We start from the raw sequence: 56,002 nt of genomic DNA, 5'->3' as shown, positions 1-56,002 counted from the left end.
GGCGTCCGGGTGGTCCGGGCGCGCCAGCACGGCGCCCCGATCCCGCTGACGACCAAGATCGAGTACGCGATCGCCGACCGGCTGGTGTTCAGCAAGCTGCGCGCCCGCTTCGGCGGCCGGATCCGCTACTTCATCTCCGGCGCGGCGCCGCTCTCGCAGGACATCGCCGAGTTCTTCGACGCGGCCGGGCTGACGATCCTCGAAGGCTACGGGCTGACCGAGTCCTCGGCGGGCAGCTTCCTCAACCGCCCGGCGAACGTGAAGTTCGGCTCGGTGGGCCAGCCCCTGCCCGGCACGGAGGTGCGCATCGCCGACGACGGGGAGATCCTCATCGGCGGTCGCGGCATCATGCGCGGCTACCACGGCCTGCCGGAGGAGACCGCCGAGGCGCTCGAGGACGGCTGGCTCCACACCGGCGACATCGGCGAGCTCGACGACCAGGGCCGGCTGACCATCACCGACCGCAAGAAGGAGCTGATCAAGACCTCCGGCGGCAAGTACGTCGCCCCGACCCACCTGGAAGGCCGCATCAAGGCCGCGTGCCCGTACCTTTCGCACGTGTTCGTGCACGGCGACCGCCGCAACTTCTGCACCGCGCTGATGACCCTCGACATGGACGTGACCAGGCCGTGGGCCGAGGCCCAGGGCCTGCCGACCGACCCGGAGGAGCTGCGCGCGCACCCCCGGATGCGCGAGGAGGTGCAGAAGGCGGTCGACCAGGTGAACGCCGACCAGGCCAGCTACGCGACGATCAAGAAGTTCTCGATCCTCTCTCAGGACTTCGCGGTCGAGACCGGCGAGCTGACGCCCAGCCTGAAGGTCAAGCGCAAGGCGGTCGAGGAGCGCTACGGCGAGACCCTCGACTCCTTCTACGACGGCCAGGCGTAGGCGGCGGTCCTCAGGAGCGCTTGAAGGCGGCCAGCAGGCGGTCGGCGGCGAGCGACGGGGTCAGGGTGCCGGCGAGCACCTCGCGCTCGATCCCGTCGCGGATCTCCGACACCCGCGGGTCGTCGCGCAGCTCTGCCAGCAGCCGGTCGTGCACCATCGTCCAGGTCCACCGCACCTGCTGGCGGCGGCGCTTGTCCGCCAGGTCCAGGCCCTCCTGATGGGCCAGGACCTGGCGCCACAGCTCCTCCAGCCCGTCGCCGGTCAGGCCGCTGCAGGTGAGCACGGGCGGCGGCGCGCTGTCGGAGCGCAGCATGCGCAGCGCCCCGGCCAGCTCGCGCGCGGCCTTGCGCGCCGCGAGCGCGTGCTCGCCGTCGGCCTTGTTCACCGCGATCACGTCCGCCAGCTCCAGCACGCCCTTCTTGATGCCCTGCAGCTGGTCTCCGGTACGGGCGAGCGTGAGCAGCAGGAACGTGTCGACCATGTCCGCGACCGCGGTCTCCGACTGGCCGACGCCGACGGTCTCGACCAGCACCACGTCGAACCCGGCCGCCTCCACCACGACGATCGCCTCCCTGGTGGCCTTGGCCACGCCGCCGAGGGTGCCGGACGTGGGCGAGGGCCTGATGAACGCGGCCGGGTCGACGGCCAGCCTCGACATCCGGGTCTTGTCGCCGAGGATGCTGCCGCCGGTCCTGGTGGAGGACGGGTCGACGGCCAGCACCGCGACCTGGTGGCCCTCGCCGGTGAGCATGGTGCCGAACCCGTCGATGAACGTCGACTTGCCCACCCCGGGCACTCCCGAGATGCCCACCCGCCGCGCCTTCCCGGTGAGCGGGGTCAGCTCGACGAGCAGCTCCTGGGCCATCGCCCGGTGGTCGGGCCTGGTGGACTCCACGAGCGTGATGGCACGGGCGACCCAGGCCCGCGCCCCCGCCTTGACGCCCCGAACGTAGTCCTCCAGCGAGCGCACGCCACGCCCCTTCCTCGCAGATCCGGCTACAGCCTGACATCTTCGCCCACGCCGCAATGACACCGCCCCGGCACCTCGGATGCCGGGGCGGTGTCACGCGGAAAGCGCTACGCCCGCCCGCGCAGATCCTCCAGCAGCTCCAGGGCGGCGGTCGCGATCACGGTGCCCGGCGGGAAGATCGCGGCGGCCCCGGCGGCGCGCAGCTCGTCGAAGTCGCCCGGCGGGATGACCCCGCCCGCCACGATCATGACGTCCTCGGCGCCGAGGTCGGCGAGCGCCTTCTTCAGCGCGGGCACCAGGGTGAGGTGCCCGGCGGCGAGCGTGGAGACGCCGACGACGTGCACGTCGGCCTCGACCGCCTGCCTGGCCACCTCCTCCGGCGTCTGGAACAGCGGGCCGACGTCGACGTCGAAGCCCAGGTCGGCGAAGGCGGTGGCGATCACCTTCTGGCCGCGGTCGTGGCCGTCCTGGCCCATCTTGGCGACCAGGATGCGCGGCCTGCGGCCCTCGGCGCGCTCGAACTCGGCGCACGCCTCGCGGGCGCGCTCGATGTCGGCGGCCGGGCCCGCCTCGTCGCGGTACACACCTGAGATCGTACGGACCTGCTCGGCGTGCCGGCCGAACACCTTCTCCAGCGCGGAGGAGATCTCGCCCACGGTGGCCTTCGCGCGGGCGGCGTCCACCGACAGCTTGAGCAGGTTGGCGTCGGGGCCGGGGTTGGCGGCGGCGTGGGTGAGCGCGTCGAGCGCCCGGCCGACCGCGGCCTCGTCCCGCTCGGCCCGCAGCGCGCGCAGCTTCTCCAGCTGCTGGGCGCGGACCGCGCTGTTGTCGACCTTGAGCACCTCGATGGGCTCGTCGGCGTCCGGCCGGTACTTGTTGACGCCGATGACGGGCTGGCGGCCGGAGTCGATGCGGGCCTGGGTGCGGGCCGCGGCCTCCTCGATGCGGAGCTTGGGCAGCCCCGCCTCGATGGCCTTGGCCATGCCGCCCGCCGCCTCCACCTCCTGGATGTGCTCCCAGGCGCGCTCGGCCAGGTCGTGGGTGAGCCGCTCGACGTAGTAGGAGCCGCCCCACGGGTCGATCACCTGCGTGGTGCCCGACTCCTGCTGGAGCAGGATCTGGGTGTTGCGGGCGATCCTGGCGGAGAAGTCGGTGGGCAGCGCGAGCGCCTCGTCCAGCGCGTTGGTGTGCAGCGACTGGGTGTGGCCCTGGGTGGCGGCCATGGCCTCGACGCAGGTGCGCGCGACGTTGTTGAACACGTCCTGCGCGGTCAGCGACCAGCCCGACGTCTGCGAGTGCGTGCGCAGGCTCAGCGACTTGGGGTTCTTCGCGCCGAACCCGTCGACCAGCTTGGCCCAGAGCAGCCGGGCGGCCCGCAGCTTGGCGACCTCCATGAAGAAGTTCATGCCGATGCACCAGAAGAACGACAGCCGCGGCGCGAACCGGTCGACGTCCATCCCGGCGGCGATCCCGGCCCGCAGGTACTCGACCCCGTCGGCCAGGGTGTAGGCGAGCTCCAGGTCGCAGGTGGCCCCGGCTTCCTGGATGTGGTAGCCGGAAATGCTGATGGAGTTGAATTTCGGCATCTTTTCGCTGGTGTACGCGAAAATATCCGAAATTATCCGCATCGACGGCGCAGGCGGATAGATGTACGTGTTCCGTACCATGAACTCCTTGAGGATGTCGTTCTGGATGGTGCCGGCCAGCTGCTCCGGCGTCACCCCCTGCTCCTCGGCCGCCACGATGTAGAGCGCCAGGATGGGCAGCACGGCCCCGTTCATGGTCATGGACACCGACATGCGGTCCAGCGGGATGCCGTCGAAGAGCTGGCGCATGTCGTAGATCGAGTCGATCGCCACCCCCGCCATGCCGACGTCGCCGGCCACGCGCGGGTGGTCGGAGTCGTAGCCCCGGTGGGTGGCCAGGTCGAAGGCCACCGACAGGCCCTTCTGCCCGGCGGCCAGGTTGCGGCGGTAGAAGGCGTTGGAGTCGGCGGCCGTGGAGAAGCCCGCGTACTGGCGGATGGTCCACGGCTGGTTGACGTACATCGTCGGGTACGGCCCGCGCAGGTAGGGCGCGGCCCCCGGGTAGGTGCCCAGGAAGTCGAGCCCGTCGAGGTCGCGGCCGGTGTAGAGCGGCTTGACCGCGATCCCTTCCGGCGTCTCCCAGGCGGGGGCGTCAGGGCCCGGGCCGTCGCCCCCGGACGAGCGGGCCGTGAGCGGGACGGTCGAGAAGTCGGGGATCATCGGGTCACCTCCAGGTCGCGGAAGGTCGTGCGCAGGACGCCGAGCGCGTCGCAGCCGGCGTGGACGTAGCCGTCGACGCCGTCATAGTCACCCTTCCCCGCCAGCCAGACCGTGCGCGCGCCGGCCCGTCTCAACGCGGCGGCGACCGCCTCGGCGTGCTGGCCGTAGAGCTTGTCGCTGGAGCACAGGCAGGCTACGGTGGCCCCGCTGACGGCGAAGGCGGTGGCGATCTGCTCGGGATCGGCGCCGGGGCCCGCGGTCTCGGTGTCGAGCCCGCCGGCCCGGAAGAGGTTGGCGGCGAACGCGGCCCGCGGCGTGTGCACGGCGACCGGCCCGATCGTGGCCAGGAACACCTTGGGCCGCTCGGCCTGCGCGTCGGCCAGGTCACGCAGCTCCTCGAACTCCTGCGCGTACCGGATCTTCGGCAGCCCGGCGGCGAGGGCGGCGGGCGAGTGGGACGCCAGGAACGGTCCAGAGGAGGAGGCTCCGTTGAGAGGCTTCTCCTCCAGATCGGGGAACTCGCTCACGCCGGTGAGCGGGAGGCGGCGGTGCGCGAGGTCGGCGGCGCGGCGCTCCCGGGTGGCGGCGACGCGGCCGGCGACCAGCTCGGCGGCGGCCTCGATGCCGCCGGCCGCCTCGATCTCCTGGAACCAGGCCCAGGCCTGCCCGGCGAGCTCCTCGGTGCGGCGCTCGACGTACCAGGAACCGCCCGACGGGTCGACCACGCGCCCGACGCCGGCCTCCTCCAGCAGCAGCGACTGCGTGTTGCGGGCGATCCGGCGGGAGAACGCGTCCGGCGGCCGGACCACCGCGTCGAACGGCTGCACGGTCACCGCGTCGGCGCCGCCCACCCCGGCCGCGAAGCAGGCGACGGTCGCGCGCAGCATGTTCACCCAGGGGTCGCGGCCGGTCATCATGGCCGAGCTGGTCACCGCGTGCTGGCGCTGCGGCCCGGAAGCCCCGGTCACCTCGGTGACCCGGTCCCACAGCCGCCTGGCCGCCCGCAGCTTGGCGATGGTGGCGAACTGATCGTCGGTGGCGGCGTACCGGAACTCGAGCTGGTCGCACGCCTGCTGGACGGTGAGCCCGGCGGCGGTGAGCGCGCGCAGGCCGGCCACGGCGAGCGCGAGCGAGCAGCCGAGCTCCTCGGCGTCGCCGCCGCCCGCGTCGTGGTAGGGGGTGGCGTCGACCGTGACGGCCCGCAGCCCGGGATGCCCGGCGGCGCACCGGGCCGCCAGCTCCGCGGCCTCGGGGCTCAGCGGCGAGGCGCCCAGATTGCCCTGGACCGGGGTGTCACCGGCCAGCGTGAGCAGGGCCTCGGCGGCCTCGGCCGTCCGCTCGCCCGCTTCCAGGACGACCGGCGCGAGGTCGAGGAAGACGCCCTTCAGCAGCCGGGGCAGCTCGGCCACCGGGATCGCGCCGTCGCCGACGACGAGCCAGAGCGAGGTCACCCCGTTCTCCAGGTCGGCCATCACCGCCTCGGGGTCGGGCAGCGCGTGCCGCTGCCTGACGTCCCAGCCGCCGGCGGGTCGCGAGCCGCGCTCGAACGGCGCGGACGCGGGCAGGTCGGCGGCGTCGTACAGCGGTGCGACAGCCAGCCCGTCATAGGTGGAGTGGGACAGCGCCTCTTCGGGCGTCTCCGCGTCGACGCCGGACTTGCGCAGCACCGCTATGGCCAACGCCCGCCAGTCGTCGCGCGAGGTGGAAGGAAACCCCGCAGCCAGATCCATGGTCGGATAGTACGCATAGGCTGATTTACGAGGTAACCGGGGGTCAGCCCCAGTCCTACCCCTGAGGCGCCTCCCACGTGCGCCGCCATGTGACGGGGCCCACTACGCCGTCGTCGTCGATCTTCTGCTGGCGCTGGAAGCGGCGGCACACGTCGCGCGACTGGGGCCCGTACGCGCCGTCCACGTCGATCTCCCACTCGCGCTCGGCCATCTTGGCCTGCCACGTGCGCACGTCGTCGCCGCGCGTCACCGGCGGGTACTTGAGCAGCCGGCCGGGGAACGGCGGCGCGCCCGGCGGCTCAGGGGTGCCGTTGCCCCCGCCGTCCGGCCGGGGCGCGCCCCGGCGGACCCACGCGTACAGCGGCCCGCCCGGGCAGTCGGTGGCGTACCCGTCACGATGCCCCTTGATCTCATCGCCCGCCCGCCCGTTCTGCCGGGTATGGTCAATGGCGTCCAGAATCGCGTGCAACATCCCGTCAGGCGGTTCCAACAGCCCCGCGTTGCCCACCAGGCCGAGCACCGCGTAGTGGCCCCGGTTGAGCCCCGAGCCGTTGGCGGCGGGCAACCGGTTCAGCCCCCGTCCTTCGAAGACCTTTTTGTGCGGACATGCCACGAACGAGTAGCCGATGTCGATCCACCCGTTGCCGTCCATGTGCGAGTTCTGGATCGAGCGGACCAGCGCCGTGCAACGGTCGTGCTCGTCGACGATGCGGGGGTCGACCCGCCCGCCGGTGTAGTGGACCTTCACGCCCTTGGTCGAGTCGAGCCGGGTATGACTCCCGCGCGGCGATCGGGCACCCCACGCTTTCCTGCTGATCAAGTCAATAGCCATGACTTACTCCCGGAAGACGTCACCTTGAACACTCAGCGTAACGTCCTGCCTCATTCAGGTGAGGATATTCGGTTGATTTTACCTATGGCCGGATGACCCGCTCTTCCGTCACGATCGCCGTGATCAGGTCATGTGGTGTCACATCGAAGGCGGGATTGAGCGCGTCCGTGCCCTCGGGAGCCACGCGCGTGCCGCGGAAGGCCACGATCTCGTCAGCTCCGCGGTCCTCGATCTCGATGTGCTCGCCCGACGGGGTGGCCGGGTCGATCGTGCTCTCGGGGGCGACGACGATGAACGGCACCCCGGCCCGCTCCGCGCCGAGCGCGAGCGCGTACGAACCGATCTTGTTGGCGGTGTCGCCGTTGGCGGCGATCCGGTCGGCGCCGATCAGCACCGCGTCGACGCCTCCCCTGGCCAGCAGGTACGGTCCGGCGCCGTCGGTGACGAGGCGGTGCGGCGCGCCCATCCTGGCCAGCTCCCAGGCGGTGAGCCGGGCCCCTTGCAGCAGGGGGCGGGTCTCCAGGGCGAGGACCTCGGCGAGCCTGCCGCGCTCGTGCAGGGTCTGCGCGACGCCGAGCGCGGTGCCCCGCTCGACGCAGGCCAGGCCGCCGGTGTTGCACACGGTCATGATGCGCAGCCGGTCGCCTTCGAGCAGCTCGGCGCCCCGCTCGCCCATGGCGTGGCAGGCCGCGATGTCGTCGTCCCTGATGCGCAGCGCCGTCTCCAGCACCGCCTCGGGCCCCTCCGGAATGCGGGCGGCGGCCCGGTCGACGCCCCAGGCCAGGTTGACGGCGGTGGGCCGGGCCGCGCGCAGCCGGGCGACGGCGTCCTGGTCGCCGCGGGCCAGCACCACGCCGAGCGCCCCCGCCACGCCGAGCGCGGGCGCGCCCCGCACGGAGAGCCTGCGGATGGCGCCGACCAGCTCGTCCACGGTCTCGACGCGCAGGGTCACGCACTCGTCGGGCAGCCGGGTCTGGTCGACGAGCTCGACGGCGCCGTCCACCCAGTCGATGGTCCTCACCCGCCGAACGCTAGCGCAGCTTCCAGGTACGGATCAGCGCCCGGCGAGCACCCCGACGCCCCGGCGGAGAGATCGATCACCATACCGGCGAACCGGGGCGACCTGTAACGTAACGAACCATGGCGACTCCCCTGACGCCCGGCGATCCGGCCGAGCTCGGCGGCTACCGGCTGGCCGGGCGGCTCGGCGAGGGCGGGCAGGGCGTCGTCTACCTGGCGCATTCCGAGGCCGGCGAGCCGGTCGCGATCAAGCTGCTGAGCACGGGCGACCGCGAGACGCGGGCGCGGCTGGCGCGCGAGCTGGCGGCCCTGGAGGGCATCGCCTCGTTCTGCACGGCGCGGGTGCTCGCCGCCTCGACCGACGGGCCACGCCCGTACGTGATCAGCGAGTTCATCGACGGCCCCTCGCTGTTCGAGCGGGTGCGCGACCGGGGGCCGCTGGCGGGCGGCGACCTGGAGCGGGTGGCGATCGGCACGGCCACGGCCCTGGCGGCGATCCACGCGGCCGGCATCGTGCACCGCGACCTCAAACCGGCCAACGTGCTGCTGGGGCCGGACGGGCCGCGGGTGGTCGACTTCGGCATCGCCAGGGCCGAGGGGGCGGCGACCATGACGTCCGGGCTGATCGGCACCCCCGCCTACCTGTCGCCCGAGCAGATCGGCGGCGCCCCGGCGTCCCCGGCCTCCGACGTGTTCGCGTGGGCGGCGACGGTGCTGTTCGCGGCGACCGGGGTGAGCCCGTTCGGCGCCGACACGGTCCCCGCCGTGCTCCACCGCGTCCTGCACACCGAACCGGACCTGCGACCGCTCCCCCCGCGACTGCGCGGCCCCATCGCCTCGGCCCTCGCCAAGGACCCGGCCCTGCGCCCCACCGCCCCCTCCCTCATGGTCCAACTGGTCAACCCCGGCTCCCCCGGCCCGGTCGACGGCCCCACCGGGACGGGTACTGGCGAAGGGCGGAGGGTGGATCGGACAGGGCCGGGGGCCCCCGCTCTCACCACCGGGCCGGGGCGCGGGCGCTCCAGGGCGGTGCTGGTCGGCGCGCTGGCCGTGGTGGTGGCGCTGGCGGCCGGCGGCGCGGCGCTGCTGTGGACGTACCTCGGCGCGAGGGACACCGCCGCCCTTCCCACACAGAACACCGTCTCCACGACGGTCCCGCCGTCCCCCAGCGGGGAGCCCACCCCGGCCGGTGAGCCGACCCGAGCCGGAGAGTCCACCCAGGCCGAGGAGCCCGTGCGCCAGGAGCCCACCCGCTCACCGGCTCAGAGCGGCCGGGGCGACCTGCGGATCCCGGCCGCGTTCGCCGGCACGTGGGAGGGCACCGCCGACAGCGAGATGCTGGACAGGAAGTTCGAGGACGAACCCGTCGCCATCACCCTCAAGGAGGGCGAGAGCACCGGCACCTGGCACGCCCCCGGCGAGGACGCGGGCTGCGAGACCGGCACACTCCAGGTGACGGAGGTGTCGGAGAAGAAGCTGTCGTTCCGGCTCGGCGGGCTGGGCGGTCTGTGCGCGGTGTACGACAGCGCCGGCGGCATGCGGGTGACGCTGGAGCGCACCGACGACAACGAGGCGGATTACCGGCTGACCATGCCGATGGGCGGAAAAAGTGACGGTGAGCTGAAGCGAGCAGGTTAAAGTTTTCGACACGCGCACCCGAGGATGTGATCATAGACCCCATGTCTGTCATCAGGGAGGTGCCGTTCCCCAGCCCGGAAGACGCCGAGCTTCCCATGAACATCTGGCTCGACGACTCCGACTCGGCCGTCGACGTGATCGACGCGCTGGCCCTGTCGCCGTTCGCGACGGGCCTGCAGCCGTGGTCGCGGGTCGCCAGCCTGGAGCGGGTCCGCGCCGACGCGCCGCTGCGCCCCGCCGAGGGCCGCGTGGTGCGCACCGCCATGGTCGAGGACGGCATGGAGTCGCGGCTGATCTGCGGCGAGGGCTGGACCCTGCGGGTGATCAGGCACCGCAACCGCTCGGCCACCCTGAGCGTGAGCGCGATCAGCGAAGACCTGGCCCGCACCGTGCTCAAGGAGAGCGTCGCCGGCGCCGAGGAGGCCGCGCCGGAGACCGACCACGTGGAGATGGGCTTCTGGTGGCGCGGCTCCCACGGCGGCAACCGGTCGGAGAAGCCGATCACCGCCCAGCCGTGGGACCAGATCAGCGGCAACTACGCCGAGCGGGTGCGCGGCGGCCTGGCCGACCTGATGACGATCACTCCCGGCGACGTGAACGGCCGCCTCCTCCTGCTGCACGGCCCGCCGGGCACCGGCAAGACGACGCTGCTGCGCACGCTGGCCAAGCAGTGGCACGACTGGTGTCAGGTCGACTGCGTGCTCGACCCCGAGCGGCTGTTCGACGACCCCGGCTACCTGATGGAGGTGGCCGTCGGCTACGACAACGACGAGGACGAGAAGCAGCGCTGGCGGCTGCTCGTGCTCGAAGACTGTGACGAGCTGATCAGCGCGTCGGCCAAGTCGCAGGCGGGCCAGGGCCTGTCGCGGCTGCTCAACCTGACCGACGGCCTGCTCGGCCAGGGCCGCGACGTGCTGGTGGCGATCACCACGAACGAGGATCTGACCCGCCTGCATCCCGCCGTCGTGCGTCCCGGCCGCTGCCTGGCGCAGCTGGAGGTCGGCCCGCTGTCGCGCGAGGAGGCGGTCGCCTGGCTGGGCTCCTCCGACGGCATCGGCCCGTCGGGCGCGACCCTCGCCGAGCTGTACGCGCTCCGCACCGGCCGCACCTTCACCCCGGCCGCGTCCGACGACAACACCGGCCTCTACCTGTAGCCCGGCCGGCCCTACGACACGGCGACACGCCTGAACCCGGGGCCGTGTCAGACGGGGGTCTCCGCGGTGGCGCGGGCGGCGATCCTGGCGGCGAGCACGTGCTTGCACGGGCCGCGGGAGCCGCGGTGGTCGAACCACCACTCGCAGGTGCACGAGCCCGGCCCGACCGCGACCCGGCGGACGCCGCCCGGCGTGGTGACCTCCGCGTGGTCGCCCTCCAGCCGCACCGCGCCCGACTCCACCAGGGCGCGGGCCGCGGTGAGCCGCGGGTTGAGCTCCGCGACCTGGTCGCGGTCGTACGGGAGCTCGCGGTGGAAGTGGGACGCGTCGTGCAGGTCGTACCCGACGCGGCCGGCGGTGCCGAGCTGGGTGAGCGCGGCGCGCACCCGCGCGGGCGGGAGGCCGGAGCGGTCGGCGAGCAGCCCGATCTCCACGGCAGGCTCGAAGTTGAGCAGCATGCCGATCAGGTCGGCGTCGCCGGCGGCCTCGTCGGTGGCCAGGTCCTCCAGCACCTGACCCTCGCCGGAGAAGCCGCGCCACGGCTGCGGCGAGACCGCCAGCGTGTAGCGCATCCCGGGCAGCTCCAGCTCCCACGCGCTCGCCTGGTGCTCGGAGTCGCCCGCGGGGCCGTACACGCGCAGCGCCTTGGCGAACCTGAGCAGCGGTATGAGCGTGACGATCCGCCCGGTGCCCGACAGGCAGACGGCGCCGCGGCCGGGGCCGGCGGCCAGGCGCAGGTCGCGTCCGGCGGGCGCGGCCCAGACGGCGCCGCGCGCGCGGCGCGGCAGCGAGCGCAGGAAGCGCACCGCCTGCGGCCCGTTCAGCTCCGCCCGCAGGTCGAACCCGGCCGCGATCACCTGCACCTCGGCGAAGCCGCGCAGCCACCGGGTGGGCAGCGGCACCTTCTTCTCCACCACGGCGCCGTCGAGCGTGGTGACGGTCAGCTCGTCGGGGCCGACGCCCAGGTGGAGCGGGTCACGGCCACCGACCCGGCGCAGCGACTCGCGCAGCGGGCCGTTGACGTTGACGTTGGTGGTGCCGCGGTCGAGCACCTCGCCGTCGAGGGCGGTCACGTCGAGCCGGGCGTAGACGCCGCCGCAGGCGGAGAACGACTCGAACCTGAGCCGGTCGCCGTCGCAGGTCACCACCGGGTCGCGGGTCCAGCCGGGGCGCGGCTGGTGGTAGCGGGCCAGCGCCACGTCGGCCACCGCCAGCAGCCCGGCCGCGGCCGGGGCGGCCTGGGTGAGCAGGCCGCTGAAGAACCTCGGGTGCGTGTGGGGCCCGGACAGCGCCGTGCCGCCGGAGGTCGACAGGCCGAGCCTGCCGTCGGCGAGCGTGGAGGCCCCGGCGTAGGAGTACGCCTGCACTGCTTGAGTCATGGCCCGGACGATAGTGATCACGACCGACAATCAGGCCAGTACGTAAAACATCCGATGCGTGACCTGCGGCGCGACCCCACAATGGGGCTGGTGCTCACTGTCGACCGGCCCCGCGTCGCCCTCACCCGCTTCATTGTGCCCCCGGCGCCCCCCGTGCTCCCGGACACCGGGGACGGCTGGACCGGTGACGACCAGCGGATCGGCTTCCCCGCGACGCAGCTGGTGCCGTCGTGGACCGCGCGCACCCCGCCGGGCTCCTGGATCGAGGTCGAGCTGCAGGCGGTCACCGCCGAGGGCCGCCGCACCAAGTGGTACGTGATGGGCCGCTGGTCCGAGCACGGCGAGCCGCGCACGTCGGTGGCCGGCCAGGGCGACGACGACGGCGACGTGGCGGTCGACACGTTCGTGGCCCGGCGGCCCGTCACCGCCTACCGGGTCCGGGTGCGGGCGTGCGGAGCGGGCGCGCGGGTCGACGGGCTCGCGGTGATGGCGTCGGCGCTGCCGCCGCACCCGTCCGGCTCGCCGCCGTCCGGCCGCGAGCCGGTGGAGCTGGACGTGCCGGCGCTCTGGCAGCACGCGCACGCGGGCCACCACCCGGAGTACGACGGCGGCGGCGCCAACTGGTGCGGCCCCGCCGCGACGTCCATGGTGCTGGCCTACTGGGGCCGCGGGCCCGACGATCTGGGATGGGTGGGCGGCGGCTGCCCCCACCCGGCCGTCGACCACGCCGCGCGCGGCACCTACGACCGCAGCTACCTGGGCACCGGCAACTGGCCGTTCAACGTGGCGTACGCGGGCTCGTACGGCCTGCGCGGGTTCGTGACCCGGCTGAGGTCGGCGGCCGAGCTGGAGCGGTTCGCCCGCGCCGGGATCCCGGTGGTGGTGTCGCTGTCCTTCAAGGAGCGCGAGCTGCCCGGGTCCGGCTACTCCACGAGCGGCAACCTCATGGTGGTGACCGGCTTCACGGCCGGCGGCGACGTGCGGGTCAACGACCCGGCCGTGCCCGACGGCCGGGTGCGGCGGGTGTATCCGCGGGCGGCGTTCGAGCGCGTGTGGCTCAGGAGTTCCGGCAGCGGCGGCATCACGTACGTCCTGCACCCACCCGAGATGTCCCTGCCCGAGTCCGATGGCAATTGGTGAGACATGAGTATTGAAGCGATTGATGTGGCCCGCACCGACGGCGGCCCCCAGTGGGTCGAGGCCGTCGCCACGCCCGCGGGCGTGGAGGTGTGGTGGGACGAGCCGCGCCCGCACGAGGGCGGCCGGCGGTGCGTGGTGCGCGGGCTGCCCGGCGGCGGGCGCGCGGACGCGCTGCCCGGCGGCTGGAACGCGCGCAACCGGCTGGTCGAGTACGGGGGCCGCTCGTGGCGGCCGTTGCCCGGCGGCGGCCTGGTGTTCACGAACTGGGCCGACCAGCGGGTCTACCGCGTCGACGGCGGCGACCCGGTGCCGCTGACGCCGGAGGGCCCGGCCCGCTACGGGGACCTCTACCTGCCGCCGGGCCGGGCCGAGGTGTGGGCGGTGCGGGAGACCGACGACGTGCGCGACCTGGTGGCGATCTCCCTTTCCGGCCCTCTTTCCGGCCCCCTTTCCGGCGGCGAGGTGCGGGTGGTCGCGAAGGCGCAGCACTTCCTGATGAACCCGCGTCTCTCCCCCGGCGGCGGCCACGTCGCCTGGATCGGCTGGGACCACCCGGACATGCCGTGGGACGGCACCGAGCTGTGCGTCGCCCCGCTCGGCGACGACGGCGTCGCGGGCCCGTACACGGTGGTGGCGGGCGGCCGGGAGGAGTCGGTCGTGCAGGCCGAGTGGCGCGACGACGACACGCTGTACGCGGTCACCGACCCGACCGGCTGGTGGAACGTGCACGAGATCGGCCGCGACGGCGTCCGCGGGCGCAACCTCACGCCGATGGAGCTGGAGTTCGGCAACGCGCCGTGGAAGCCGGGCATGACCTGGCTGGCGCTCGCCGGCGACCGCCTGGTGCTGGTCTACGGCACGGCCGACCGGCGGCGGCTGGGCGTGCTCGACCCGGCCACCGGCGAGCTGCGGGAGATCGGCGGCGAGGCCACCCACTGGGCCTCGACCGTCTCGGCGGCGGGCGGGAAGGCCGCGGCGGTGCCCGCGACCCCGTTCTCGCCCCTGGAGGTGGTGCTGGCCGACCTCGACGGCGGCGGGCTGGAGACCGTGTCGGCCCCCCGGCCGCTGCCGGACCGCGCGCTGCTGCCCGAGCCGGAATCGATGACGATCGAGGGGGTGCACGCGCACGTGTACCCGCCGCTCGGCGTCCAGGGCCCGGCCCCGTACGTGATCTTCGTGCACGGCGGGCCGACCGGCAGCAGCCCCGTCATGCTCGACCTGGAGATCGCCTACTTCACCAGCCGCGGGCTGGGCGTGGCCGAGGTCAACTACGGCGGCTCCGCCGGATACGGGCGGGCCTACCGGGAGCGGCTGCGCCACCAGTGGGGCGTGGTCGACGTGCAGGACTGCGCGAAGGTGGCGCGCGGGCTGGTGGAGCTGGGCCGCGCCGACGCGGCCAGGATCGCGATCAGGGGCGGCAGCGCCGGCGGCTGGACGACGGTGGCGGCGCTGGTGCACAGCGACGTGTTCGCGGGCGGCGTCGCGCAGTACGCGATCACCGACCCGGAGAGCTGGGCGGCCGAGACGCACGACTTCGAGTCGCGCTACCTGGACGGGCTGATCGGGCCGCTGCCGGAGACGCGGCAGCGCTACACCGACCGTTCGCCACTGCTGCACGCGCACCGGGCGTCCGGCCCGTGCCTGATGCTGCACGGGCTGGAGGACGCGATCGTGGACGTGAGCCAGGCCGAGCGGTTCGTCGCCGAGCTGGACCGGCACGGCAAGCGGTGGGCGCTGCTCACCTTCCCCGGCGAGCAGCACGGCTGGCGCAGGGAGGAGACCATCGTCGCGGCGCTGGAGGCCGAGCTGGCCTTCTACGGTCAGCTGTTCGGGTTCGAGACGCCCGAGGTCGCGCCGCTGAAGCTGGAGGGCGGGAAGTGAAGAGCGTCGCCGAGATCTGCTCGGACCTGATCAGGTTCGACACCACCAACCCGGGCTCCGGCGAGCGCCCGGCGGCCGAGTACGTCGCCACGCTGCTGGCCGACGCCGGGCTGGAGCCGGAGGTGTTCGAGTCCGCGCCCCGGCGCACGACCGTGGTGGCCAGGATGGCCGGCGACTCCTCCGACGCGCTGCTGATCCACGGCCACCTGGACGTGGTGCCCGCCGACCCGGCCGAGTGGCGGATGCACCCGTTCTCCGGCGAGATCGTCGACGGCTGCGTGTACGGCAGGGGCGCGGTCGACATGAAGGGCTCGTGCGCGATGACCCTGTCCACCGTGCTCGGCATGCGGGCGCGCGGGCAGCGGCCGAAGCGCGACCTGGTGCTGGCGTTCCTGGCGGACGAGGAGGCGACCGGCGACTACGGCTCCCGCCACGCGGTGACCGAGCACCGTGAGCTGTTCGACGGGGTGACGGAGGCGATCAGCGAGTCGGGCGGGTTCAGCGTCACGTCCGGCGACCACCGGGTCTACCCGGTGGCGGTGGGCGAGCGCGGCACCGCCTGGATGAAGCTGACCGCGCACGGCGTGGCCGGTCACGGCTCCAAGCCTCCGGTCGACAACCCGGTGGCCACGCTGGCGCACGCGCTGTCGCGCCTGGCCGCACACCAGTGGCCGGTACGGCTCACGCCGCCGGTCGCGGCGCTCATCCGCGAGCTGTCGGCGATCACCGGACAGCCGGTGGACCTGGACCGGCTGGACTCCGAGGCGGCCCGGCTCGGCCCGCTGGGCGAGCTGTTCAAGGCCCAGATCCGCAACTCGGCCAACCCGACGATGCTGGCCGCCGGCTACAAGGTGAACGTGGTGCCCTCCTCGGCCGAGGCGCACGTCGACGGCCGCTACCTGCCGGGGCTGCGGGAGGAGTTCCTGGAGACGCTCGACGAGCTGCTCGGCCCGAAGATCACCCGCGAGTTCGTCAACCTGGAGGACGCCCCGGCGGCGCCGTACCCGTCGTCGTTCTTCGACGAGCTGGCCGGCTCGCTGGCGGCCGAGGACCCGCTGGCCAGGCCGGTGCCGTACGTGATGAGCGGCGGCACGGACGCCAAGTCGTTCGCCGGGCTCGGGATCCAGGGGTACGGGTTCGCGCCGCTCATGCTGCGGCCGGATCTCGACTACTTCGGCATGTTCCACGGCAAGGACGAGCGGGTGCCGGTGGCGGGGCTGGAGTTCGGCACGAGGGTGCTGGCCAGACTGCTCACCTGACGGTCTCACCCCCGGCGGCGCAGCACGCGGCGCGCGGTGAGGGCGCACAGCAGGGCGGAGGCGGCCACCAGGATGCCCGCCTCCGTCCACTGGAAGCGCCAGAACCGCTCCGGCGGGTGGTAGGTGACGGCGTAGGCGTAGCCCTCGGCGAACAGGCAGTCCTGCCACGCCTCGGCTTTCGCGCTGCTCCGCCCGGTGTCGAGGCCTCGTTCGCAGGCGGCGGGGTCGTCCACCGCCCGCCCCGACGGGTCCACCCAGGTGGCGCCGACCAGCCGGGCGTCGGGGTCGTCGAGCACGACCGTGCCCGACAGCACGGCCCGGTCCGGCGGCGCGTAGTGGTCGCTGAGCGCGAACAGCGTGAACATGGTGGCCGCGACCCCGGCCACGACCAGCGCCATCGCCGGGAGCGTGCGCCTGAACAGCGTCCCGGCGAACCCTCCGGCCGCGAACGCGTACAGCCACCACGCGGCCGGCGCCACCCCCGTCATGTTGAACACCCCGATGTTGCCGAACCCGGAGTCGATCCCCTCCCTGAACACCGGACGCCACAGGCTGACCATGAGCGACAGCAGCAGCCCGCCGGCCACCACCGCGCCGCCCAGCACGCCGAGCTTGACCGCCAGCCACCGCCGCACCGGCACGGACTGGGTCCAGGCCAGCCGGTGGGTGCCGCGCTCGTACTCCCTGCCGAGCAGCGGCGCCCCCCAGAACGCGCCGATCAGCGCCGGCAGCACCAGCGGCATCCAGCCGAACAGCGTGTAGACGGCGTCGTACCGCTCCCCCAGGCCCACCGCCACCTCGACCGACCCGCAGTGGGCGAAACCGGCGGGGCAGCCGTCAGGGAAGTAGCCGGACACATAGCTCCGGGCCTCGGTCGCGGAGCCGAGCAGCAGCAGCCCGAGCAGGACCAGGAAGCCGGCGGTGGTCAGGAGCTGCGCCCGGTGCTGGCGCCAGGTGACCCAGATCATCGCGCCACCCCCGCCGGGCCGGGCAGCGCCGCCGCCTGAGGGCTGCGCAGGTAGCCCATGACCAGCTCGTCCAGGTTCGGACGGCGGGTGCTCCAGCGCGGGCCGAGCGCGCGGTCGCCGCGGACCAGCAGGGTGGCGTGCCTGCCGGTGCCGGTCGCGGAGACGGCCTCCAGCCCTTCGGCCGCCTCCGCCGGGCCGGACAGCAGCAGATGGCCGGCCAGCAGGTCGTCGATGTCGCCGCTGACCTGGAGCCGGCCGCCGTTGAGCACGACCAGCCAGTCGCAGGTGTCCTCCAGGTCGGCGATCACGTGCGAGGACAGCAGCACGGTGAGGCCGCGCCCGGCCACCTCGCCCATGAGCGTGCGCATCACGTCGTGCCGGGCCAGCGGGTCGAGGTTGGCCAGCGGCTCGTCCAGGACCAGGAGGTCGGGCGTCCTGGCCAGGGCGAGGGTGATCGCGACCTGCGCCTGCTGCCCGCCGGACAGCCTGCCCGCCCTGCGGCCGAGGGGGACGCCCAGCACGTCCAGCCGGGCCCGCGCGCCCTCGCCGTCCCAGCGGGTGTTCGTCCGCCGCCCGAACTCCAGCAGCTCGCCGACGGTGAACGACTCGTACAGCGGCTTGTCCTGGGCCACGAACGCGGCGGTCCCCCGTACCGAGACGTGTCCCCGGTCGGGCGCGAGCAGGCCGACGGCGGCGAGCATGAGCGTGGTCTTCCCGGCCCCGTTGGGGCCGACCAGCGCGGCGACCCGCCCGGCGGGCACGGACAGCGAGCAGTCGCGCAGCGCCCACGCGCGCCGGCGCCGCACGCCCAGCCCTGTGGTTTCCAGCACGGGCACCTCCAGGATCGGCGCGCTCACGCCACGCCCTCCCGGGAGGCGTCGGAGAGGACGGCGGCGAACAGCGCCCGCAGGTCCTCCTCGTCCAGCCCGGCGTCCCTGGCCTCACGCACCCACGCGGCCAGCCCCCGCCGCAGCCGCGTGTGCTCGGCCAGCCCGGCCCCGCCGAAGCCGCGCTCCACGAACGTGCCGAGCCCCGGCCGGCCCGTCACGAGCCCTTCACGCTCCAGCTCCCGGTAGGCCTTGAGCACGGTGTTGGGGTTGATCGCCAGCTTCTCGACGACCTCCCGCGCGGTGGGCAACTGGTCACCGGGGCGCAGCGTGCCGAGCCGCAGCGCGTGCTTGACCTGGTGGACGAGCTGGAGGTACGTGGCGACGCCCGACCCGCGGTCGAGCTGGAACTCGATCATAACACCCTTTCACTAATGAAGTAGTGAAAGGGTGATGGACTCGGCCCCGGCCTGTCAACCGAAGACGGTCTTGGGGCGTTCCTGAAGCTCGCCGTCGACGTAGACGTCGACCTTCTCGTCGTAGAAGGCGATCAGGCCGGCGACGCGCTCGCTCTCGGGCAGCGGGGTCGGGTACGACCACGCCAGGTCCTTCTCGCCGTTGACCGACCAGTATTCGGCGGTGCCCTTGTAGGGGCAGTGCGTCACGGTGCCGGTGTGTTCCAGGAGGTCCAGCCGGACGTCCGTCTTCGGCAGGTAGTAGCGGGGCGGCAGGCCCGTCTCGAACAGGATGCGGGCGTGCCGCGAGTCGGCCACCGTCACGCCCGCGACCTCGACGCGGACGTGGCGGGAGCTGGGGAGGATGTCGACGCGGGTGTAGGGGCTGCGGGCGTGCACGTACACCTGTTCGTCCTCCTCGAACCAGGCGTCCATGGCGTCCCAGGTGAAGCGGACATGACCCCTGATCGCCTCCAGCGGCGAGTCCGGGTACGTGACGGCGGCGTCGGCCGCCTCCTTCCCGCCCGCCGTCACCGTGTGGACGACCCCGTCGCCCCGGCTCGGCGAGCGCTCGACCGCTCCGGTCGGCTTGAGCTCGGCCTGGACGTCGTCCAGCGGGACGTAGTAGGCCGGGTAGTAGGGCACCTCCCACACCAGCAGGGCACGGGTGGTGTCGGCGACCGGGCGTCCACCGAGAAAGATCCTGACACGCTTGGCCGAGGGCTCGACGCGGACCCGGCCACGGCTCACGGCATCCATACCCACGCAAACCCCGGCTCCCGCGGGGCTATTCCACCCCGAACGCCGCCAGCGTCGCCCACGTGACGAGCGCGCCCACGGCCGTGCCCGCGGCCACCTGGGCAGGGGTGTGGTGCGCCAGCCGGACCCTGGCCCAGCAGACCAGCGCCACCACCGCCGCCCCGGCCAGCAGGACCGGCACGGCGGGCAGCACGTACGCGAGCACCACGACCGTGCCCGCGCACACGGCGGCGTGGAAGGAGATCTTCCAGCGGAACGTGACCGGGATCGTCACGGCCAGCGCGGCGAGCATCGCGGTCACGGCGGCCAGCAGCAGCCGCGGCGCGCCCAGCCAGGCCAGCAGCACCAGCGCGCCCAGCACGCCCGCGACGGCGGCCAGCAGCGGCCCCGGGCGGCTCGCCCGATCCACGATGTGGTGGGAGTCGAGGCGGCCCGACCGCACCCCGGCGGCGATCACCGCAGCGGGCACTCCCCCGCACAGCACCGACGCCACCAGCCCCCACGCGGCCCCCGTCCAGCCCTGGGCGACCAGGCCGATGGCCGGCGGCATGGAGATCACCAGGACCTGCGGGGCGAGCAGGTCGGTGACCCCGCGCGCGAGCCGATCGGACGTCATGTCAGGAGGGTACGCGATCATGCTCCGCACCCCGGTGACGCCGGGCCAGGTGTCTTCCCATCCCGGCCGCCGTACGGGAGAGGCCGGGCTACCCCTTGCCCGCGGCGTTGACGATGCGGGTGGTGGAGCGGTCGGGGATGGCCTCCATCTCCCAGCACTCGGCCCCCAGCAGCGCCGCGGCGGCGCGGCGGCCCCCGGCGTGCGGGTCGCCGGCGGTGTGGGCGAGCGCGCCCGGCCGCATCGGCGCCAGCAGATCGATGTAGTGCTCCGGCGCGTGCGCCTCCGGCGGCCCGGTGACGATGAACACGCCGGTCACCGCGCGCAGCGCGGCGAGCACCTCGGCCCGCTCCACCGCCGGATTGAACGGCCGCGAGGGGCCCTTCCACGCCCGTACGCGAGGATCGTCCTCGACGCCGACGACCAGGGGCAGCCCCCGGGCGGCCACCTCTCCGAGATAGCGCACGTGGCCAACGTGCAGGATGTCGAAAACTCCGGTCACGACCGCCGCCCCCGGGTGGTCGTACCGCTGCACCCAGACGGCCTCCAGGCTGCTCACCCAGGCACCCCTCCTAGTCGACTCGTCGATCGCAGCGTACAAGGTCCGGCGCGGCACCCCGACAGCCGATCGCCGGAAAGGCGATTCCTACCTTTTCGCGATAATCCGCGGGGGTGGGTTCGCGCGTCGAACAACGTCGCCGAAACGGGGGGTCAGCGTGACACGACCGGACGTCCATCAGCCCGAGCACGACCTCGAGATGCGCTTCCCCGGGGACCCGGCGGCGGTCGCCAGGGCGCGGGGCCTGGTCACCGGCACCCTCGGCCGCGACCACCCGCTGCACGACGACTGCGCGCTGCTGATCAGCGAACTGGCCACGAACGCGGTGCTGCACACCCGCTCGGGCGGGGGCGGCTCGTTCACCGTGCGGCTGCGCGCGACGGGAGCGACGGTGCTGGTGTGCGTCGAGGACGCGGGCTCGGACGGCCCGCCGTGCGTGTGCGGCGCCGACCCGCGGGCGACGAGCGGGCGCGGGCTGCCGATGCTGGAGGCGCTCAGCCACCGCTGGGGCTATACCCGGGGCGACGGGACCACGACGGTCTGGTTCGAGCTGCTGCTGGTGACGGTGCCGGCCGGCTGGGCGGCCGAGCCGGTCTGACAGAGCCGGTTCTAGACGAGCCGGTCTAGACGTCGAGCCGGCACAGGCCCTCGGCCAGCGCCTTCGTGGTCAGCCGGGTGCGGCTGTCGCAGGCCAGCTTGGCGAAGATGTGCTCGAGGTGGGTGGTGACGGTGCGGACGCTGAGCACGAGCGCGGCGGCGATCTGCGGGTTGGAGTCGCCGGCCGCGACCCGGGTGAGCACGTCCACCTCGCGCCCCGTCAGGTCGTACGGCAGGGAGCAGGGCCGCTCGGCCACCACCGCGCCCTGCAGCGAGCCCTGGTAGCCGACGCCGGCGCGCAGCAGCCGGGTCTCGTGCCACTGCCCGCTCCGGTCGAGCCAGAGGCCGTGCCGGCCGAGCTCGCGCGAGTCGATGAACGCGCGCGCGTAGGCGGGCATCGCCGGATCGTCGCGCAGCACTTCGGAGACCGGCCGCCCGGGGACCTCGCGCGAGATGCCGGCCCGGTCGAAGGCGACCGCGCGGAACCCCGGCGGCAGCCCCACCGGGTCGATCACGCACCGGGTGAGGTCGGTGACGTGCGCCAGCATCGGGCTCACGGCCGTCACCAGCCGACCGGTCAGCGCGGGGAACGCGTCGCGGGCGGCCAGGTGGAGCAGGCCCGTGTAGCGGCCCTCGGCCAGGAACAGCGGCGCCGTCAGCCCCGCCCGCCACCCGTAGGGCGCCAGATGGCGGCGGAAGTAGAGCTCGGTGCCCGGCTCCGGCATGACGACCGGCCGGCGGGTGGCCATCGCCGTGCGGTAGGCCTCCAGCCCGGTGTACTCCTCGGCGGCGTCGCCGTCGACGCGCCGGTGCCCGTCGGACACGACGCTCTCGTGGCGGCCGGTGGCGGGGTCGAAGGCGACGAACTCGTAGGCGTCGACCGGCACCACCTCGCGCAGCGCGGTCATCGCGCCGTGGGCCCCGGCTCCCGCGGCCACCTGGTAGCCGACCTCGGCGAACGCCTGCAGCTGGCGGACGTTCAGGGTGATCTCGGCCACGGTTCTTTATACCACTGCCGAATTTTCCGGGGGCGGACGCGAGAGTCAGGCTGCTATCGTCGGACCCATGCAGCGCGCTCTCGTCACGACGACGCCGGACCCCGTCCCGGCGCGCTGATTCCTGCTCCCGGGCGAATGCCCGGGAGAGTCGGTCGTTCGCCCTTTCCACGCGAAGGACGATCATGAACGACCACCGCAGACTCGGCCGCGAGCTCGGCCTCTTCGACACCGACCCGCTGATCGGCTCCGGGCTCCCCTTCTGGCTGCCCGCGGGCGCCGCCGTCCGCAAGGCCGTCGAGGACTACGTGTACGAACTGGAGCGCCGCAACGGCTACCAGCACGTCAACTCGCCCGTGCTGGGCAAGCGCGAGCTGTACGAGCGATCCGGGCACTGGGCGCACTACGCCGAGGACATGTTCCCGCCGATGCGGGTGGGCGGGGAGGAGTTCGTGCTGCGGCCCAGCCTCTGCCCGCACCACGCGCTCGTCTACCGCTCCCGCCCGCGCACCCACCGCGACCTGCCGCTGCGGATCGCCGAGCTGGGCGGCATGTACCGCTCGGAGCTGTCCGGCGTGCTCGGCGGGCTGACCAGGGTACGGGCCATCCAGCTCAACGACGGGCACGTGTTCTGCCGGCCCGAGCAGGCGGCCGGCGAGGTGTCGGCCGCGCTCGACCTGATCGAGGCCGCGCACGCCCAGCTCGGCATCGAGGCCGCCCGCTACCGGCTGTCGCTGCGCGGCGAGGGCGCCAAGTTCGTCGACGACCCGGAGATGTGGGACCGCTCGGAGTCGATCCTGCGCGAGGTGCTCCACCGGCGCGGGCGCGCCTTCGACGAGGAGCGCGGCGAGGGCGCCTTCTACGGCCCCAAGATCGACATCCAGATCGCGGACCCGGCGGGGCGCGAGTCGACCCTGTCGACCGTGCAGGTCGACTCCTTCCAGCCGGAGCGCTTCGACCTGGAGTACGCGGGCGGCGACCGGCCGGTGATGGTGCACCGCAGCGTGGTGGGCGGGCTGGAGCGGCTGGTGGCCCACCTGATCGAGGTGCACGGCGGCGCGTTCCCCGCCTGGATGGCGCCGGTGCAGGCGGTGGTGCTGCCGCTGTCCGACGCCGAGCTGCCCGCCGCGGGCGACGTGGTACGGCGCTGCGTGGCGGCGGGGATGCGGGCCGAGCTCGTCGAGCCGGGCCGGGGCACCCTCGGCGCCCGGATCAGGGCCAACCGGCTGGTTCCCTTCCAGCTCGTCGTGGGACCGCGCGAGGCCGCCGGCGGCGGGGCGGCGGTGCGGCTGCGCGACGGCAGCCAGGCCGGGGTGGTGCCGGTCGCCGAATTGGCGGCGATGTGCGCGCCGCGCTTCCAACCCGGGCAATAGATCAAATAAACGTCACGACTCTTCCCACAGCCGGTAAAGGGCTCGTACATTGCCCCCAACGCCGTGTCAGAGGGAGTTGTTTTGACCGAGTCGAGCGACCGACAGGCCGGGCCCGTACAGGCCCGCGAACAGGAACGCCCGGCCCGGCAGCTCGCAGGCCCCTTACGGCTCGGCGTGTGGGTCGTCGGCGGGCTGCTCTCGGCCTACTCGATCGCGGTCGTGTTCTGGCCGGTCGAGGCATTGCAGCACCGGATGACGTTCCTGGCGGCGGCGCTGCCGCTGGTGTTCCTCTGCTACCGGTCGGGGGCGGCGCAGTCGCTGAGCCGCCTCCGTCGCCTCCCCGGCGAGCTGCGGCGCCTCGGCCGGCGGCTGGACGGGCCGTTCGCGCGCCGCCTGCGCGCCCGCTTCTCCCGGTCCGGGCCGCCCGCCGGGGCGGCGACGCACCCGGACGCCAGGGCGCTCACGTTGGGCGAGGCCCCGACGCTGCCGGAGGTCCGCGCTACGGGGGCCCTCCCGGACACGCCGACGCTGCGCGACGTCCCGGCCGCCGACCCGCCGAAGGGCGCGAGCCCGTCGGCGGACACGGTGATCATCGGCGTCTCACCGGACACCACCACTCACCCGGACACCGACCCCCCGGACACCGACCCCCCGGACACCGACCGCCCGGACACCCCTGACGACACGCTGGTCCTCGACCGGACGACCGGGGCGGCGGACGAGCCCGGTCCGGCGCCGCTCGCGGACACGCTCCCGGTGGAGGTCGGGGCGGAGGGTCCGGTGCGCCGGAAAGGCGAGTGGCCGACCGTCGGTGACTGGGTGCTGGCGCTGGCCTCGCTGGCGGTGCTCGTGTACCCGCTGGCGGACATCGAGTCGTTCCGCGATCGAGGGTCGGGCGCGGCGCTGTCCGAGCTGGACGTGATCGCCGGGATAGGGCTGACCCTGCTCCTGCTGGAGGCGGTGCGCCGCACGGTCGGCGCGGTTCTCTCCATCATTTGCACCATTTTTCTGGCATATGCCTATTACGGCGCGATGCTGCCCGTCGATTGGACGATCGGCCACCGAGGTCTCGACCTCGACCAGATCGTGTCGCAGCTCTATACGGGCACGGAAGGCTTTTTCGGCGTCCCTCTCCAGGTGGCGGCGAGTTACATCATCCTTTTCACCGTCTACGGCGCGGTCCTCGACTACTCCGGCGCCAGCAGGTTCTTCATCGACCTGAGCTTCTCCGCCTTCCGCAGGTCACGCGCCGCCCCCGGCCGCACCGTGACCACCGCAGGATTCCTGCTCGGCACGGTGTCCGGCTCGGGCGTGGCGACCACCGTGAGCCTGGGCAGCGTGGCCTGGCCGGTGCTGCGGCGGGCCGGCTACCCGAGAGAGCCCGCCGGCGGCATCCTCGCGGCCGCCGGCATCGGCGCCATCCTGTCGCCGCCGACGCTCGGCGCGGCGGCGTTCATCATCGCGGAGGTCATGCGGGTCAGCTACCTGCAGGTGCTGATCTACGCGACGATCCCGACGATCCTCTACTACCTGGGCATCCTGCTGGCGATCGAGATCGACTCCCGCCGGTTCGGCACGCACGCCGTGCGGGTGGACACGCCCGGCGTCGGCAGACTGCTGCTGCGCTTCGGCTACCACTTCAGCTCGCTGATCCTGATCGTGGTCCTGATGGCGATGGACCGGTCGGCGTTCCAGTCGGTGGTGATCGCCACCGCGGTCGCGTTCGCCCTGTCGTTCCTGGATTCCGCCCACCGGATGGGCCCGAGGCGGATCGGCCGGGCGCTGGCCAAGGGCACGCTGGAGGTGCTCCCGGTGACCGCGGTGTGCGCGGCGGCGGGCATCATCGTCGGCGTCATCACCCAGACCGGGCTCGGCCTGAACCTGAGCTCGATCATCGTGGACTTCGCCGCGGGCAACCTGATCCTGACCACGGTGATGGCGGCCCTGGCGGTCATGCTGCTCGGCCTGGCGGTGCCGGTGACGGCCAGCTTCATCATCGCCGCGGTGATCATCGCCCCCGCGCTGACGGCTCTCGGCGTGGGGCAGGCCGAGGCGTACATGTTCATCTTCTACTACGCGGTGCTGTCCGAGGTGAGCCCGCCGACCGCGCTGTCGGCGGTCGCGGCCTCCGCCATCACCGGCGGCAACACGTACCGCACCATGATGATGACCTGGCGCTACACGCTGCCGGCCTTCCTGGTGCCGTTCGCGTTCGTGCTCACCCCGCACGGCCAGGCGCTGCTCGGCCAGGGGCCGTTCGGCACCGTGCTGGCCATGACGGCGGTGTCGGCCGTCGCGGTGGCGGCCCTGGCGATGGCCACCGGCGGCCTGGCCGGCGCGCCCGAGCGGCTGCTGGCCGCGGTGGCCGCCGTGCTGCTGCTGTTCCTCGAACCCGTCCCGATCGTCGCGGGCCTGGCCGTGCTGGCCGTCGCGGCAGCCGTCCACCTCATCAGAAGAAGGAGCGTCCCAGCGTGAAGCGGATATTTGCGGTGCTCGCCGTGGCCGGCCTGATCGCGGGCTGCGGAGGCGCCGGCGGAGGCTCGGGCAACCGGCTGTCGATCGCCACCGGCGGCACCACCGGCGTCTACTACGTCTACGGCGGCGGCCTGGCCAAGCAGCTGTCGGCCAACATCGCCGACACCCAGGCCACCGCCTCGGTCACCTCCGCCTCCGTCGAGAACATCAAGCTGCTGGCCACCGGCAAGGCCGACATCGGCTTCTCCCAGGCCGACACGGCCGCCGACGCGGTCAACGGCACCGGCTCGTTCACCGAGAAGCAGCCGATCAAGGCGCTGGCCCGGATCTACGACAACTACGCGCACGTGGTGGTCGCCCCGGGCGTGCAGGCCGGGAAGGTGGCCGACCTGAAGGGCAAGACGGTCTCGCTCGGCCCGCCGAACTCCGGCACGCAGGTCGTGGCCAGGCGGATGCTGGAGGCGGCCGGGCTCGACCCCGACACCGACATCAGCAAGCAGCAGCTGTCGATCAACGAGTCGGTGCAGGCGGTCAAGGACGGCACCGTCGACGCGTTCTTCTGGGTCGGCGGGCTGCCCACGGCCGGCGTGGTGGACCTGGCCACCAGCAAGCCCGACATCAAGATCATCGACACCGCCGACGTGCTGGCGGAGATGCAGCGCGAGTACGGCGAGCAGTACGTCGGGCTCGACATCGGCCTGGACGTCTACAAGCTCGAAGGCTCCGTGGAGACGGTCGGCATCGCCAACGTGCTGCTGGTGCCCGACACCATGGACGAGCAGCTGGCCTACGACATCACCCGGACGCTGTTCGAGAAGAAGCAGGAGCTGGTCGCGGTCCACCCGGAGGCCGACAAGCTCGACCCGGCGCTCGCCCAGCAGGTGCAGCCGGTCGCCCTGCACCCCGGCGCGGCCCGCTACTTCAAGGAGAAGGGCTGATCCGGCTGGCCCTCTCGCTCGCCGCGGTGCTGGCGCTCGGCTCCGGCGGCGGGCCGGGGCGCCCGGCCGTCAACGGGCTGGTGCTGCCGCCCTCCGGGGCGTTCGCTCTCGCGTACGTCCATTCGGTCTACCGTGCGCCCTCGGCGGAGCTGTTCACCGCCGAGGGCCGCGGCTTCACCATGCGCGCCGTGGTGTCCACCGGCGGCGGCGTGCTCGACTACTACGCGCTCGACGGGACGCGGTCGCGTACCCCCGAGGGGGCGTGGCTGCTGCGGCTGGCGGCGCCGGCCGCGTACGGCGAGCTGTCGCTGCTCGCCACCCCGATCGGGCGCAGGACGCTCGTCGCCGGCGGGCGCTGCCTGCCGCTGCACCCGGCCGGCGGCGCGCGCGAGGTGACGGTGCGGGTCGGCCTGACGCTGGAGGACCGGGGCGTGCCCTGCCCGCCGCCCTACAACCAGTCGTTCTTCTTGAACACCACGTACAGCGCCACCGACACGACGGACACCAGCGCCAGCGACATCCAGAAGCCCACCGCCTGGCCGGAACCGGGGAACGGTACGTTCTGGCCGTAGAAGCCGGTGATGGCGGTGGGCACCGCGATGATGGCCGCCCAGCCGGTGAGCCGTTTCATGATCTGGTTGAGCCGGAAGCCCTGCTGGGCCAGGCGCGTCTCGCGCATGTTGGCCAGCAGGTCGCGCAGCGACTCCAGCAGCTCGGCGGTGCGCTGCACGTGGTCGTAGACGTCCTGGTAGTAGGGCATCATCTGGGAGCCGCGCAGGACGCCCTGGTCGCGGTGGAGCAGGGTGCCGAAGAGCTCCCGCATCGGCATCACGACCTTGCGGAAATGCGCGGAGGTCTTGCGCAGCTCGTACATCTTCCGCTGCACCTCCCTGGCGTCGGCGGGCCGCTCCTCGAACAGCTCCTCCTCCAGGTCCTCGGCCCGTCCGTCCAGGTCGAGCACCAGCTCCAGCTGGCCGTCGACCACCCAGTCGAGCAGGCCGTGCAGCAGGAACAGCACCCCGTTCCCGGCCAGCGCGGGCGCGGCGTCCCAGCGCCGGACCACCTCGTCCAGGTCGACCGCCGGGTCCAGCCTGACCGTGACGAGGGCGGTCTCGGTGACGAAGACGTCGATCTCGGCCGGGGCGAACCGGTCGCCGTCGAAGCGCATCGCGTACACGGTGATGAACAGGTGGTTGGCGTAGACGTCGGCCTTGGGGCGCTGGTGGTCGGCGAGCACGTCCTCGACGGCCAGCTCGTGCAGGCCCAGCTCGTCGCCGAGCGCGGTCAGCTCCTCAGGCGTCGGCCGGCACAGGTCGATCCAGATCGCGTTGCGGTGGTCGGACACGTGGTCGGAGACCTCGGCGAGGGGGAAGTTCTCCTTCTCCAGCCGGCCGTCCCGATACAGGCGGGTACGCACCTAAAGCAGTCTGGCAAAGCGCGCGGCGTTCCGCACCGCCGCGCCGCCGGGGTCGTTGTTGAAGTACACGTACGCGTCGCGCCAGCCCGCCTCGCGGACCCGCCCGGCCCAGGTCTTCAGCGCCGTGTCCCCGTACGAGAACCCGTCGGCGGCGCGGCCCTGGTGCAGCCGCACGTACCCCCACGGCGCGGTCCGCCAGAACGGGTTCTGCGGCTGGTTGAGCCGGTCGGCCCAGCACAGGGCGGCCTGGCGGGCCTCCAGGATCGCCCGGGTCTCGCCGGTCCACCACGACTCGTGCCGGAACTCCACGGCCAGCCTGACGTGCCCGGGGAAGCAGCTCAGGCAGCGTTCCAGCCGGCCGGGGTCGGCCCGCAGCGTGGGCGGGAGCTGCAGCAGGATCGGGCCGAGCGTGCCGCCGAGCCCCGACGCGGCCGCCATCAGCCTGGCGACGGGCTCCTCCGGCTCGTCCAGCCGCTTGATGTGGGTGAGGTAGCGGCTGGCCTTGACCGCCATGACGAAGCCGTCGGGGGTGCGCTCGCGCCAGCCGGCGAACGTCTCCGGCTTCGGCAGCCGGTAGAACGCGTTGTTGTTCTCGACCGTGGGGAAGGTCTCCGCGTACGTCTCCAGCCAGCGCCGCTGCGGCACCCCCTCGGGATAGAGGACGCCGCGCCAGTCCGCGTACTGCCACCCCGAGGTGCCCACGAGCGTCGCCATTCCGATGGCCTACCCACCCCGTCCACGTGCAGTACTGTCGCACTCGCCGACCGGACGAGGAGGTCTGATCAGGGATGGGCGCCAACCACGCGCACGACCATGCGCACGGCACCCCGGTGCCCGCCTCACGGCGGGCCGTCGTGGCCACGCTGGCCGTTCTTTTGCCGCTGGCGGCCGTCACGCTGGCGGCGCTGGTGCTGCTGTGGCCGGACGGGCGTCCGGAGGCGGCCCAGGAGCAGACCGGGTTCCAGCGGGTGGCCGGCACGATCACCGCGGTGGCGCTGGAGCCGTGCGGTGAGACGCAGCCCGGCGCGCCCGAGCCGCACCCGGCGACCTGCGGCAAGGCGACCGTCACCGTCGGCGAGGGGCGCGACGAGGGCCGCCAGGTCGCCCTGTCGCTGCCCAGCGGGCCGGGCTCCCAGCGCTTCACCGCGGGCGACGACGTGGTGCTGCTGCACAACCCGCAGGCCGAGGAGGGCATGCCGGCCTACCAGCTGTCCGACCACGACCGGTCGGCGCCGCTGCTGCTGCTCGGGGCGGCGTTCGCGCTGGCGGTGATCGCGTTCGGGCGCTGGCGGGGGCTGACGGCGCTGCTGGGCCTGGCGATCACGTTCGTGCTGCTGCTCACGTTCGTGATCCCCGGCATCCTGGGCGGCGAGCCGCCGATGCTGGTCGCGATCGTGGGCGCCTCGGCGATCATGCTGTCGGTGCTGTTCCTGACGCACGGGTTCACGCTGGCGACCTCGATGGCGGTGCTCGGCACACTGGCCAGCCTCGCCGTGACCGGCGTGCTCTCGTACGCGGTGATCGGGGTCGCCAAGCTGAGCGGCATCACCGACGACAGCTCGTTCACCCTCGACATGAGCATGTCCATCGACACGCAGGGGCTGCTGCTGGCGAGCATCATGATCGGCGCGCTGGGGGTCCTGGACGACGTGACGGTCACCCAGTCGGTGACCGTGTCCGAGCTGGCCGCGGCCAACCCGTCCTACGGGTTCCGCCGCCTCTACCGGGCGGGCAGCCGGATCGGCCGGGCGCACATCGCGTCGGTCATCAACACGATCATCCTGGCGTACGCGGGGGCGTCGCTGCCGCTGCTGCTGCTGTTCAGCATCGGCGAGCAGCCGCTGGGCGAGGTGCTGACGACGCCGGTCATCGCCCAGGAGGTGGCCCGCAGCGTGGTGGGCACGCTGGGGCTCATCTCCGCCGTGCCGATCACCACCGCGCTGGCCGCCCTCGTCACCTCCCGCCACGCGAACCCGTCCGGCGCCGCCTCCGGCGAACCCGAGCCCGCGCCCCGGCCCTCCGGAGAGTCCTTCTCCGCCGACGACACCCCGCGGGCTCCCCTTCCCGGGCCGGACGGCCCGTACGGCGACCGGCCGCTCCCCCGCCGCGCCCGCCACCGCCGCGCCGGCTCCCCGCCATAGAAGGGCGGGCTCAGGCGATCTCGGCGCTGCCGTCGACCCGGAGCTTGCGGCGGGCGCGCTCGTAGAAGGTGGTGCCCAGGCGCACCACCTTGGCGGCTCCCGGGCAGGCCGTCACCGTGATCTGATCGCCGGGGCCGAGACGGCCCACCACCCTGCCGTCCAGCTCGACGGCCAGCTGCCCGCTGGAGGGCAGGAGCTCCAGCATGACCTCCTCGTCCGCCGGCAGCACCAGCGCCCGGTTGAACGCCGAATGCGCCGCCGCGGGCACCACCAGCACCGCCTCCACCCGCGGCGAGACCACCGGCCCGCCCGCGGAGAAGCTGTAGGCGGTGGAGCCGGTGGAGGTGGCCACGATCACCGCGTCGGCGGCGTAGTTGACGAACGGGTTGCCGGCCGCGGTGACGGTCACCGCCGCCAGCCCGTCGCCGGGGAAACGCACCAGGGCGATGTCGTTGAACGCCATCAGCTCCTGATTTCCGAGCCTGGTGCGGACCGCCATCCGCGGCTCCACGGTGTGGCCGTTGTGGTCGATCGCCGAGAGCGTCTCCGACAGCTCGGCCACGTCGATCTCGGCGAGGAAGCCCAGCCGCCCCAGGTTGACGCCGAGCACCGGAGTGCCGCGACCGGCGATCAGCCGCATCGTGCGCAGCATCGTGCCGTCGCCGCCCAGGCTCACCACCAGGTCGGCCCGCTCCACCAGCGTCTCGCCGTCGACCGCCACCGCGCTGCAGTCGATCCGCCCCACCTCCTCGGGCAGCCCGAGCACCGTGACGTCACGACCGGCGGCCCAGCCGAGGATGATGTCGATCGCCTCCTTGGAGTCGCGCTGAGGATGCAGCACCAGCCCGACCGTCCCGACCATGCCCATGGGGACACTCTAGGGTCCGCTCGCAACAGGCGGACCGGCGGAAAGGTGGCGCCGAGAGGTCCGTGGCGCATGGTAATGTTTTCCCCGCGGAGCAGAGCGAGAAGCTCGGCAACGCGACAGCACCACGGGATGTAGCGCAGCTTGGTAGCGCACTTGACTGGGGGTCAAGGGGTCGCAGGTTCAAATCCTGTCATCCCGACGTTAAAGCCCTGATGGGGAGCGATTCTCATCAGGGCTTCGTCGTCTCTGGCGCCGCGACGTCGGCGAGATCGTCCGCACCCGCCGGCGCCTGTGATCCTGTTGCGCGTCCGCACGTCATGCCCGGAGGTGGCCCATGGGGCGCAGGCCGACGATCGACCGCGACGAGCTGGCCAGGCTGGTCGCCCGCGGGCTGAGCGTGCAGGAGCTGGCCGCCCATTTCGGGGTGAGCGAGTCCGGGGTGCTGCAGGCCAAGCGGGCCGCCGGGCTGGCCAAGCCGATGCTCGACCACAGCCGGGCGCTGCCGTGGAAGCTGGAGCGCGCCCACTCCCAGTCCGGCCCCGCCACCAACCTGCGCAACCTGTCGGCGGCGGCGCAGGGCAGGCCGCCCGCGCCCGAGCGGCTCAACACCGCGCTGCGGTGGGCCAAGCGGCTGGTCGACGCCGGGCTCGACGTCGGCTACGACCCGGCGACCGGCTTCGTCGAGATCCCTGCGGCCCCTGACGGCTCCCACGTCGCAGCCGTGCTGGAAGCCGCCAGAAAGGCCCTGGAAGAGGGCTGAAGGCGGCGTTTCACCGGCGCTTCGCTGGGCAGTTCGCGGTCTCAACAGAAGAGACCGGAGGCGAACAATATGGACACCTTGATCTGGGTGGCCCTCGTCGTGGTCGCGATCGCGGCGGTCGCCGCGGTGGCCTACGTGGTCGTGCAGCAACAGCGCCGCAGCCGGTTGCGCGACCGTTTCGGCCCCGAGTACGAGCGCACGATGGCCGAGCACGACAGCAAGCGCGAGGCCGAGCAGGAGCTGATCGCCCGCGAGCAGCGCCACGCCGAGCTGGACATCAAGCCGCTTCCCGAACAGTCACGCGACGACTACGCCAACCGGTGGGCCGAGGTGCAGGAGCGCTTCGTGGACGCCCCCGAATCCGCCGTGGCGGAGGCCGACCAGCTGGTGACGACGGTCATGGCCGAGCGCGGCTACCCGACGGAGGACTTCCGCCAGCGGATCGCCGACCTGTCGGTGGGGCACGCCGAGACGCTGACCCACTACCGGAAGGCGCACGACATCAGCGAGCGCGCGACCCGCAAGGAGGCCTCGACCGAGGACCTGCGCCAGGCGATGGTCCACTATCGCGCGCTCTTCGAGGAATTACTGCACGAGACGACCCGAGGACGGTGACGGGTATGAACGACGAGCTGAACGTGCCGTCGCAGCGCTCCGACCAGCAGGTACGGAACGACCGCGACGACGAGTACACCACGGACGACAAGACCGGCGGCACCCACCGGGAGCCGTACGGCAGGAATGACGAGGACGTGCTGGTCGTGTCGGACAGGCACACCACCAATGACACCGGCCCCCACCCGGCGCCCGGTGACCCGGACCCGCTCCATGACGGCACGGCGCACGCCGACCCCCTTCATGACGGCAAGGCGCACGCCGACCCCCTCCATGACGGCACGGCGGACGCCGACCCCCTCCATGACGCGACCCGGGATCCCGACCCCGACTCCCCGTATGACGGACCGCACGACACGGTGACGGCGACCGAGCAGGTGACCGCGGCCGGCCCCGGGCCCGCCCAGCCCGCCGAGGATCCCCCCTCGCACGCCGCTCCCCAGGCGTTCCCCCTGTTCGAGCAGGACCCCGACGAGGTGCAGTCACGCTGGCGCGACGTGCAGGCCTCCTTCGTCGACGACCCGGCGGAAGCGGTCCACCGCGCCGACGGGCTCGTGGGCGAGATCGTCGACTCGCTGACGAACGCGTTGCGGTCCCGTACGGGAGAGCTGCGCGAGCGCTGGAAGAGCGACGGCGGCGACGACACCGAGCGGCTCCGGCAGGCACTCCGCGAGTACCGGGGCGTGCTGGAGGGACTGCTCGCCATGTCAGGCCGGGACAACCCGGCGTCGTCCAGCAAGACCACGGTGTAGGAGGAGGATCACATGCTCGCGATAGTCGCCGCGATCGTCTTCGGTTTAGGTTTCCTCCTGGACCTGCTGGACACGCAGATCGCCGGAAGCATCTCCGGCACCACGTTCATGCTGCTGGGCCTGACGCTGCTGGCGCTGCACCAGGCCGGCATCGGCACGGCGAGCGTGAAGAGCTACGGCGGCTGGCGCGGCCGTAGCCGGCGCTAGCGGATCAGGACGAACGGCCGCGCCCGGCGTACTCGATACGCCGGGCGCGGCTCTTTGCACGTGGGCCAGTCGGCGACTGATATCAGCTCTTGCCCGGAAACCTCATGGTCACGGTGCTTCCGCCGCCGATGTGAAGGGTCAGGTCGGATGACAGCAACCGGGCCACCCACAGCCCCATGCCGCCCACCGAGCCGGGCAGCGGGCCCGGCTTCCAGGTGCCGTCGTCGTGCACCTCGATCACGATGTCCCCGGAGTCGGACCAGAGGCGCACCTGCGCCGCGTCGTCCCCGTGGGTGACCGCGTTGGTGGCCACCTCGTTGACGGCGATGACGAAGTCGTCGACGGCCTCATGGTGCATGCCGAGCTCTCGTGCCCCGGACGCGGCGAACTCCCGGACCTGCGGCAGGTCCGGGAGCCGGAACTGAAGCCTGCGCACGCGCGCGCCGGGTGGCGGGCCCGGTGAGCCCGCCTGAGGATGGATGTCCTCTGTCATCACCCGGCGTTCCCCCTCAACCGACGGTCAGCTCTGCGCGCAGCTGGTCGAGGACCTTGCGGAGAATCCTGGAGACGTGCATCTGCGAGATGCCGAACTCCGCGGCGATCTCTGCCTGGGTCATGTTGCCGAAGAACCGCAGCAGCAGGATGTGCTTCTCGCGCGAGGGGAGCGCGTCGATGAGCGGCTTGACGGCTTCGCGGTCGACCATGGTGCTGAGCGTGTCGTCGTCCTCGGGGATGACGTCGCCGAGGGAGGCGGCGTCGTCATCGGTGCCGAGCGGCGCGTCCAGCGAGAGCGTGCTGTAGGCGGCGGAGGCGTCGAGCGTGAGCAGGACGTCCTCCTCGGAGATCTTCATCTTCGCGGCCAGCTCGGCGACGGTCGGCGAGCGGCCGAGGTCCTGGCTGAGGTCGGCGACGAGCCGGTTCAGCTCGGAGCGGCGTTCCTGGTAGAGGCGGGGCACCCGGATCGCCCAGGTGCGGTCACGGAAGTGACGCTTGACCTCCCCGGTCATGGTGACGACGGCGTAGCCCCTGAAGGCGTGGCCGAGCGAGGGGTCGAAGCCGTTGATGGCCTTCATGAGCCCGACGTACGCTGCCTGGAGGAGGTCCTCCAGCGGCTCGCCGCGGTAGCGGTAGCGCCGGGCGATCTCCATCGCCAGCGGCCGGTGCATCTCCACGATGCGCTCGCGAAGCCGTTCTCTGAGACTGTCGGGGGTTCCTTCCCCGACCATCTCGGCCAGGAGCTCTTCGGCGGTCATCTCTTCGAGGACGAGTTCCTGCACAGCCATCGCTGCTCCTCTATGGGGTGGCAGGCGGCCTCTGTAACAGGAAAAGCCCATACAGAGGCACGCCTCGCTCAACGTTCGAGACGAAAGCCCTCTGCTGGACTTCGGACACCAGTATGCCCTACTCCCGAAGGAGTATTCCTCTCTACTTCAGTGACAGTAAGGTTGCCCCGTGACAGTGCCCGAGAATGGCGAGGGGTCCACGGCCGCCCTGAGCCTGACGTCGTCCACCGTTGACGAGATTGCCGTGATCAGGGTCGACGGTGTGCTCGACGCCACGACGCGCGAGCAGTTCGCGGACTATCTCTCCCTGGCGGGGCCGGACCTGATACTCGACCTGGCCGGGGTGACGTTCATGGACTCGCGAGCGCTGGGGCTGATCGTCCATCACTGGCAGACCAGCCTCAGCTCGGGCGCGAAGTTCGCGCTCATCGGCGTCGAGTACGCCAAGTCCAAGGTGATGTGGATCACCGGCCTGGCGCAGCGGCTGCCGATCTACGACACCCTCGACGACGCCCTGGCGGCGATCGGCTAGCGGCGGCGGTTCTTGCGCTGATGCTCCTCGACCAGGAGCCTGGCCAGGTCGGCCACCTTGACCTGGTGGTGCTGGGAGATCCTGCGCAGTTCGTCGAAGGCGGCCTCGGCGGTGCATCCGCTGGTCTGCATGATGATGCCCTTGGCCTGGTCGATGAGGGCGCGCCCGGCCAGGGCCTCCTGGAGCTGGGCGGCGTCCGTACGGACCTCGTCGAAGTCCGACATGTTGGCCATGGCGACGCCGACCTGCTCGGTCAGCATCTCCGCCAGCGACTGCGCCCCCTGCGGCGAGAACGCGTCGCGCCGCACCGAGTAGAGGCCGACGACCAGCAGCGCGGGCGGCACCTTGATGGGCACGGCGAGCACCGAGCGGACCCCGCAGCGGGTGGCCAGGGCGGCGTAGCGCGGCCAGCGGGTGTCGGTGAGCACGTCGGCTACGGCCACCCGGGCGCCGGTCTGGCGGGCCTCGGTGGAGGGGCCCTCGCCGATCTCACGCTCGCCCTCGACGAGGGTGATCAGTTCGCTGTGCGAGCCGGAGGTGAGGACCCGCCGGTCGCGCCAGTGTTCGGCCGACCCGCCCGAGCATCCGGGGACACCCGCCGCGAGCGCGGTGGTCAGGCCGCGCAGCACGGTCTCGGTGGAGGTGTCCTCTCCCAGTCTGCCCAGCGTCGCCAGGTCGCGGGCCAGCCCAGGAGTGATCATCGCGGTGGATTCCATAGCAGCAAGCATCTACCCCTTATGGCTACCATTATCCCGGGTGGCGTAGCGTCGGAGGGTGAGCATGCCGGACCTCGAACACGCCTTGGACGCGCTGACCGGGCGGGTCTCGTCGTTGCGTGAGGCGAGGGCGGCCTACCCCTCGGACCTCGCGCCCACTCTGGACGCCGCCCTGGCGGAGCTCGACACCGCCGTGGAGCTGCTGGCCGAGGCGCGCGAGCAGCTCAGCAGGGGGCCCAGGAGGCAGTCCGGCAAGAAGGACGGCTCCCAGCGGGAGCTGAAGCTGCTGCGGCAGGTGTTCAGGGCCTTCCCCGTGCCGGTCATCGTGCTCGACGGCGGCGGCACGGTCCGGCGGATCAATCCCGAGACCTCGCGGCTGCTGGGCAGCCCCGACGGCTATCTCGTGGGCCGGTCCTTCCCGCTGCTGGTGGACGTGTCGAGGCGGGCGGCGTTCCGGTCCCATCTGACGGCGGTGCTGAGCACCGGCCAGCCGGCCGCGTTCGAGACCAGGCTCGCCCACCAGGGGCGCACGCATCTCGTGCAGCTGGCCATGGCGCGGCTCACCATGCCGGGCGAGCCGCAGCAGATGGTGGCGGTGGTGGCGCTGCCGATCGAGGTGCAGCTGCCCGAGCCGGGCGACAGGCGCCCGGAGGAGGCCGACGGCACGGCGCTGCTGGCGGCGGCCAGGCGGCAGGATCTGCTGTCCAGGATGGCCGCCCTGCTCCTGGACGAGGAGGCGCTGCGCCGGCCGGTGGCGCTGCCGCGCGCCACCCGGCTGCTGGCGGCCGAGTGGGCCGACTGGGTGGTGGCCGACGTCGTGCGCGACGGGCTGCCGCGGCGCTCGATCGTGATGGGGCCGAAGAACCTGCCGGTGAACGAGGTGATCCGGCAGGTGGAGTCGAGCGACCCGGCCGGCGCCCAGGTGGTCGCCCAGGTGCTGGAGCGCGGCTCCGGCGTGGTGTTCGAGATGGTCGACGACGAGTCGCTGCTCGGCTTCTGCGCCGACGGGCCGGTGCTGACGGCGATGGGCGCGGGCTCGCTGCTGTGCGTGCCGATCGGGGGCGGCGACGGGGTGCTGACGCTGGTGCGCACGCACGACCGCCAGCCGTTCACGCTGGCCGACCTGAGCGTCATGCAGGAGGTGGGGCTGCAGCTCGGCATGGCGGTACGCGCCCAGAACAGCTTCCAGAGCCGCTCGCGGGCGGCCGACGCGCTGACGGCCAGCGTGGTCCCGCGCAGCCTGCCCAACGTGCCCGGCTACGAGGCGGCGGCCGTCTACCACCCCGGCTCCTCGTCGGTGGGCGCGGAGTTCTACGACGTGTTCCCGCTCCCGGGCGGCTGGGGGTTCGCCCTGGGCGGCGCGGCAGGCAAGGGCGAGGAGGCCGCCTCGGTCAGCGCGATGGTGCGCGGCGGGCTGCGGGTGCTGAGCGTCTGGGAGCAGGACCCGGACCCGGTGGTGCGCAAGGTGAACGAGGCGCTGGTGGGGCAGAGCACCGGCCTGTTCGTGATGGCGGTGGCCGGGTTCGTGAAGGGCCGCAGGATCCGCATGTCGTCGGCCGGCCATCATCCGGCCGCGCTGGTGCAGCCCGACGGCTTCGTGCGCTTCACGGCGGGCGGCGGGGTGCCGCTGGGCATCGCGGCCGAGGCGGAGACCTGCACCGAGGAGATCACGCTCGGCGTGGGCGAGACGATGGTGCTCTACTCCGAGGGGCTCATCTCGTCCAGGAACGACAAGGGCGAGCCGTACGGCGAGGAGCGGCTGGCCGACGTGCTGAGCAGATGCGCCGGCCAGGCGCCGTCGGCCGTGGTCAAGGCCATCGAGGCCGACCGCAACACGTTCTCCGGCGGGCAGGTGTGGGACGAGATCGTGGTCCTCGCCCTCCGAGGCGTCTGATTGGCATGGGTTTGCGAACACCGGGAATACGGGTATTGTCGGCTTAGACACAGACGTGCCTAAGACGCAGGCACACCTTGAAAGCTTTTTTCACGCTGAGGTGTGCCATGAATATCGCGATCGTCGCTTCTGGTTCCGGCAACAAGCGCCACCACATTCTCTCCGTAGCCCGCGAGCTCGGGCGCGATCACCACGTCACCATCTATTCCCGCCGTAACAGTGATGAGGGCAAGCCCAAGACGCGGGTGGCCCCGGGTGTCACGGTGGAACACATCGACGTGGGCCCGGCTCGTGACCTCAGCCCGGCCGATGTGGTGCCCTATCTGAACGACGTCGGCGAGTATCTGAGCAAGCGGTGGCGGCAGGACCGCCCCGACGTGATCCACGCGCACTCCTGGACCAGCGGCCTGGCCGCCGTCACGGGCTCCAAGGACCTGGACGTTCCGGTGACGCACACCTTCCACACCGTGGATCCCGCGCGTCTGCCCCTGGAACGGGCACTCGGCCGCCGCGCCAGGGCCGTCATCGCCGGCTCGGGGGACGAGGAGTCGGCGTTGATCCGCATCGGCGTGCCGCGCAACCACATCGCCGTGGTCCCGTACGGCGTCGACACCGAGCGCTTCCACCGCCGGGGCGTCACCGCCTCGCGCGGCACCAGCAAGCGGCTCCTGCACGTGGGCCCGCTCACCAGTGACCGCGGCGCGCAGACCATCGTGCGGGCCCTGCAGGGCCTTCCCGACGTCGAGCTCGTGCTGGCCGGCGGGCCCGCGCCCGAACTGCTCGACGAGGACGCGGACGTGCGCCGGCTGCGCGCGCTGGCCGAGCAGCTCGGCGTGGCGTCCCAGGTGACCCTGCTCGGCCAGGTCAAGCGGGCGGCGGTGCCCAAGCTCATGCGCAGCGCCGACGCGGTCGTGACGGTGCCGCGCGAGGCGCCGACCGGCATCGTGGCGCTGGAGGCGATGGCCTGCGGCGTGCCGGTGATCGCCTCGTCCGTCGGCGCCCACCTCGACTCCGTCATCGACGGCGTCACCGGGCTGCTGGTGCCGCCGGACCGCCCGTCGCGCACCGCCAGGCTGGCCCGCGAGCTGCTCACCGACCCCACGCTGCGCACCGCGCTCGGCTACGCCGGCGCCGACCGCGCCCGCTCCCGCTACTCGTGGGAGCGCGTCAGCCAGGAGCTGGTCCGGGTGTACGAGGCCGCCTGCGCCTGACCCGTCACCCGTCGCCTATCGTCGTGCCATGCTGATCCACCCCTGGGACGCGGGCGACGACGCGCGGTCCGTCGCCTACCTGAAGGACAACCAGTTCGGGCACCTGATCGCCGCCGGCAGGGGCAGGGACCTGCCGGTGGTGGTGCCCACCCAGTTCCTGCTGCGGGACGAGCGGACGATCTGGCTGCATCTCGCGCGGCCCAACCCCATCTGGCCCGCCATCGAGGAGAACCCCAAGGTCCTCCTGTCGGTGGCGGGCCCTTGGACGTACGTCCCCGGCAAGTGGCGTGCCGAGAGCGGCATCGACCCGTCGCTCGGCGTGCCCACCACGTACTACTCCTCGGTCCAGCTCGTCTGCCACGCCGAGATCGTCACCGACCCCGAGGGCAAGCTGGAGATCCTGCGCGCCCAGCTCGCCGACCAGGAGCCGGGGCACGGCGACCCCGCGCGGATGCCGCGGCTGCTCGCGGGGCTGCTGGGGCTGCGGCTGGCGGTGGAGGAGATCCGCGGCAAGTTCAAGTACGACGGGCACAAGGACGCCGGACTGCGCGAGCGGGTGGCCGCCGAACTGGCCGCCCGCGGCGGCCCCGGCGACGAGGCCGCACTGCGCCACCTGGCCTGACCCCCTGCCACAGCAGCCTGGGCAGGGCGGTCAGCGCAGGTGGGACGCTTTGAGTCCCAGGTGGACGGTGAGGCGGTCGTCGCCGTCGGACAGGTCGCGGCCGGTGAGCCGTTCGGCCTTGCCCAGCCGGTAGTAGAGCGTCTGCCGGTGGATGCCGAGCTCGGCGGCGGCCTTCTGGGCGTGGCCGCCGAGGTCGAGGTAGACCTCGACGGTGCGGGCCAGCTCCGGGTCGAACGGCGCCACCGCCTCGGCCAGCTCGCGCAGGTCGCCCACGCCGAGCCGGGCCAGCAGCCGGTACGCGCCCAGCTCCTCCCAGCGGGCGACCGGCGCGTGCCGGGGGAAGTTCTCCGCCACGCGCAGCGCCTGCCGCGCCTCCCGCCAGCTCAGCCAGGCGTCCGCCGGGTCGGCCCGGGCCGCGCCGATGCCCGCGGCCGTCCCGTACGCGCCCTGGACCGTCCGCGCGACCTCGGCGGCGAGGTGCGCGGGGGCGAGCAGCGCGACCGGGGAGCCGGCGCGGGCGAGCACCCCGCGCGGGAGCGTCCACAGCGCGGCGGCGCGCTCCTCGGACTCGCGCACCGCGACGGCGGCCACCGGGCCGGACATCTCCGGGGAGGCGGCGGCCCGTTCCTGCGGGTCGGGCGACAGCAGCGCGTCGAGCCGGCGGCCCAGGTCCTGGCGGCTCCTGGCCTCGTGGGCGAGCGCGGCGGCGGCCCTGGTCACCAGCGGGGCGACGCGGTGCAGCCGGGTGTCGGCGAGGCTGCCGGAGTCGAGCAGCCACAGGTAGCCGTAGGTGACGTCGCCGTGGCGCAACGGCCAGCAGATCCTGGCCAGCACCTTGAGCCGGTCGTCGGCCGGGATCCGGACGGGGCCGTCGGCCCGGGCGATGCCGTAGCGTTCGAAGTAGTCGCGCACCTCCTGCGAGGCGCGCCGGCGCAGGATCGACTCCTGGCGGACGGTGTCGATGTCGCCGTGCTGCGCCCCGTACGCGAGCAGGCGGAACGAGCGGTCCTCCAGCGTCGCGGAAGCGCCGAGCAGGCCCGCGATCTCGTCGACGATCTCCTGCAGATCAGCGGTGTTGTGCATGTGTATGACAGCCTGCCACACCTGGCGTTACTCGCGTCCATAGACCTCTCTGACCTGCGGTTTTAGCCTGGACGCATGTTGGGACAAGTGCTGCTCGCCGCTTCGGGGAGCCGGTTGGTGCGCCGGTCCGTGTCGGGCTTCCCGCTCACGCGCAGGGTCGTCGACCGCTTCGTCGCCGGTGAGAGCGTGCCGGAGGCCCGTGAGGCGATCCTCCGGCTGCTCGGGACCGGCCTGTCCGTGACCGTCGACCATCTCGGCGAGGAGACCCGCGACGCGGGTGACGCCGCCGCCATCGCCAAGGCGTACCTCACGCTGCTGGAAGAGCTGCGCCCGCTGGAGCTGGGCCGCGCCGCCGAGGTGTCGGTGAAGCTGTCGGCCGTCGGGCAGGCGCTCGACGAGGACCTGGCGCTGGAGCACGCGCGGGCCATCTGCGCAGCCGCCGCGGCGGGCGGCTCCACCGTCACGCTCGACATGGAGGACCACACCACGGTCGACTCCACGCTGCGGATCCTGCGCGAGCTGCGCCGCGAGCACCCCTCGACGGGCGTGGCCGTCCAGGCCTACCTGCACCGCAGCGAGGACGACTGCCGCGCCCTCGCCCACGAGGGGTCGCGCGTGCGGCTGGTCAAGGGCGCCTACCGGGAGCCCGCCACGGTCGCGTACCAGAGCAAGGCGGACGTGGACAAGGCGTACGTGCGATGCCTGCGGATCCTCATGGCGGGGAAGGGGTATCCCATGGTGGCGACGCACGACGACCGGCTGATCTCCATCACCGAACTCCTCGCCGACCGCCACGGCCGCTCCCGTGGCGACTACGAGTATCAGATGCTGTACGGGATCCGCACGGACCGGCAGGAGGCCCTGGCCGGAGCCGGTCACACGGTCCGCGTCTACGTGCCGTACGGCGCCGACTGGTACGGCTACTTCATGCGCCGGCTGGCCGAGCGCCCCGCGAACGTCGCCTTCTTCCTTCGTGCCCTTGGAGGCAAGTGATTATGGATGCCATCAGCAACGTGCCGGCCCCGGCCAACGAGCGGGTTCTCGGGTACGCGCCCGGCAGCGCGGAGCGCGCGGCCCTGGAGTCCCGGATCAAGGAGCTGTCCGGCGCCTCGCTCGACCTGACCATGACCATCGGCGGCGAGCAGCGGCTCGGCGGCGGCACGCCCATCGACGTGGTGCAGCCGCACAACAAGGCCGCGGTGCTCGGCCGCACCCGCGAGGCGGGCGCGCAGGACGTGCGGGCCGCGATCGACTCGGCGCTGGCCGCCGCCCCGGCCTGGCGCGCGCTGCCGTTCGACGAGCGGGCGGCGATCTTCCTGAAGGCCGCCGACCTGCTGGCGGGGCCGTGGCGGGCGACGCTCAACGCGGCCACGGTGCTCGGCCAGTCGAAGTCCGTCCAGCAGGCGGAGATCGACGCGGCCTGCGAGCTGATCGACTTCCTGCGGTTCAACGTGGCCTACGCCCGGCAGATCTACGCCGACCAGCCGATCTCCTCGCCCGGCGTGTGGAACCGGATGGAGTACCGCCCGCTCGAAGGCTTCGTGCTGGCGATCACGCCGTTCAACTTCACCGCCATCGCCGGCAACCTGCCGACCTCGGCCGCGCTGATGGGCAACGTGGTGGTGTGGAAGCCGTCGCCGACGCAGCAGTTCGCCGCGCACTTCACGATGCGGCTGCTGGAGGAGGCCGGGCTGCCGCCGGGCGTCATCAACCTGGTGACCGGCTACGGCGAGGCGGTCTCCGAGGTGGCGCTGACCCACCCCGACCTGGCCGGCATCCACTTCACCGGCTCGACCGCCACCTTCCAGCACCTGTGGCGCACGGTGGGCGAGAACATCGCCTCCTACCGCGGCTACCCGCGCCTGGTCGGCGAGACGGGCGGCAAGGACTTCGTGCTGGCCCACCCGTCGGCCGACCCGGCGGTGCTGTCGACGGCGCTGATCAGGGGCGCCTTCGAGTACCAGGGCCAGAAGTGCTCGGCGGCGTCGCGGGCGTACGTGCCGCGCTCGGTGTGGGACCGGATGCGCGACGACTTCGTGGCCGTGGCCGAGTCGCTGACCGTGGGCGACGTGGCGTCGGACCTGTCGGCGTTCATGGGCGCGGTGATCGACGGGCGGGCCTTCGCCAAGCACAAGGCCGCCATCGACCGGGCGCGCTCGGCCTCGCACATCGACGTGCTGACGGGCTCGTACGACGACTCGACCGGCTATTTCGTGAAGCCGACCATCCTGGAGTCGGCGGACCCGACGGACGAGATCTTCGTCAAGGAGTACTTCGGGCCGATCCTGGGCGTGCACGTCTACGACGACGCCGACTTCGACGCGGTGCTCACCCAGATGGAGGGCGTCTCGCCGTACGCGCTGACCGGCGCGTTCATCGCCCAGGACCGCTACGCCATCGCGGCGGCGTCGGAGAAGCTCCGCTTCGCGGCGGGCAACTTCTACGTCAACGACAAGCCGACCGGGGCGGTCGTGGGCCAGCAGCCGTTCGGCGGCGCCCGCGCGTCGGGCACCAATGACAAGGCGGGCTCGATGTACAACCTGGTCAGGTGGGTCAGCGCCCGCGCGGTCAAGGAGCTGTTCACCCCGCCGACCGACCACCGCTACCCGCACATGGGCTGAGAGCGGTGATCCCGGTCAGGACACTCTGACGCGGTCGAAGCGGGTGGCGGCGTCGCGGACCGCCGCCACCAGCGTGTCGTCGGCGCCGAGCTCCGGGTCGAGCGCGTCCAGGACGCGGTGGGCGCCCTCGGCCAGCGGGCCGGCGGCGAGCACGGTCAGCTCGGCCGCGCGCGGGTCGCTGACCGGGGCGCCGTGGCCGCGCAGGTGGCTGATCCAGGCGGCCAGGATGAGGGCCGCCCCTTCCGGCACGCGACCGGCGGCGCGTTCGGCGCGCAGCACGGGCAGGACGCGTTCCGGCAGCTTGCGGGAGCCGTCCGCGGCGATCCTGGCGAGGCTGTGGCGGATGCGCGGGTTGGCGATCCGCTCCAGCAGCGCCTGGCGGTACGCGTCCAGGCCGGCGGCGGCCCGGCCGAGATGCCGTCCGGCCTCCGACCACCACCGTTCCAGCCAGCTGCGGCAGGCGTCGTCGCCGATCACCTCCGCCAGCGTGGCGTGCTCGCGGATCGAGCCGGCGTAGGCGAGCAGCGAGCAGGAGCCGTTGACCAGCCACTGCCTGCGATGCTCGTACGGGGTGACGTCGGTGGTCAGCAGGGCGCCGGCGTCCTCCCAGCGCGGGCGGCCGGCCGGGAACCGGCCTGCCAGCACCCACTCGGCGTACGGCTCGGCGGTGACCGGGACGCGGTCGTCGCGGCCGGTGGCCTCGGCGACGGCGCGCAGCCCGGACGGGCCGGTGTGCGGGGTGACCCGGTCGGCGACGGTGGCGACGACGGACACGTTCTCGTCCAGCCAGCCGGTCAGCTCCTGGTTGACTTCGTCGGCCATCTCGTACAGCAGGCGGGACAGGATGGCGCCGTTGCCGGCCGTGTGGTCGCACGCCACCAGCGTGACCGGGCCCGCGTCGGCGCGGCGGCGGGCGGCGAGGCCCGCGAGCAGCCGGCCGCGGGTCGTGCGCACCGGCGCGGCCGGGTCGGCGCGCAGGGCGGCCACGTCCTCCCGGACGTCCGGGTGGTCGCGGGCGCCGAGCTCGGTGACGGTGACGGCGGCCACCTCGGGCGCGCGGAACAGGCGCAGCAGGGCGTCGTGGTCGGTCGCGGGCCACGCCTCGGACACGGTCGCGATCACCTCGAACCGGTCGCCGTGGGCGCTCCTGGTGATGAGCGTGTAGAGGCCCTGCTGGGCGGCGAGCAGGTCCGACGCCTCGTGCCCGCCGAAGGCGGCGAAACCCCACTCCTCGCCGTCGGGCGCGTGCTCGGTGTACCAGGCCTGATGGGCGCGGAAGAAGTCACCGAGCCCGAGGTGGATCAGCCGGACGGGCGCCGCGGGGCGGGCCGCGCCGGCGCGGCGGGACAGTTCGCTGCTCATGATCAGACCTTTCTCGGCCGGTGGTACGTGGTGATGTGTCAGGCGGGCCTCCGGTCGAGCCGGTGCGCGGCCAGGGCGCCCAGGTCCACCTCGTCGAGGCTGGTGACGACGAGGTCGGCGTGCGCGCCGGCGAGTATCCGCGCGTCGTCCGCGCGGGCCACCCCGAGCCCCGCCATGCCGCCGGCCTTGGCGGCCTGGACGCCGCTGACGGCGTCCTCGACCACGAAGCAGTCCTCCGGAGGCACGTGCAGCTCGGCGGCCGCGGTGACGAAGATCTCCGGGTCGGGCTTGCCGTGCTCGAAGTCACGCCCCGACAGGTCGGCGTCGAAGAAGTCGGCGAGGGTCTGGCCCCGCCGGATGAAGTCGTAGGACAGTCCCTGCTCGGCCGCGAACGTGTCAAGCCGGATCCTCCGCAGGAACAGGTCGGCGTTCTTGGACGAGGACGCCACCGCCGACGGGATGCCGGCCGCGCGCACGGCCAGCGCGAAGCGGAGGGCGTCCGGATAGGCGGTGAACTCCCCCGCGTCGATGAGCCGCACCACGATCCGCTGCTTGTGCGCGGCGTACTGCTCGACCCGCCGCTCGGCGTCCGGGACCTCGAAGTACTGCAGGGCGGCCAGCGCGCCGCTCATCCGCGGCTTGCCGGAGATGACCCGCTGGTAGACCTCCGGCGTGAACCGGTCGTCCGACCAGGTGGTCCGGTCGCGGACGTCCGCCCACTCCCCCTCCATCAGCTCGCGCAGCGCGTCCTTCCACGCGCGCTGGTGCGGCGAGTCGACGAGCACGCCGTCGACGTCGAAGATCGCGCCCTGGAATCCGGCGGCGGGCATGGTGCGGCCCCTCTCTCGGGCGGGTGGCCCTCCCGGGATGGTGAAGACGCAGGTCCCTCCGGGGACGAGCTCGCGGACGTCGTCGCCCACGCCCGCGTGCAGCGGGCCCCGGAACCCCTCCGCCTGGGTGAACAGGATGAGCTGGTCGCCCTCGATGCTCAGCCTGAGCGTGGTGCCGCGGAAACGCATGGAGAACGAGACGCCGTCGAGCCGGTCGACCAGGCGGGGCGACAGCCTGAGCACGTCACCGGTGATGCTGGTGCCGACGTAGCAGCGCTGGAGCAGGTCGAGGGTCCCGGACATGACGCCCATGTGGATGCCCTCCTGGGTGGTGCCGCCCTGCACGTCGTTGACGTCGCTCTCCAGAGCCGCCAGGTAGCGTTCCCACGAGCTCTCCGGGTCGATGGCGGCCAGCACCCCCGCGTAGGTGACGAAGCTGAGCGTCGAGCCGTGCGTGGTGCGCGCGTCGTAGTACTCGATCGTGCGCTTGACCAGGTCGGCGTCGTAGTCGTAGCCGAGCCGCCCGAACAGCTCGCGCTGCTCCTGCTCGTCGAAGAGGAAGAACAGCATGACCGTGTCGGCCTGCTTGGACAGCTTGTAGCGGTTGGGGTCCTTGCCCTCGGCCCTGAGGATCCGGTCCATGCGCTGGAGGTTGTGGTAGCGGGCGCGGTAGTGGTCCCAGTCGAGCTCCTCCAGGTCGCCGTAGCCCTCGAACTGGCTGATGACGCCGTCGTGGAACGGGATGTACATGCGGCGGCTCATGTCCTCCCAGGTCGCCAGCTCCTCGTCGGTGACCTGGAGGCTGCGCCGGATGCTCGCCGCGCGGCTGCTGGGCAGCAGGTCGAGCACCTTGGGGGCGGTGGCGGCGATCCAGGCCGCCATGGCGTTGGTGTAGGCGTTGTCGCGCAGCCCCGGCTCCTCGGTGCCGGGGTAGCGTTCGTGGAACTCGTCGGGCCCCATCACGCCGTGGATCTCGTACCGCTGCCTGGCGGGGTCGAAGTGCGCGATCGACGCCCAGAAGCGGGCGATCTCCAGCATCAGCTCGGCCCCGTAGTCGCGCAGGAACTCCAGGTCGTCGGTGGCCTGGAAGTAGCGCCACACGTTGTAGAAGATCGCCGCGTTGACGTGCCGCTGGTGGTGGCTGAGGTCCGGGTCCCACTCGCCGGACATCGGGTTGAGGTGCAGCTGCTGGGTCTCCTCGGTGCCGTCGCTGCCGCTCTGCCAGGGGAACATGGCGCCCCGGTAACCGGCCTCGGCCGCGGCGGCGCGCGCCTCGGTCAGCCGCCGGTGCCGGTACAGCAGCAGGGCCCGGGTGATCTCGGGCAGGCGCAGGTTGAGGTACGGGTAGACGTACATCTCGTCCCAGAAGACGTGTCCCCGGTACGCCTCGCCGTTGAGGCCGCGGGCGGGCACGCCGGCGTCGTGCCGGGCGGTGTGCCGGGAGCAGACCTGCAGGACGTGCGCGATGTGCAGGCGCAGCAGCAGCTGGGCGCGCGGCTCGGCGGGCAGGCGCACGTCGCAGCTCTCCCACAGCTCGGTCCAGGCCGACTCGTGCTTGTCCAGCGCCCCGGCGAAGTCGGAGTAGCGCAGCACGTGCCGGCCGGCGGCGGCCAGCGGCTCGGTGATGGCGTTGTCGTGCGAGGTGAACATGGAGACGAGCTTCTCCACCCGGCTGGGCCGGCCCTCCTCGACGTCGAAGCTGAGCACCTCCTGGATGTAGTCGGCCATCTGGTGCAGCCGCCGCTCGGTCGCGGCGGGCCGGTCGCCGTGGAAGGCACGGGTGCGGGCGGCCTGGGCGATGTAGAGGTTGGACTGGCGGGTCTTCACCTCCAGCGCGATCACGTCGGGGCCGAACGTGCGCGGCGACACCGGATCCAGGTGGCGGCCCTCCAGGTCGCGGTAGCGGACCACGATGTGGTTGCTCATGCGGCCGTCCAGCGCGGAGACCACCTCGACCCGGCCCGACCAGTTCTCCGGCGTCAGCGTCCACTCGATCGCGGCCTGGTGGCTGTGCGCCATGCTGACGAACCGGCGGCTGCGCAGGCTCGTCACGCGGCCGGCGGCGTCGCGGAAGCGCAGGTCCCGCTGGACCAGGGCGAGCCGGATGTCGTAGGTGTGCCGATAGCCGAGCACCTCCACGTCGCCGAACCGGACCGCCCCCTCGCCTTCGACGCGCAGCTTCAGCGGCAGCCAGTTCGGCAGGTTGACCAGGTCCTCGTTGAGCACCGGGTGACCGTCGAAGATCGAGGTCTCCCGGTTGTAGCCGCCGTGGGTGTAGGTGCCCGGGTAGTGGAACTCGCCGATGTCCTCCCACTCGGCCGTGCCCCTGGTGCAGAAGTAGCCGTTCCCGGTCGAGGTGATCGCCTCGCGCAGCTTCTCCGCCTCGGGATCGTAGTGGTCGTAGGTGAGTACGAAGCCGTCCATGGTGCCCCCCGCGACAGCCTGTCCCGGTCCGGCTACCCTGCCACCGGGCAGGAAACCCTCACGGCGGCGGCATGACCAGGGGAGATCCGGCGCGGGCGGCGGTCAGGCCGCCCAGTCCTCCGAGCGGCCCAGCCGCCAGTAGCCCATGAAGGCCACCGCGCGGCGGTCCATGCCGCGTTCGGCGACCAGGTGCCGCCGCAGGGTCCTGATCATCGCGGCCTCGCCGGCCAGCCACGCGTACAGCGGGCCGGACGGCGCCTCCGGCACCTCCCAGAGCTCGCCCGCGTCGACGTCCACGTCCTGGAAGTCCTCGGACGCCGGCAGCGCGGGCAGCAGCCGGTGGGCCGCCTCGCGCACCGCCGGGACGAGGTGGGCGCCGTGCGGCGCGCCGTCCCTGGCCAGCCAGGTGACCTTGACCGCGCTGCCGGTCTCCACGGGCAGGAAGTCTCCCCGGGTGGCGACCTCCAGGAGGGCCTCGCCCTCGACGCCGGCGGGCAGGCGTTCCAGGATGGAGCAGATGGCGGGCGCGGCTGTCTCGTCACCGGCGATCAGCACCGCGCCGGTGCCCTCCGGGGGGCGGAACTCCAGGCCGGAGGGCGGCCCCTGGTAGCGGCCGTCGGGCCCGAGCACGACGAGCTCGTCCCCCACCTCTGCCGCCGTCGCCCAGCGGGACATCGGGCCGGTGTCGCCGTGCAGCACGATGTCCACGTCCAGCTCACAGGCCTCGGGGCGGGCTCGGCGGACGGTGTAGGTGCGCATCGGGTTGCGGTCCTCGTCGGGCATGGCGCGCCACTGCCCGTACCAGTCGGAGCCACCGGGCAACCGGCTCAGTCCGTGGGAGGGCACCGGCAGAATGAGCTTGATCCGCTGGTCATAGCCGTTGTCGGCGAAATGCCGCAGGTCGTCGCCGGTGAACGTGACGCGCAGGAACGTCGGGCTCAGGCGGTCCAGCCTGCCGACGCGGACGCCGAACATGCGGAAGGGCTCGGTCATGGCGGTCTCTCTCCTCAAAGTATGTCAGGTTAGGCAAACCTAACCTGACATATCCTGATTCGGAAACCCCGACCCTCGTCGGATCACACCTCCGGCGGATCCGGGAACGCCTCCGGCCCGGCCAGGCCGGTGCTCTCCAGCAGCCGCTGGTGGTTCAGCACGGCCTTGTTGCAGGACTCCGCGAACTTGCGCACCAGCGTGTTCTGGGTGCTGCCGCGCACCTGCCCGATGAAGGCGAAGATCTGCCCGTGCGCCAGCCGCAGCCACTTCACGTAGGTGACGTCGTAGTCGCGGCCCGACCTGCCGGAGATGTCGGCCATCCACTTCTGCTGGTCCTCGGTCGGCCGCACGGGCAACCGCACGTCCAGCTTCTGCGCCAGGTCGCGGGCCTCGTTGTCGAGGGCGTGGTGCTGTTCGGAGATCTCCCGGCTGATCTCCCGTACGCGTGAGCTGTTTCCCCGCTGTATCGCCTCCTGAGCGATCGTCATCTCCCACAGCGTGGCGAGACGAACCTTCTTGATCAGATCCCGGTCGGCCGCGGACAACGGCCCCCACTTCGTCGGCCGGGTCTCGCTGTCGTCGCCGCTCTCCGCCGCCTGCGCGGTGGGCTCGGCATCCCCTTCCTGGGTCAGGCTCGTCGCGGGCGGCGCCATCAGCTCTTCCGGAATCTCCGTCGGCACCGCGTCGGCCACCTGCGCCGTGTCGGGCGCCTGCGGCACGGCCGGGGCGGTGCAGGCCGTGCCGGCGGCGACGGTGACGAGGCAGGCCGCGGCGAGAGCGAGACGGCGGTGTCCTTGTCGAGATCGCACGTGCCGTCATCCCCTTCCGGATCCTCGGACTGGTCACCTTGAGGTACGCGGCGGACCCCGCAGGTGTTCACTCCGTCTCGGGATCCCGGCGCGCGCCCACCGGGAAGACGTCGAAGTGGACGACGACGCGGCCGAGCGCCGGGTCCGCCGCCGGCTCCTCGATGCGCGCGTCCGACAGGGCCCGGTAGCGCTCCAGCACCGCGAAGATCGCGTCCCGCATCGCGGCCGTCTCGCCGGGCGTCAGGCGCAGCGCGCGGCGGCCGAAGCCGCTGGCCTGGACCCACTCCTCCGGCGCGTCCCGCTCCTCCTCGCGCCAGCGGGCCAGCTCCGCGCCGCGCTGCCGGATCAGGTCGTCCATGAGGAACTCCAGCGCTTCGGCCGCCTCCGGCTCCGGCGGCGTCTCCCCGTAGGAGTAGCCGCCCGGCGTCACCCGCCAGTACTTCTCCTTGCCGCGCCCCATCCCCGGCACGATCTCGATCATCTCGTGCCTGGCCAGCTCGCGCAGGTGGTAACTGGTGGCGCCGGTGTTCTCCCCCACCTGGCCCGCGAGCTGGGTGGCGGTGGCGGGGCCGCGCTCCTCCAGCAGCTCGTACAGGCGCAGGCGCAGGGGGTGGGCGAACGACTTGAGCGCGCCCGTGTCGAGGGTCCTGGCGGAATAGCTCTTGCGCTCCACAGTGTGCAAACCTATCTTTGCAAAGGAATCCATGCACAGTTCTCCTTACACACTAACGGAGCCCCGTCTTGACACGCCTCGGCCGATCCTTCGGCTTCCTGCTGTCGTCCACCGCGCTGTCCAACCTGGCCGACGGCGTGCTGAAGGTCGGCGCGCCGCTGATGGCGGTCTCGTTCACCCGCTCCCCCGCCCTGGTGGCGCTGGCGGGGGCGGCGGCGACGCTGCCGTGGCTGCTGCTCGCGCTGCCCGCGGGCGCGCTGGTCGACCGGCTGGACCGCCGGCGGATCATGGTGGCGGCGAACGCCGCCCGCGCCGCGGTGCTGGCCGTGGCGACGGCGCTGGCCGCGCTCGGGCTGATGAACCTGTGGGTGCTGCTGGCCGCCGTGTTCCTCGCGTGCGTGTCGGAGGTGTTCGCCGACACCTCCGCCCAGGCGGCGCTGCCCATGGCCGTGCCGGAGACCGAGCTGACCCGGGCCAACGGGCGCGTCGTCGGCGTCCAGATCCTGGGCAACGACTTCGCCGGGGCGCCGCTGGCGGGCCTGCTCGTCACGGTCCTGCCCGCCGCCGTGCTGGGCGCGCCGGGACTCCTGTACGGGGTCGCGGGGCTGCTCCTGCTGGGCATGCGCGGCCGGTTCCTGGCCCCGCGCGCGGCGCCGCGGCCGGTCGCCGGGGAGATCGCCGAGTCGCTGCGCTACCTGTGGTCGCACCGGTTCCTGCGCACGCTGGCCCTGTCGGCCGGGCTGATCAACACAGCCGGCGCCGCGTACTTCGGGGTGCTCGTGCTCTGGGTGGTGGGCGACGGCTCGCCGATGGGCCTGGCGCCGAGCGGCTACGGCCTCATGCTCACCGTGTTCGCCGTCGGGGCCCTGGCCGGATCGCTGGTGGCCGGCCGGGCCGGTCGCCTGGCCGGGGACGCGCCCGCCTTCGTCATGCTCTGGGCGGTCTGCGCCCTGGCGCACCTGGTGCCGGTCCTGCTGCCGGTCCCCTGGCTGCTGTACGCGACGGCGGTCGTGTGGGGGGTGTCCGGTGCCGCGGCGAACGTGCTCGTGATCAGCACCCGGCAGCGGATCATCCCCGGCGAGCTGCTGGGCCGGGTGAACGCCGCCTACCGGCTGCTCGGGATGGGCGGCATGCCCCTCGGCGCGGCGCTGGGCGGGCTCGCGGGAGAGGTGGCCGGGCTGCCGGCGGTCTTCGCCGGGGCGACGGTGGTCCAGTTGCTCGCGGTCTGCTGGATCGGACGGGTGGTATTCTTTCCGACTTCCAAGCGGGTGACCAGCGGCGTTACCATTCCCGACATAACCGGATCACGTTAGGCACCCACAACAGTGCGCTGAGATGACATGATTACCCCTGTCAATGAGGGGATGGTATGCGGGAGATCGGCGGACGGTACCTCCTTAACGAGGAGGCCGGTCGTGGGGGCATGGGCGTCGTATGGCGCGCGTTCGATCGGCTTCTCCACCGGGAGGTGGCGCTCAAGGAGCTGACGCTCACCGGCGAGGCCGAGATGGTGCGTCGGCGCGTGCTGCGCGAGGCCCGGATGGCGGCCAGGCTGTCGCACCCGAACATCGTCACGGTCCACGACCTCATCGAAGAAGGCGGCAAGCTCTGGATCGTGATGGAGTATCTCGACGGGCTCTCCATGCACCAGTTGCTCTCCCAGGTGGGCACGCTGCCCGCCCAGTCGGTGGCGGCGATCGGCCGTCATCTGCTGGCCGCGCTGCGCACCGCCCACCAGGCAGGGGTGCTCCACCGTGACGTGAAGCCGGCCAACGTGATGCTGACCGGCGACCGGGTGGTGCTGACCGACTTCGGCATCGCCACCGCGGAGGGCGACATCCGCAAGACCACGACCTCCAGGCGGCTGCGCGGCACGCCCGCGTTCATGGCCCCCGAGCGGCTCTACGGCGGCCCGGCCAGCAAGGAGGCCGACATGTGGTCGTTCGGCGCCACGCTCTACAGCGCCATCGAGGGCCAGCCGCCCTACCCGGGCCAGGACGCCGCGACCGTGCTCGGCATGGCGCGCAGCGGGCCGTTCCCGCCGCCGCGCCGGGCCGGGGTGATGCGCCCGCTCATCGAGGGGCTGCTCCACCACGACCCGCGCCACCGCTACTCGCTGTCGCAGACGGAGACGCTGCTGGCGGGCATGCGGGCGAGCGCCTACCAGACGGCCATCTAGGTTCCGGCCGGCTCCTCGTGGGCGCCGCCGCCCGCCGCCTTCTTCGCGGCGCGGGCCTCGGCCTCCGCGGCGTCCAGCGCCGCCGCCTCCTCGGGGGTGGGCGCGGTGCCGCCCAGATGGGCCGGCTGCCACCACACGCCCTGCGGGATCTCCGGGTAGGTGCGCTGCGCCCGGTCGACCAGCTCCGAGAGCCGCGCGTGGAGGGCCGTGGTGTGCTCGGCGACGTCCTCGCCGCGCTTGGGGTGGATGGGCTCGCCCACCAGGATCGTGATCGGCACGTGGCGCTGGAAGATGCGCCGCTCCCTGCCCTTGGTCCACAGCCGCTGCGTGCCCCAGAGCGCCACCGGGATCACCGGCACCTTGGTGGCCTGCGCCATCCGGATCGCGCCGTTCTTGATCTCCTTGACGGTGAACGAACGGCTGATGGTGGCCTCGGCGAACACCCCGACCATCTCGCCCGCCTTCAGCATGCGCAGCGCGGTCGCGTACGAGCCGGCGCCCGCGCCGCGGTCGACCGGGATGTGCTTCATGCCGCGCATGAGCGGGCCGGAGATCTTGTGGTCGAACACGTCCTGCTTGGCCATGAACCGCACCAGCCGCCTGGCCGGCAGCGCGGCGTAGCCGGCGAAGATGAAGTCGAGGTAGCTGATGTGGTTGCTCACCAGGACGGCGCCGCCCGTCGACGGCACGTGCTCGGTGCCCTCCAGGTGGAAGCGGTAGTCAAGCACGCGAAACAAGGTCCGCGCGGCTGCGATCACCGGCGGGTACACGATCTCGGCCATGTGCAGACGGTAGCCTACTCCGCCCGGTGCTTGCCTCCAGCGGAAAACGGGCAGATGTTCTGACCATGAAGAAGCTCATCAACACGGCCGAATCCGTGGTCGAGGACGCCCTCAACGGCCTCGCCGCGGCGCACCCCTCGCTGCGGGTACGCGACCGGGTGGTCTACCGGGCGGAGGGTCCGCGCCCCGGCAAGGTGGGCCTGGTCTCCGGCGGCGGGTCGGGGCACGAGCCGCTGCACGCCGCCTTCGTGGGCCCCGGCATGCTCGACGCCGCCTGCCCTGGTGAGATCTTCACCTCCCCGGTGCCCGACCAGATCATCGACGCCACCAGGGCGGCCGACGGCGGCGCGGGCGTGCTCCACATCGTCAAGAACTACACGGGCGACGTGCTGAACTTCGAGATGGCCGCCGAGCTGTGCGACGACGTCCCGGTGGCGAGCGTGCTGGTCGACGACGACGTGGCCGTGCAGGACTCCCTCTACACGGCGGGCCGGCGCGGCACCGGCGCGACGCTGTTCGTGGAGAAGATCGCCGGGGCCCTGGCCGAGGAGGGCGCGCCGCTGGAGGAGGTGGCGCGGGTGGCCCGCGAGGTGGACGACCACAGCCGCTCGTTCGGCGTGGCGCTCACCTCGTGCGTGACGCCCGCGGCCGGCAAGCCCACCTTCGACCTGCCCGAGGACCAGGTGGAGCTGGGCATCGGCATCCACGGCGAGCCGGGCAGGTCGCGCGCGCCGATGGCCCCCGCCCGCGAGCTGGCCGCGCTCGCCATGGAGGCGATCCACGGCGACCTCCCGCTCCGCGACGACTTGCTCGTCATGGTCAACGGCATGGGCGGCACCCCCTTGATCGAGCTGTACGTGGTGTTCGCCGAGGTGGAGGCGTTCGTCCGGGGCAAGGGCGCGCGGGTGGTGCGCTCGCTGGTCGGCAACTACGTGACGAGCCTCGACATGCAGGGCTTCTCGATCACGGTCTGCCGCCTCAACGGCGAGCTGACCCGGCTGTGGGACGCCCCGGTGGAGACGCCCGGCCTGCGGTGGGGGCGCTGATGGCCGGGATGCTCGACACCGATCTCTTCCTCGCCTGGACCGAGGGCGCGGCCAGGGCGGTCAGGCTGCACCGCGACCGGCTCACCGGCCTGGACGCCGCGATCGGCGACGCCGACCACGGCACCAACCTCGACCGCGGCTTCACCGAGGTGGGCAAGGCGCTGACCGAGTGGCCGCCGACCTCCCCCGCGCAGGTGCTGGTGTCCGCGGGCACGACACTGATCCGCCGGGTGGGCGGCGCCTCGGGCCCGCTGTACGGGTCGCTGTTCCGGCAGCTCGGCAAGTCGCTGGACACGCCGGTGACGCTCGCCGGGTTCGCGGCGGCGTTCGAGTCCGGTGTCCAGGCGGTGGAGCGCCTGGGCAAGGCCGCCCAGGGTGACAAGACCATGATCGACGCGCTCGCTCCGGCCGCCCGTGCCCTGACGCAGGCCGTACAGGAGGGCGCCGACGAGCACAAGGCGTTCGAGCGGGCGGCGCGCGCGGCCGAGGAGGGGGCGAAGGCGACGATCCCGCTGCGCGCCCGCAAGGGCCGCGCCAGCTACCTGGGCGAGCGCAGCATCGGCCACGAGGACCCGGGCGCGGCGTCGGCGGCGCTGATCATGGCGGCGCTGGCCGAGGCGGCGGCCTGATGGTGGGCGTGGTCCTCGTCGCCCACAGCGCCGGGCTGGCCGCGGAGACGGCGGAGCTGGCGCGCGGCATCGCGGGCCGGGAGGCGCCCGTGGCGGCGGCCGGCGGCACCGGCGACGGCGGGCTCGGGGTCAGCATCGACCGCATCGAGGCGGCGGTTCGCGAGGTCGACCGGGGTGACGGCGTGCTGCTCATCCCCGACCTGGGCAGCTCGGTGCTCACCGCCCGGCTGCTGGAGGAGCCCGGCCGGGTGGTGCTGGCGGACGTGCCGTTCGTGGAGGGCGCGATCGCCGCGGCGGTCGCGGCCGGCGGGGGGGCGGCGCTGGCGGTGGTGCTGGCCGCCGCCGAGGAGGCCCGCACCCACCGCAAGCTCTAGTGGCCCCTGAACGCCTCCTCCAGCCACCAGGAGGGGCGGTCGCCGGTGACCTTGGCGTGCACCAGCAGGGGCCGCTCGCGCGGGCCCTTGAGCCACTCGGCCACGCCCGCCAGGTCGGCCGGCCCGGTGACGGTCACGGCCGCGAACCCGTACCCGCGCGCGATCGCGGCCAGGTCGGCGGGCGGGAACCGGACGGTGCCGAGCGGGTGGCCGTGCGGGCCGAAGTGGTGCACCTCGGCGCCGTAGGCCTCGTCGTCGTAGACCACGACCACCATGGGCAGCCCGAGCCGGACGACGGTCTCCAGCTCGGCGATGCCCATGAACGCGCCGCCGTCGCCGAGCGCCGCCACCGGCAGCCGGTCGGGGCGGGCCACGGCGGCGCCGATGGCGGTGGCGAGGCCGAGCCCGACCGCCTGGAACGCCTGCGTGAAGCAGAACCCGCGCTCGTCGGGCACGTCCAGGAACATCGCCGGGTAGCGGGAG

The 56,002-nt window shown here is 72.8% G+C and carries 53 protein-coding genes and 1 tRNA gene (1 of these 54 cut by a window edge); 27 read left to right on the top strand and 27 right to left on the bottom strand.

Annotation, left to right across the window (positions count from 1 at the left end; all coding sequences use genetic code 11):
- Nucleotides 1-888 carry the 3' portion of an AMP-dependent synthetase/ligase gene (locus tag KME79_RS12015; RefSeq protein ID WP_148032519.1) on the top strand. The gene continues 885 nt to the left of window position 1, outside the view, so 888 of the gene's 1,773 nt are visible here — the last part of the coding sequence; its start codon lies off the left edge, out of view; its stop codon occupies nt 886-888.
- A 10-nt stretch (nt 889-898) separates the two neighbouring features.
- Here KME79_RS12015 and meaB read toward each other — a convergent pair whose 3' ends face one another.
- The 5 genes from meaB to mtnA form a co-directional block, all read right to left on the bottom strand.
- Nucleotides 899-1,858, bottom strand: coding sequence for a methylmalonyl Co-A mutase-associated GTPase MeaB (meaB, locus tag KME79_RS12010; RefSeq protein WP_148032520.1), 960 nt, complete (start codon nt 1,856-1,858; stop codon nt 899-901).
- 107 nt (nt 1,859-1,965) lie between these two features.
- Nucleotides 1,966-4,104 carry a methylmalonyl-CoA mutase gene (scpA, locus tag KME79_RS12005; RefSeq protein ID WP_148032521.1) on the bottom strand — a complete coding sequence of 713 codons (2,139 nt, stop codon included), beginning with the start codon at nt 4,102-4,104 and terminating at the stop codon, nt 1,966-1,968.
- Nucleotides 4,101-5,834 (bottom strand): methylmalonyl-CoA mutase family protein, encoded by a 1,734-nt coding sequence (locus tag KME79_RS12000; protein ID WP_219544499.1) that lies wholly within the window; start codon nt 5,832-5,834, stop codon nt 4,101-4,103. Before KME79_RS12000 ends, scpA begins: the two co-directional genes overlap by 4 nt.
- A 55-nt stretch (nt 5,835-5,889) precedes the next feature.
- A complete protein-coding gene (locus KME79_RS11995; protein ID WP_219544498.1) occupies nt 5,890-6,666 on the bottom strand; it encodes a peptidoglycan recognition protein family protein in 777 nt (258 codons plus the stop codon).
- Between the two features lie 82 nt (nt 6,667-6,748).
- Nucleotides 6,749-7,687 (bottom strand): S-methyl-5-thioribose-1-phosphate isomerase, encoded by a 939-nt coding sequence (gene mtnA, locus KME79_RS11990; protein WP_148032524.1) that lies wholly within the window; start codon nt 7,685-7,687, stop codon nt 6,749-6,751.
- Nucleotides 7,688-7,806: 119 nt separating this feature from the next.
- On the opposite strand from mtnA, the gene KME79_RS11985 reads away from it, so the two are divergent.
- Both KME79_RS11985 and KME79_RS11980 read left to right on the top strand, forming a co-directional pair.
- A complete protein-coding gene (locus KME79_RS11985; protein WP_219544497.1) occupies nt 7,807-9,324 on the top strand; it encodes a serine/threonine-protein kinase in 1,518 nt (505 codons plus the stop codon).
- Between the two features lie 41 nt (nt 9,325-9,365).
- Complete coding sequence (locus KME79_RS11980; RefSeq protein WP_148032526.1) at nt 9,366-10,478, top strand: DUF5925 domain-containing protein; 1,113 nt, start codon at nt 9,366-9,368, stop codon at nt 10,476-10,478.
- Between the two features lie 47 nt (nt 10,479-10,525).
- Here KME79_RS11980 and KME79_RS11975 read toward each other — a convergent pair whose 3' ends face one another.
- Nucleotides 10,526-11,857 carry an SWIM zinc finger family protein gene (locus KME79_RS11975; RefSeq protein ID WP_219544496.1) on the bottom strand — a complete coding sequence of 444 codons (1,332 nt, stop codon included), beginning with the start codon at nt 11,855-11,857 and terminating at the stop codon, nt 10,526-10,528.
- Nucleotides 11,858-11,938: 81 nt separating this feature from the next.
- Here KME79_RS11975 and KME79_RS11970 point away from each other — a divergent pair, with 81 nt between their 5' ends.
- From KME79_RS11970 to KME79_RS11960, 3 genes are read left to right on the top strand one after another with little or no spacing between them, the layout of a single operon-like run.
- Nucleotides 11,939-12,997: a C39 family peptidase gene (locus tag KME79_RS11970; protein WP_219544624.1), complete on the top strand. Its 1,059-nt coding sequence runs from the start codon at nt 11,939-11,941 to the stop codon at nt 12,995-12,997.
- Between the two features lie 3 nt (nt 12,998-13,000).
- Nucleotides 13,001-14,878 carry a S9 family peptidase gene (locus KME79_RS11965; RefSeq protein ID WP_246639710.1) on the top strand — a complete coding sequence of 626 codons (1,878 nt, stop codon included), beginning with the start codon at nt 13,001-13,003 and terminating at the stop codon, nt 14,876-14,878.
- Entirely contained in the window at nt 14,875-16,137 is a 1,263-nt protein-coding gene (locus KME79_RS11960) for a M20/M25/M40 family metallo-hydrolase (RefSeq protein ID WP_219544495.1), read from the top strand. The genes KME79_RS11965 and KME79_RS11960 overlap by 4 nt, the downstream gene beginning before the upstream one ends.
- A gap of 5 nt (nt 16,138-16,142) precedes the next feature.
- Here the strand turns inward: KME79_RS11960 and KME79_RS11955 are convergent, their stop codons facing one another.
- From KME79_RS11955 to KME79_RS11930, 6 genes are all read right to left on the bottom strand, one after another.
- Nucleotides 16,143-17,105 carry an ABC-2 membrane transporter-related protein gene (locus tag KME79_RS11955; RefSeq protein WP_219544493.1) on the bottom strand — a complete coding sequence of 321 codons (963 nt, stop codon included), beginning with the start codon at nt 17,103-17,105 and terminating at the stop codon, nt 16,143-16,145.
- The gene (locus KME79_RS11950) at nt 17,102-17,962 is read right to left on the bottom strand and encodes an ABC transporter ATP-binding protein (RefSeq protein WP_308248881.1); all 861 of its coding nucleotides are present in this window, start codon (nt 17,960-17,962) and stop codon (nt 17,102-17,104) included. The genes KME79_RS11955 and KME79_RS11950 overlap by 4 nt, the downstream gene beginning before the upstream one ends.
- Complete coding sequence (locus KME79_RS11945) at nt 17,959-18,351, bottom strand: GntR family transcriptional regulator (protein ID WP_148032530.1); 393 nt, start codon at nt 18,349-18,351, stop codon at nt 17,959-17,961. Before KME79_RS11945 ends, KME79_RS11950 begins: the two co-directional genes overlap by 4 nt.
- 54 nt (nt 18,352-18,405) lie before the next feature.
- Nucleotides 18,406-19,146, bottom strand: a complete 741-nt coding sequence (locus KME79_RS11940; RefSeq protein ID WP_148032531.1) for a DUF427 domain-containing protein — start codon at nt 19,144-19,146, stop codon at nt 18,406-18,408.
- Between the two features lie 28 nt (nt 19,147-19,174).
- A complete protein-coding gene (locus tag KME79_RS11935; protein WP_219544491.1) occupies nt 19,175-19,762 on the bottom strand; it encodes a phosphatase PAP2 family protein in 588 nt (195 codons plus the stop codon).
- Between the two features lie 88 nt (nt 19,763-19,850).
- Nucleotides 19,851-20,318 (bottom strand): adenylyltransferase/cytidyltransferase family protein, encoded by a 468-nt coding sequence (locus KME79_RS11930; protein WP_148032533.1) that lies wholly within the window; start codon nt 20,316-20,318, stop codon nt 19,851-19,853.
- Nucleotides 20,319-20,475: 157 nt separating this feature from the next.
- On the opposite strand from KME79_RS11930, the gene KME79_RS11925 reads away from it, so the two are divergent.
- Nucleotides 20,476-20,916, top strand: coding sequence for an ATP-binding protein (locus tag KME79_RS11925; protein ID WP_308248880.1), 441 nt, complete (start codon nt 20,476-20,478; stop codon nt 20,914-20,916).
- Nucleotides 20,917-20,941: 25 nt separating this feature from the next.
- Here KME79_RS11925 and KME79_RS11920 read toward each other — a convergent pair whose 3' ends face one another.
- Complete coding sequence (locus KME79_RS11920) at nt 20,942-21,913, bottom strand: helix-turn-helix transcriptional regulator (RefSeq protein WP_219544489.1); 972 nt, start codon at nt 21,911-21,913, stop codon at nt 20,942-20,944.
- Between the two features lie 8 nt (nt 21,914-21,921).
- On the opposite strand from KME79_RS11920, the gene thrS reads away from it, so the two are divergent.
- The 3 genes from thrS (at nt 21,922) to KME79_RS11905 (ending at nt 26,696) form a co-directional block, all read left to right on the top strand.
- Nucleotides 21,922-23,283 carry a threonine--tRNA ligase gene (gene thrS / locus KME79_RS11915; RefSeq protein WP_308248891.1) on the top strand — a complete coding sequence of 454 codons (1,362 nt, stop codon included), beginning with the start codon at nt 21,922-21,924 and terminating at the stop codon, nt 23,281-23,283.
- Nucleotides 23,284-23,364: 81 nt separating this feature from the next.
- Nucleotides 23,365-25,758: a TRAP transporter permease gene (locus KME79_RS11910; protein ID WP_219544486.1), complete on the top strand. Its 2,394-nt coding sequence runs from the start codon at nt 23,365-23,367 to the stop codon at nt 25,756-25,758.
- On the top strand, nt 25,755-26,696 hold the full coding sequence (locus KME79_RS11905; protein WP_219544484.1) for a TAXI family TRAP transporter solute-binding subunit: 942 nt from the start codon (nt 25,755-25,757) through the stop codon (nt 26,694-26,696). The genes KME79_RS11910 and KME79_RS11905 overlap by 4 nt, the downstream gene beginning before the upstream one ends.
- 448 nt (nt 26,697-27,144) lie before the next feature.
- Here the strand turns inward: KME79_RS11905 and KME79_RS11900 are convergent, their stop codons facing one another.
- On the bottom strand, nt 27,145-28,113 hold the full coding sequence (locus tag KME79_RS11900) for a magnesium transporter CorA family protein (RefSeq protein ID WP_219544483.1): 969 nt from the start codon (nt 28,111-28,113) through the stop codon (nt 27,145-27,147).
- Nucleotides 28,114-28,827, bottom strand: a complete 714-nt coding sequence (locus tag KME79_RS11895; RefSeq protein WP_219544482.1) for a DUF72 domain-containing protein — start codon at nt 28,825-28,827, stop codon at nt 28,114-28,116.
- Between the two features lie 74 nt (nt 28,828-28,901).
- On the opposite strand from KME79_RS11895, the gene KME79_RS11890 reads away from it, so the two are divergent.
- Entirely contained in the window at nt 28,902-30,254 is a 1,353-nt protein-coding gene (locus tag KME79_RS11890; RefSeq protein WP_219544481.1) for a YibE/F family protein, read from the top strand.
- Between the two features lie 10 nt (nt 30,255-30,264).
- On the opposite strand, the gene KME79_RS11885 is transcribed toward KME79_RS11890, so the two are convergent.
- The gene (locus KME79_RS11885; RefSeq protein ID WP_219544480.1) at nt 30,265-31,122 is read right to left on the bottom strand and encodes an NAD(+)/NADH kinase; all 858 of its coding nucleotides are present in this window, start codon (nt 31,120-31,122) and stop codon (nt 30,265-30,267) included.
- Nucleotides 31,123-31,247: 125 nt separating this feature from the next.
- Here KME79_RS11885 and KME79_RS11880 point away from each other — a divergent pair.
- The 5 genes from KME79_RS11880 to KME79_RS11860 all read left to right on the top strand — a co-directional run bounded on the left by KME79_RS11880 (nt 31,248) and on the right by KME79_RS11860 (nt 33,456).
- A tRNA-Pro gene (locus tag KME79_RS11880) sits at nt 31,248-31,321 on the top strand.
- 135 nt (nt 31,322-31,456) lie between these two features.
- The gene (locus KME79_RS11875; protein WP_148032541.1) at nt 31,457-31,882 is read left to right on the top strand and encodes a helix-turn-helix domain-containing protein; all 426 of its coding nucleotides are present in this window, start codon (nt 31,457-31,459) and stop codon (nt 31,880-31,882) included.
- 69 nt (nt 31,883-31,951) lie between these two features.
- Complete coding sequence (locus KME79_RS11870) at nt 31,952-32,497, top strand: hypothetical protein (RefSeq protein WP_219544478.1); 546 nt, start codon at nt 31,952-31,954, stop codon at nt 32,495-32,497.
- A gap of 5 nt (nt 32,498-32,502) precedes the next feature.
- Nucleotides 32,503-33,249, top strand: a complete 747-nt coding sequence (locus KME79_RS11865) for a hypothetical protein (protein ID WP_219544476.1) — start codon at nt 32,503-32,505, stop codon at nt 33,247-33,249.
- Nucleotides 33,250-33,261: 12 nt separating this feature from the next.
- Nucleotides 33,262-33,456: a hypothetical protein gene (locus KME79_RS11860; protein WP_148032544.1), complete on the top strand. Its 195-nt coding sequence runs from the start codon at nt 33,262-33,264 to the stop codon at nt 33,454-33,456.
- Nucleotides 33,457-33,538: 82 nt separating this feature from the next.
- Here KME79_RS11860 and KME79_RS11855 read toward each other — a convergent pair whose 3' ends face one another.
- Entirely contained in the window at nt 33,539-33,892 is a 354-nt protein-coding gene (locus tag KME79_RS11855) for an ATP-binding protein (RefSeq protein WP_308248879.1), read from the bottom strand.
- Nucleotides 33,893-33,965: 73 nt separating this feature from the next.
- Complete coding sequence (locus KME79_RS11850) at nt 33,966-34,739, bottom strand: SigB/SigF/SigG family RNA polymerase sigma factor (protein ID WP_148032546.1); 774 nt, start codon at nt 34,737-34,739, stop codon at nt 33,966-33,968.
- 169 nt (nt 34,740-34,908) lie between these two features.
- Here KME79_RS11850 and KME79_RS11845 point away from each other — a divergent pair, with 169 nt between their 5' ends.
- Nucleotides 34,909-35,271, top strand: a complete 363-nt coding sequence (locus tag KME79_RS11845) for an STAS domain-containing protein (RefSeq protein WP_261808650.1) — start codon at nt 34,909-34,911, stop codon at nt 35,269-35,271.
- On the opposite strand, the gene KME79_RS11840 is transcribed toward KME79_RS11845, so the two are convergent.
- Entirely contained in the window at nt 35,268-35,987 is a 720-nt protein-coding gene (locus KME79_RS11840; RefSeq protein WP_148032547.1) for an ANTAR domain-containing response regulator, read from the bottom strand. The two genes, KME79_RS11845 and KME79_RS11840, sit on opposite strands and share 4 nt — an antisense overlap.
- A gap of 64 nt (nt 35,988-36,051) precedes the next feature.
- Between KME79_RS11840 and KME79_RS11835 the strand changes: the two genes are divergently transcribed.
- From KME79_RS11835 to KME79_RS11825, 3 genes are all read left to right on the top strand, one after another.
- On the top strand, nt 36,052-37,881 hold the full coding sequence (locus KME79_RS11835; protein WP_219544619.1) for a SpoIIE family protein phosphatase: 1,830 nt from the start codon (nt 36,052-36,054) through the stop codon (nt 37,879-37,881).
- Between the two features lie 107 nt (nt 37,882-37,988).
- Nucleotides 37,989-39,092 carry a glycosyltransferase gene (locus KME79_RS11830; RefSeq protein ID WP_148032548.1) on the top strand — a complete coding sequence of 368 codons (1,104 nt, stop codon included), beginning with the start codon at nt 37,989-37,991 and terminating at the stop codon, nt 39,090-39,092.
- Nucleotides 39,093-39,120: 28 nt separating this feature from the next.
- Complete coding sequence (locus KME79_RS11825) at nt 39,121-39,714, top strand: FMN-binding negative transcriptional regulator (RefSeq protein ID WP_219544471.1); 594 nt, start codon at nt 39,121-39,123, stop codon at nt 39,712-39,714.
- A 30-nt stretch (nt 39,715-39,744) separates the two neighbouring features.
- Here KME79_RS11825 and KME79_RS11820 read toward each other — a convergent pair whose 3' ends face one another.
- Nucleotides 39,745-40,797 carry a PucR family transcriptional regulator gene (locus KME79_RS11820; protein ID WP_219544469.1) on the bottom strand — a complete coding sequence of 351 codons (1,053 nt, stop codon included), beginning with the start codon at nt 40,795-40,797 and terminating at the stop codon, nt 39,745-39,747.
- Nucleotides 40,798-40,872: 75 nt separating this feature from the next.
- Here KME79_RS11820 and KME79_RS11815 point away from each other — a divergent pair, with 75 nt between their 5' ends.
- Together KME79_RS11815 and pruA are read left to right on the top strand one after the other, a co-directional pair.
- On the top strand, nt 40,873-41,790 hold the full coding sequence (locus tag KME79_RS11815; RefSeq protein WP_219544467.1) for a proline dehydrogenase family protein: 918 nt from the start codon (nt 40,873-40,875) through the stop codon (nt 41,788-41,790).
- 2 nt (nt 41,791-41,792) lie between these two features.
- Nucleotides 41,793-43,418, top strand: coding sequence for an L-glutamate gamma-semialdehyde dehydrogenase (pruA, locus tag KME79_RS11810; protein ID WP_219544466.1), 1,626 nt, complete (start codon nt 41,793-41,795; stop codon nt 43,416-43,418).
- Between the two features lie 15 nt (nt 43,419-43,433).
- Here the strand turns inward: pruA and KME79_RS11805 are convergent, their stop codons facing one another.
- From KME79_RS11805 to KME79_RS11780, 5 genes are all read right to left on the bottom strand, one after another.
- Nucleotides 43,434-44,780 carry a mannitol dehydrogenase family protein gene (locus tag KME79_RS11805; RefSeq protein WP_246639708.1) on the bottom strand — a complete coding sequence of 449 codons (1,347 nt, stop codon included), beginning with the start codon at nt 44,778-44,780 and terminating at the stop codon, nt 43,434-43,436.
- 38 nt (nt 44,781-44,818) lie between these two features.
- A complete protein-coding gene (locus KME79_RS11795) occupies nt 44,819-48,034 on the bottom strand; it encodes an HAD-IA family hydrolase (protein ID WP_246639707.1) in 3,216 nt (1,071 codons plus the stop codon).
- Nucleotides 48,035-48,136: 102 nt separating this feature from the next.
- A complete protein-coding gene (locus tag KME79_RS11790) occupies nt 48,137-49,027 on the bottom strand; it encodes a siderophore-interacting protein (RefSeq protein ID WP_148032555.1) in 891 nt (296 codons plus the stop codon).
- Between the two features lie 83 nt (nt 49,028-49,110).
- Nucleotides 49,111-49,836: a DUF4142 domain-containing protein gene (locus KME79_RS44715; protein ID WP_219544464.1), complete on the bottom strand. Its 726-nt coding sequence runs from the start codon at nt 49,834-49,836 to the stop codon at nt 49,111-49,113.
- Between the two features lie 67 nt (nt 49,837-49,903).
- Nucleotides 49,904-50,509, bottom strand: coding sequence for a winged helix-turn-helix domain-containing protein (locus tag KME79_RS11780; protein WP_219544463.1), 606 nt, complete (start codon nt 50,507-50,509; stop codon nt 49,904-49,906).
- A gap of 68 nt (nt 50,510-50,577) precedes the next feature.
- Between KME79_RS11780 and KME79_RS11775 the strand changes: the two genes are divergently transcribed.
- Both KME79_RS11775 and KME79_RS11770 read left to right on the top strand, forming a co-directional pair.
- A complete protein-coding gene (locus tag KME79_RS11775; protein WP_219544461.1) occupies nt 50,578-51,822 on the top strand; it encodes an MFS transporter in 1,245 nt (414 codons plus the stop codon).
- Between the two features lie 56 nt (nt 51,823-51,878).
- Nucleotides 51,879-52,688, top strand: a complete 810-nt coding sequence (locus KME79_RS11770) for a serine/threonine-protein kinase (RefSeq protein WP_148032559.1) — start codon at nt 51,879-51,881, stop codon at nt 52,686-52,688.
- Here the strand turns inward: KME79_RS11770 and KME79_RS11765 are convergent.
- Nucleotides 52,685-53,470: a lysophospholipid acyltransferase family protein gene (locus tag KME79_RS11765; protein WP_148032560.1), complete on the bottom strand. Its 786-nt coding sequence runs from the start codon at nt 53,468-53,470 to the stop codon at nt 52,685-52,687. The two genes, KME79_RS11770 and KME79_RS11765, sit on opposite strands and share 4 nt — an antisense overlap.
- Before the next feature lie 65 nt (nt 53,471-53,535).
- Here KME79_RS11765 and dhaK point away from each other — a divergent pair, with 65 nt between their 5' ends.
- Genes dhaK through KME79_RS11750 form a run of 3 tightly spaced genes read left to right on the top strand, consistent with a single transcriptional unit; the run spans nt 53,536 to nt 55,519 of the window.
- Nucleotides 53,536-54,516: a dihydroxyacetone kinase subunit DhaK gene (dhaK, locus tag KME79_RS11760; protein ID WP_219544460.1), complete on the top strand. Its 981-nt coding sequence runs from the start codon at nt 53,536-53,538 to the stop codon at nt 54,514-54,516.
- Nucleotides 54,504-55,145, top strand: coding sequence for a dihydroxyacetone kinase subunit DhaL (gene dhaL, locus KME79_RS11755; RefSeq protein WP_308248878.1), 642 nt, complete (start codon nt 54,504-54,506; stop codon nt 55,143-55,145). The genes dhaK and dhaL overlap by 13 nt, the downstream gene beginning before the upstream one ends.
- The gene (locus KME79_RS11750; RefSeq protein ID WP_148032562.1) at nt 55,145-55,519 is read left to right on the top strand and encodes a PTS-dependent dihydroxyacetone kinase phosphotransferase subunit DhaM; all 375 of its coding nucleotides are present in this window, start codon (nt 55,145-55,147) and stop codon (nt 55,517-55,519) included. Before dhaL ends, KME79_RS11750 begins: the two co-directional genes overlap by 1 nt.
- On the opposite strand, the gene KME79_RS11745 is transcribed toward KME79_RS11750, so the two are convergent.
- Nucleotides 55,516-56,002, bottom strand: a 487-nt coding sequence (locus KME79_RS11745) for a thiamine pyrophosphate-dependent enzyme (protein WP_246639704.1), incomplete at its 5' end; no start/stop codon positions are given. The two genes, KME79_RS11750 and KME79_RS11745, sit on opposite strands and share 4 nt — an antisense overlap.

This window comes from Nonomuraea harbinensis (genome assembly GCF_019396385.1).
Lineage (GTDB): Bacteria > Actinomycetota > Actinomycetes > Streptosporangiales > Streptosporangiaceae > Nonomuraea > Nonomuraea ferruginea.
The sequence above is the reverse complement of the archived record's forward strand: the minus strand, read 5'-3'. Positions and strand labels throughout refer to the sequence as shown.

Excerpts from the sequence above, each read along its gene's own strand:
- scpA (WP_148032521.1), bottom strand. The coding sequence starts at position 4,104 with ATGATCCCCGACTTCTCGACCGTCCCGCTCACGGCCCGCTCGTCCGGG.
- KME79_RS12000 (WP_219544499.1), bottom strand. The coding sequence starts at position 5,834 with ATGGATCTGGCTGCGGGGTTTCCTTCCACCTCGCGCGACGACTGGCGG.
- KME79_RS11995 (WP_219544498.1), bottom strand. The coding sequence starts at position 6,666 with ATGGCTATTGACTTGATCAGCAGGAAAGCGTGGGGTGCCCGATCGCCG.
- KME79_RS11985 (WP_219544497.1), top strand. The coding sequence starts at position 7,807 with ATGGCGACTCCCCTGACGCCCGGCGATCCGGCCGAGCTCGGCGGCTAC.
- KME79_RS11980 (WP_148032526.1), top strand. The coding sequence starts at position 9,366 with ATGTCTGTCATCAGGGAGGTGCCGTTCCCCAGCCCGGAAGACGCCGAG.
- KME79_RS11975 (WP_219544496.1), bottom strand. The coding sequence starts at position 11,857 with ATGACTCAAGCAGTGCAGGCGTACTCCTACGCCGGGGCCTCCACGCTC.
- KME79_RS11970 (WP_219544624.1), top strand. The coding sequence starts at position 11,939 with ATGGGGCTGGTGCTCACTGTCGACCGGCCCCGCGTCGCCCTCACCCGC.
- KME79_RS11965 (WP_246639710.1), top strand. The coding sequence starts at position 13,001 with ATGAGTATTGAAGCGATTGATGTGGCCCGCACCGACGGCGGCCCCCAG.
- KME79_RS11955 (WP_219544493.1), bottom strand. The coding sequence starts at position 17,105 with ATGATCTGGGTCACCTGGCGCCAGCACCGGGCGCAGCTCCTGACCACC.
- KME79_RS11945 (WP_148032530.1), bottom strand. The coding sequence starts at position 18,351 with ATGATCGAGTTCCAGCTCGACCGCGGGTCGGGCGTCGCCACGTACCTC.
- KME79_RS11940 (WP_148032531.1), bottom strand. The coding sequence starts at position 19,146 with ATGGATGCCGTGAGCCGTGGCCGGGTCCGCGTCGAGCCCTCGGCCAAG.
- KME79_RS11935 (WP_219544491.1), bottom strand. The coding sequence starts at position 19,762 with ATGACGTCCGATCGGCTCGCGCGCGGGGTCACCGACCTGCTCGCCCCG.
- KME79_RS11895 (WP_219544482.1), bottom strand. The coding sequence starts at position 28,827 with ATGGCGACGCTCGTGGGCACCTCGGGGTGGCAGTACGCGGACTGGCGC.
- KME79_RS11890 (WP_219544481.1), top strand. The coding sequence starts at position 28,902 with ATGGGCGCCAACCACGCGCACGACCATGCGCACGGCACCCCGGTGCCC.
- KME79_RS11885 (WP_219544480.1), bottom strand. The coding sequence starts at position 31,122 with ATGGGCATGGTCGGGACGGTCGGGCTGGTGCTGCATCCTCAGCGCGAC.
- KME79_RS11875 (WP_148032541.1), top strand. The coding sequence starts at position 31,457 with ATGGGGCGCAGGCCGACGATCGACCGCGACGAGCTGGCCAGGCTGGTC.
- KME79_RS11870 (WP_219544478.1), top strand. The coding sequence starts at position 31,952 with ATGGACACCTTGATCTGGGTGGCCCTCGTCGTGGTCGCGATCGCGGCG.
- KME79_RS11865 (WP_219544476.1), top strand. The coding sequence starts at position 32,503 with ATGAACGACGAGCTGAACGTGCCGTCGCAGCGCTCCGACCAGCAGGTA.
- KME79_RS11860 (WP_148032544.1), top strand. The coding sequence starts at position 33,262 with ATGCTCGCGATAGTCGCCGCGATCGTCTTCGGTTTAGGTTTCCTCCTG.
- KME79_RS11850 (WP_148032546.1), bottom strand. The coding sequence starts at position 34,739 with ATGGCTGTGCAGGAACTCGTCCTCGAAGAGATGACCGCCGAAGAGCTC.
- KME79_RS11840 (WP_148032547.1), bottom strand. The coding sequence starts at position 35,987 with ATGGAATCCACCGCGATGATCACTCCTGGGCTGGCCCGCGACCTGGCG.
- KME79_RS11835 (WP_219544619.1), top strand. The coding sequence starts at position 36,052 with ATGCCGGACCTCGAACACGCCTTGGACGCGCTGACCGGGCGGGTCTCG.
- KME79_RS11830 (WP_148032548.1), top strand. The coding sequence starts at position 37,989 with ATGAATATCGCGATCGTCGCTTCTGGTTCCGGCAACAAGCGCCACCAC.
- KME79_RS11825 (WP_219544471.1), top strand. The coding sequence starts at position 39,121 with ATGCTGATCCACCCCTGGGACGCGGGCGACGACGCGCGGTCCGTCGCC.
- KME79_RS11820 (WP_219544469.1), bottom strand. The coding sequence starts at position 40,797 with ATGCACAACACCGCTGATCTGCAGGAGATCGTCGACGAGATCGCGGGC.
- KME79_RS11815 (WP_219544467.1), top strand. The coding sequence starts at position 40,873 with ATGTTGGGACAAGTGCTGCTCGCCGCTTCGGGGAGCCGGTTGGTGCGC.
- pruA (WP_219544466.1), top strand. The coding sequence starts at position 41,793 with ATGGATGCCATCAGCAACGTGCCGGCCCCGGCCAACGAGCGGGTTCTC.
- KME79_RS11805 (WP_246639708.1), bottom strand. The coding sequence starts at position 44,780 with ATGAGCAGCGAACTGTCCCGCCGCGCCGGCGCGGCCCGCCCCGCGGCG.
- KME79_RS11795 (WP_246639707.1), bottom strand. The coding sequence starts at position 48,034 with ATGGACGGCTTCGTACTCACCTACGACCACTACGATCCCGAGGCGGAG.
- KME79_RS11790 (WP_148032555.1), bottom strand. The coding sequence starts at position 49,027 with ATGACCGAGCCCTTCCGCATGTTCGGCGTCCGCGTCGGCAGGCTGGAC.
- KME79_RS11770 (WP_148032559.1), top strand. The coding sequence starts at position 51,879 with ATGCGGGAGATCGGCGGACGGTACCTCCTTAACGAGGAGGCCGGTCGT.
- KME79_RS11765 (WP_148032560.1), bottom strand. The coding sequence starts at position 53,470 with ATGGCCGAGATCGTGTACCCGCCGGTGATCGCAGCCGCGCGGACCTTG.
- dhaK (WP_219544460.1), top strand. The coding sequence starts at position 53,536 with ATGAAGAAGCTCATCAACACGGCCGAATCCGTGGTCGAGGACGCCCTC.
- KME79_RS11750 (WP_148032562.1), top strand. The coding sequence starts at position 55,145 with ATGGTGGGCGTGGTCCTCGTCGCCCACAGCGCCGGGCTGGCCGCGGAG.